Annotated in this window: 47 protein-coding genes and 3 tRNA genes (1 of these 50 running past the window's edge); 21 read left to right on the top strand and 29 right to left on the bottom strand. The window is 60.0% G+C overall.

Translation table 11 applies throughout. The annotated features are described in order from the left end of the window. A protein-coding gene (locus B5D32_RS10755) for a peptidoglycan D,D-transpeptidase FtsI family protein (RefSeq protein ID WP_242943442.1) crosses the window boundary here: on the bottom strand, positions 1–588 show its beginning. 1,218 nt of this gene lie to the left of the window's left edge; the window shows 588 of its 1,806 coding nt (coding positions 1–588); it begins with the start codon at positions 586–588; the stop codon falls past the left edge of the window. Between the two features lie 187 nt (positions 589–775). Between B5D32_RS10755 and B5D32_RS10750 the strand changes: the two genes are divergently transcribed. Together B5D32_RS10750 and B5D32_RS10745 are read left to right on the top strand one after the other, a co-directional pair. Continuing rightward, the gene (locus B5D32_RS10750) at positions 776–1,993 is read left to right on the top strand and encodes an iron-containing alcohol dehydrogenase (protein WP_078785020.1); all 1,218 of its coding nucleotides are present in this window, start codon (positions 776–778) and stop codon (positions 1,991–1,993) included. Positions 1,994–2,244: 251 nt separating this feature from the next. Beyond that, positions 2,245–3,600: an MATE family efflux transporter gene (locus tag B5D32_RS10745; RefSeq protein ID WP_078785019.1), complete on the top strand. Its 1,356-nt coding sequence runs from the start codon at positions 2,245–2,247 to the stop codon at positions 3,598–3,600. A 60-nt stretch (positions 3,601–3,660) separates the two neighbouring features. On the opposite strand, the gene B5D32_RS10740 is transcribed toward B5D32_RS10745, so the two are convergent. From B5D32_RS10740 to bsh, 3 genes are all read right to left on the bottom strand, one after another. Continuing rightward, on the bottom strand, positions 3,661–5,796 hold the full coding sequence (locus tag B5D32_RS10740; RefSeq protein WP_242943441.1) for a ribonuclease R family protein: 2,136 nt from the start codon (positions 5,794–5,796) through the stop codon (positions 3,661–3,663). 142 nt (positions 5,797–5,938) lie between these two features. Then, entirely contained in the window at positions 5,939–6,187 is a 249-nt protein-coding gene (gene secG / locus B5D32_RS10735) for a preprotein translocase subunit SecG (RefSeq protein ID WP_078785018.1), read from the bottom strand. A gap of 121 nt (positions 6,188–6,308) precedes the next feature. Then, entirely contained in the window at positions 6,309–7,283 is a 975-nt protein-coding gene (gene bsh / locus B5D32_RS10730; RefSeq protein ID WP_078785017.1) for a choloylglycine hydrolase, read from the bottom strand. A 943-nt stretch (positions 7,284–8,226) separates the two neighbouring features. Here bsh and B5D32_RS10725 point away from each other — a divergent pair. Genes B5D32_RS10725 through B5D32_RS10710 form a run of 5 tightly spaced genes read left to right on the top strand, consistent with a single transcriptional unit; the run spans position 8,227 to position 11,712 of the window. Further along, the gene (locus tag B5D32_RS10725) at positions 8,227–8,775 is read left to right on the top strand and encodes an RNA polymerase sigma factor (protein ID WP_031276249.1); all 549 of its coding nucleotides are present in this window, start codon (positions 8,227–8,229) and stop codon (positions 8,773–8,775) included. Then, positions 8,772–9,545 (top strand): hypothetical protein, encoded by a 774-nt coding sequence (locus B5D32_RS10720; RefSeq protein WP_016300379.1) that lies wholly within the window; start codon positions 8,772–8,774, stop codon positions 9,543–9,545. The genes B5D32_RS10725 and B5D32_RS10720 overlap by 4 nt, the downstream gene beginning before the upstream one ends. Next, complete coding sequence (locus B5D32_RS10715; RefSeq protein WP_078785016.1) at positions 9,530–10,405, top strand: ABC transporter ATP-binding protein; 876 nt, start codon at positions 9,530–9,532, stop codon at positions 10,403–10,405. Before B5D32_RS10720 ends, B5D32_RS10715 begins: the two co-directional genes overlap by 16 nt. Then, on the top strand, positions 10,398–11,504 hold the full coding sequence (locus tag B5D32_RS14965) for an ABC transporter permease (protein ID WP_143402737.1): 1,107 nt from the start codon (positions 10,398–10,400) through the stop codon (positions 11,502–11,504). The genes B5D32_RS10715 and B5D32_RS14965 overlap by 8 nt, the downstream gene beginning before the upstream one ends. Positions 11,505–11,523: 19 nt before the next feature. Then, the gene (locus B5D32_RS10710) at positions 11,524–11,712 is read left to right on the top strand and encodes a hypothetical protein (protein ID WP_338108542.1); all 189 of its coding nucleotides are present in this window, start codon (positions 11,524–11,526) and stop codon (positions 11,710–11,712) included. Between the two features lie 187 nt (positions 11,713–11,899). Here B5D32_RS10710 and B5D32_RS10705 read toward each other — a convergent pair. Both B5D32_RS10705 and B5D32_RS10700 read right to left on the bottom strand, forming a co-directional pair. Then, positions 11,900–11,976 (bottom strand) — tRNA-Arg (locus B5D32_RS10705). Positions 11,977–12,484: 508 nt separating this feature from the next. Next, a tRNA-Tyr gene (locus B5D32_RS10700) sits at positions 12,485–12,569 on the bottom strand. A gap of 214 nt (positions 12,570–12,783) precedes the next feature. On the opposite strand from B5D32_RS10700, the gene B5D32_RS10695 reads away from it, so the two are divergent. After that, positions 12,784–13,860, top strand: a complete 1,077-nt coding sequence (locus B5D32_RS10695) for a 6-phosphofructokinase (protein ID WP_078785015.1) — start codon at positions 12,784–12,786, stop codon at positions 13,858–13,860. Positions 13,861–13,928: 68 nt separating this feature from the next. Here the strand turns inward: B5D32_RS10695 and B5D32_RS10690 are convergent, their stop codons facing one another. The 5 genes from B5D32_RS10690 to B5D32_RS10670 form a co-directional block, all read right to left on the bottom strand. Continuing rightward, on the bottom strand, positions 13,929–14,732 hold the full coding sequence (locus tag B5D32_RS10690; RefSeq protein WP_078785014.1) for a tyrosine-protein phosphatase: 804 nt from the start codon (positions 14,730–14,732) through the stop codon (positions 13,929–13,931). Between the two features lie 100 nt (positions 14,733–14,832). Continuing rightward, positions 14,833–16,758 carry a PTS fructose transporter subunit IIABC gene (locus tag B5D32_RS10685; protein ID WP_078785013.1) on the bottom strand — a complete coding sequence of 642 codons (1,926 nt, stop codon included), beginning with the start codon at positions 16,756–16,758 and terminating at the stop codon, positions 14,833–14,835. Positions 16,759–16,916: 158 nt separating this feature from the next. After that, positions 16,917–17,825 carry a 1-phosphofructokinase gene (pfkB, locus tag B5D32_RS10680; protein WP_078785012.1) on the bottom strand — a complete coding sequence of 303 codons (909 nt, stop codon included), beginning with the start codon at positions 17,823–17,825 and terminating at the stop codon, positions 16,917–16,919. Continuing rightward, positions 17,822–18,577: a DeoR/GlpR family DNA-binding transcription regulator gene (locus B5D32_RS10675; RefSeq protein WP_078785011.1), complete on the bottom strand. Its 756-nt coding sequence runs from the start codon at positions 18,575–18,577 to the stop codon at positions 17,822–17,824. Before B5D32_RS10675 ends, pfkB begins: the two co-directional genes overlap by 4 nt. Positions 18,578–18,894: 317 nt before the next feature. Further along, complete coding sequence (locus tag B5D32_RS10670; protein ID WP_078785010.1) at positions 18,895–21,369, bottom strand: excinuclease ABC subunit UvrA; 2,475 nt, start codon at positions 21,367–21,369, stop codon at positions 18,895–18,897. Between the two features lie 237 nt (positions 21,370–21,606). Here B5D32_RS10670 and B5D32_RS10665 point away from each other — a divergent pair, with 237 nt between their 5' ends. The 5 genes from B5D32_RS10665 (at position 21,607) to lepA (ending at position 27,007) form a co-directional block, all read left to right on the top strand. Continuing rightward, entirely contained in the window at positions 21,607–22,302 is a 696-nt protein-coding gene (locus B5D32_RS10665; RefSeq protein WP_159447026.1) for a TraX family protein, read from the top strand. A gap of 64 nt (positions 22,303–22,366) precedes the next feature. Next, positions 22,367–22,442 (top strand) — tRNA-Pro (locus tag B5D32_RS10660). A gap of 178 nt (positions 22,443–22,620) precedes the next feature. Continuing rightward, a complete protein-coding gene (locus B5D32_RS10655) occupies positions 22,621–23,931 on the top strand; it encodes a chloride channel protein (protein ID WP_078785008.1) in 1,311 nt (436 codons plus the stop codon). Positions 23,932–24,011: 80 nt separating this feature from the next. After that, a complete protein-coding gene (gene alr, locus B5D32_RS10650) occupies positions 24,012–25,199 on the top strand; it encodes an alanine racemase (RefSeq protein WP_078785007.1) in 1,188 nt (395 codons plus the stop codon). Beyond that, complete coding sequence (gene lepA / locus B5D32_RS10645; protein WP_078785006.1) at positions 25,199–27,007, top strand: translation elongation factor 4; 1,809 nt, start codon at positions 25,199–25,201, stop codon at positions 27,005–27,007. The genes alr and lepA overlap by 1 nt, the downstream gene beginning before the upstream one ends. 317 nt (positions 27,008–27,324) lie before the next feature. Here the strand turns inward: lepA and fucO are convergent, their stop codons facing one another. The 11 genes from fucO to B5D32_RS10590 all read right to left on the bottom strand — a co-directional run bounded on the left by fucO (position 27,325) and on the right by B5D32_RS10590 (position 38,490). Next, a complete protein-coding gene (fucO, locus tag B5D32_RS10640; RefSeq protein ID WP_078785005.1) occupies positions 27,325–28,473 on the bottom strand; it encodes a lactaldehyde reductase in 1,149 nt (382 codons plus the stop codon). A gap of 337 nt (positions 28,474–28,810) precedes the next feature. Then, positions 28,811–29,434 (bottom strand): V-type ATP synthase subunit D, encoded by a 624-nt coding sequence (locus tag B5D32_RS10635; RefSeq protein WP_078785004.1) that lies wholly within the window; start codon positions 29,432–29,434, stop codon positions 28,811–28,813. 217 nt (positions 29,435–29,651) lie between these two features. After that, positions 29,652–31,049 carry a V-type ATP synthase subunit B gene (locus tag B5D32_RS10630; protein ID WP_078785003.1) on the bottom strand — a complete coding sequence of 466 codons (1,398 nt, stop codon included), beginning with the start codon at positions 31,047–31,049 and terminating at the stop codon, positions 29,652–29,654. A 15-nt stretch (positions 31,050–31,064) separates the two neighbouring features. Further along, entirely contained in the window at positions 31,065–32,819 is a 1,755-nt protein-coding gene (locus B5D32_RS10625; protein ID WP_078785002.1) for a V-type ATP synthase subunit A, read from the bottom strand. Positions 32,820–32,830: 11 nt separating this feature from the next. Beyond that, positions 32,831–33,421 carry a V-type ATP synthase subunit E gene (locus B5D32_RS10620; protein ID WP_078785001.1) on the bottom strand — a complete coding sequence of 197 codons (591 nt, stop codon included), beginning with the start codon at positions 33,419–33,421 and terminating at the stop codon, positions 32,831–32,833. A gap of 11 nt (positions 33,422–33,432) precedes the next feature. Next, a complete protein-coding gene (locus B5D32_RS10615) occupies positions 33,433–33,738 on the bottom strand; it encodes a V-type ATP synthase subunit F (RefSeq protein ID WP_078785000.1) in 306 nt (101 codons plus the stop codon). 4 nt (positions 33,739–33,742) lie between these two features. Then, complete coding sequence (locus B5D32_RS10610; RefSeq protein WP_078784999.1) at positions 33,743–34,120, bottom strand: ATP synthase subunit C; 378 nt, start codon at positions 34,118–34,120, stop codon at positions 33,743–33,745. Positions 34,121–34,271: 151 nt separating this feature from the next. Beyond that, on the bottom strand, positions 34,272–36,188 hold the full coding sequence (locus B5D32_RS10605; protein ID WP_078784998.1) for a V-type ATP synthase subunit I: 1,917 nt from the start codon (positions 36,186–36,188) through the stop codon (positions 34,272–34,274). A 211-nt stretch (positions 36,189–36,399) separates the two neighbouring features. Next, entirely contained in the window at positions 36,400–37,458 is a 1,059-nt protein-coding gene (locus tag B5D32_RS10600) for a V0D/AC39 family V-type ATPase subunit (protein WP_159447025.1), read from the bottom strand. Beyond that, positions 37,455–37,787: a hypothetical protein gene (locus B5D32_RS10595; RefSeq protein WP_078784996.1), complete on the bottom strand. Its 333-nt coding sequence runs from the start codon at positions 37,785–37,787 to the stop codon at positions 37,455–37,457. The genes B5D32_RS10600 and B5D32_RS10595 overlap by 4 nt, the downstream gene beginning before the upstream one ends. Before the next feature lie 229 nt (positions 37,788–38,016). Continuing rightward, entirely contained in the window at positions 38,017–38,490 is a 474-nt protein-coding gene (locus tag B5D32_RS10590; protein WP_078784995.1) for a DUF2798 domain-containing protein, read from the bottom strand. 302 nt (positions 38,491–38,792) lie between these two features. Here B5D32_RS10590 and B5D32_RS10585 point away from each other — a divergent pair, with 302 nt between their 5' ends. Then, on the top strand, positions 38,793–39,497 hold the full coding sequence (locus tag B5D32_RS10585; protein ID WP_242943440.1) for a YoaK family protein: 705 nt from the start codon (positions 38,793–38,795) through the stop codon (positions 39,495–39,497). Between the two features lie 190 nt (positions 39,498–39,687). On the opposite strand, the gene B5D32_RS10580 is transcribed toward B5D32_RS10585, so the two are convergent. From B5D32_RS10580 to prfB, 3 genes are all read right to left on the bottom strand, one after another. Then, positions 39,688–42,054 carry an HAD-IC family P-type ATPase gene (locus B5D32_RS10580; RefSeq protein WP_078784994.1) on the bottom strand — a complete coding sequence of 789 codons (2,367 nt, stop codon included), beginning with the start codon at positions 42,052–42,054 and terminating at the stop codon, positions 39,688–39,690. Between the two features lie 347 nt (positions 42,055–42,401). After that, positions 42,402–42,872, bottom strand: coding sequence for a MarR family winged helix-turn-helix transcriptional regulator (locus B5D32_RS10575; RefSeq protein WP_078784993.1), 471 nt, complete (start codon positions 42,870–42,872; stop codon positions 42,402–42,404). A gap of 1 nt (position 42,873) precedes the next feature. Further along, a complete protein-coding gene (gene prfB / locus B5D32_RS10570) occupies positions 42,874–43,995 on the bottom strand; it encodes a peptide chain release factor 2 (RefSeq protein WP_078784992.1) in 1,122 nt (373 codons plus the stop codon). Positions 43,996–44,388: 393 nt separating this feature from the next. Between prfB and B5D32_RS10565 the strand changes: the two genes are divergently transcribed. The 3 genes from B5D32_RS10565 (at position 44,389) to B5D32_RS10555 (ending at position 48,152) form a co-directional block, all read left to right on the top strand. Then, entirely contained in the window at positions 44,389–45,414 is a 1,026-nt protein-coding gene (locus tag B5D32_RS10565) for an RING finger protein (protein WP_078784991.1), read from the top strand. A 46-nt stretch (positions 45,415–45,460) separates the two neighbouring features. Continuing rightward, the gene (locus B5D32_RS10560; protein ID WP_078784990.1) at positions 45,461–46,390 is read left to right on the top strand and encodes a nucleotidyltransferase family protein; all 930 of its coding nucleotides are present in this window, start codon (positions 45,461–45,463) and stop codon (positions 46,388–46,390) included. Between the two features lie 178 nt (positions 46,391–46,568). Then, positions 46,569–48,152: a UDP-glucose--hexose-1-phosphate uridylyltransferase gene (locus B5D32_RS10555; protein WP_078784989.1), complete on the top strand. Its 1,584-nt coding sequence runs from the start codon at positions 46,569–46,571 to the stop codon at positions 48,150–48,152. Between the two features lie 257 nt (positions 48,153–48,409). On the opposite strand, the gene B5D32_RS10550 is transcribed toward B5D32_RS10555, so the two are convergent. The 3 genes from B5D32_RS10550 to B5D32_RS10540 form a co-directional block, all read right to left on the bottom strand. Next, positions 48,410–49,642, bottom strand: coding sequence for a DUF4153 domain-containing protein (locus B5D32_RS10550; protein ID WP_159447024.1), 1,233 nt, complete (start codon positions 49,640–49,642; stop codon positions 48,410–48,412). 180 nt (positions 49,643–49,822) lie between these two features. Beyond that, complete coding sequence (locus B5D32_RS10545; protein WP_078784987.1) at positions 49,823–50,038, bottom strand: helix-turn-helix domain-containing protein; 216 nt, start codon at positions 50,036–50,038, stop codon at positions 49,823–49,825. A 12-nt stretch (positions 50,039–50,050) separates the two neighbouring features. After that, positions 50,051–50,506 (bottom strand): DUF2975 domain-containing protein, encoded by a 456-nt coding sequence (locus B5D32_RS10540; RefSeq protein ID WP_078784986.1) that lies wholly within the window; start codon positions 50,504–50,506, stop codon positions 50,051–50,053. Positions 50,507–50,779: 273 nt separating this feature from the next. Here B5D32_RS10540 and B5D32_RS10535 point away from each other — a divergent pair, with 273 nt between their 5' ends. Next, the gene (locus tag B5D32_RS10535) at positions 50,780–52,528 is read left to right on the top strand and encodes an SGNH/GDSL hydrolase family protein (RefSeq protein WP_078784985.1); all 1,749 of its coding nucleotides are present in this window, start codon (positions 50,780–50,782) and stop codon (positions 52,526–52,528) included. Positions 52,529–52,706: 178 nt separating this feature from the next. After that, positions 52,707–54,479 carry an ABC transporter ATP-binding protein gene (locus tag B5D32_RS10530; RefSeq protein ID WP_078784984.1) on the top strand — a complete coding sequence of 591 codons (1,773 nt, stop codon included), beginning with the start codon at positions 52,707–52,709 and terminating at the stop codon, positions 54,477–54,479. Positions 54,480–54,627: 148 nt separating this feature from the next. Here the strand turns inward: B5D32_RS10530 and B5D32_RS10525 are convergent, their stop codons facing one another. Then, entirely contained in the window at positions 54,628–55,944 is a 1,317-nt protein-coding gene (locus B5D32_RS10525; protein WP_159447023.1) for an oligosaccharide flippase family protein, read from the bottom strand. A gap of 184 nt (positions 55,945–56,128) precedes the next feature. Between B5D32_RS10525 and B5D32_RS10520 the strand changes: the two genes are divergently transcribed. Together B5D32_RS10520 and mscL are read left to right on the top strand one after the other, a co-directional pair. After that, entirely contained in the window at positions 56,129–56,953 is an 825-nt protein-coding gene (locus tag B5D32_RS10520) for an Mrp/NBP35 family ATP-binding protein (protein WP_200805187.1), read from the top strand. 39 nt (positions 56,954–56,992) lie between these two features. Continuing rightward, positions 56,993–57,430: a large conductance mechanosensitive channel protein MscL gene (gene mscL / locus B5D32_RS10515; protein WP_078784982.1), complete on the top strand. Its 438-nt coding sequence runs from the start codon at positions 56,993–56,995 to the stop codon at positions 57,428–57,430. Positions 57,431–57,671 lie beyond the last annotated feature (241 nt).

Raw genomic sequence — 57,671 nt, 5'->3', positions numbered from 1 at the left:
CTGCCCGGTCAATTCGTCGTTGTAACGCAGCTCCAGCCCCCACAGGCCCGCGTTGTCCACGTCGGTAAAGCCTAAAATGCCGCCCATAAAATCCCCCTGTGGGTAGACGCGGCGGGTATCCTGCCGAATTTGTATGCCGTCCACACCGTTCGCCCGGCACCAGTCCCGCACAGCGTCGGCCATCGTCTTATCCACGCGGCGGCGCAGCAGGCAGTCGTTGGAGGTTCGCTGGCTGAATTTGGCCAGCGTATCGGCGTAGTCCAGCTCTAAAATTTCGCTCAACGCCCGCGCAGCCGGTTCTACGGCGTCGTCGGCCATCTCCCGCGGGGCGGCGCGGATGGTCCAGCAGGTCTCGCTGGCGGCCAGCAGCGTACCGTCGGCGGAATAGATCTCCCCGCGGGCGGCGGGCAGCGTGGCCCCGCGCAGCTGCTGGTCGGCGGCGCGTGCCGCGTAGCCGCCGGGGTCGCGCAGCATCAGCACAAACAGCCGCACCGTCAGCCCGCCCAGGCACCCCACCGCCAGCACCGCCGCCAAAAGCCGCATGCGCAGGCGCATTTTTGTATTCTGCTGCGGCGTGATCGGACGCATAGCTCCTGCCCCCTTCCCCATAGAACAGCCTATGAGTGTTCCACTGGCAAAATGCTGAATTATCGCCGGAAAATTCTCTGTATTGTCGATTGACCGTTTAGACACATAAGGTGTATACTGTTAATAACAGATTTTGACATTTAATTGTCAATGTCCGAGAGAGCTATTTTTAAAGGAGGCAAACCCTATGGCTAGATTTACTTTACCCCGTGACCTTTACCACGGCCCCCACGCGCTGGAAGCGTTGAAAACGCTGCCCGGCAAGCGCGCCATGATCTGCGTCGGCGGCGGCTCGATGAAGCGCTTCGGCTTCCTGGACCGCGCCGAGGCCTACTTAAAAGAGGCCGGCATGGAGGTAGAGCTGTTTGAAGGCATCGAGCCCGACCCGTCCGTGGAGACGGTCATGAAGGGTGCTGCCGCCATGGAAAAGTTCCAGCCCGACTGGATCGTCGCAATCGGCGGCGGCTCCCCCATCGACGCAGCCAAGGCCATGTGGATCAAGTACGAGTACCCCGACATCACGTTTGAGGATATGTGCAAGGTGTTCGGCATCCCGCCGCTGCGCCGCAAGGCCCACTTCTGCGCCATCTCCTCCACCTCCGGTACGGCCACCGAGGTCACGGCCTTCTCGATCATCACCGATTACCAGAAGGGCATCAAGTACCCCATCGCCGACTTTGAGATCACGCCCGATGTCGCCATCGTTGACCCCGAGCTGGCCCACACGATGCCCAAGAAGCTCGTCGCCCACACCGGCATGGACGCCATGACCCACGCCATCGAGGCCTACGTTTCCACCGCGAACTGCGACTTTACCGACCCGTTGGCCCTGCACGCCATCGAGATGATCCAGGCGGATCTGGTCGGCAGCTACAACGGCGATATGGATAAGCGCGACGCGATGCACAATGCCCAGTGCCTGGCCGGTATGGCGTTCTCGAACGCGCTGCTCGGCATCGTACACAGCATGGCCCACAAGACCGGCGCGGCGTTTGCCGATTACGGCGCACACATCATCCACGGCGCAGCCAACGCCATGTACCTGCCCAAGGTCATCGCCTACAACGCGAAGGATCCCACCGCCAAGGCACGCTACGGCGTCATTGCCGACAAGATGCACCTGGGCGGCGGGAACGACGACGAGAAGGTCGCGCTGCTCATCCAGTATCTGCGCGGCATGAACGACGATCTGAACATTCCGCACTGCATCGGCCACTACGGCCCCGACTCCTACCCCGCCGAGCAGGGCTTTGTCCCCGAGAACGTATTCCTCGAGAGACTGCCCGAGATTGCAAAGAACGCGATTGCCGATGCCTGCACCGGCTCCAACCCGCGCCAGCCGACCCAGGAGGAGATGGAAAAGCTGCTGAAGTGCTGCTACTACGACACCGAGGTCGACTTCTAACCACCGCCCCTCTGCGGCTCCTGCAAGCCGCCGCATGATCCGCCCCGGCCACCAGCTTTTGTGGCCGGGGCTTTTTGCCGCCGCAAAAGTGGGCAAAATCCTTGCGATTTGATTTTTGCGGATTTTTGCTGTACAGGGCGCAGTTACAGCGTCCGCTGGCATTTTTTGTACAAGTGTCAAATCCTTGATTTCGCATAGATTTTGCTGTATACTAATGGTAAAATCCAAGTAAAAGAGGATGGGAGTTTACCATGACAGCCACTGCAAAATCACAAGGTCCCCTGTTTACCAAGCGGGCGCTGTTCACCCTGATCTGGCCCCTGCTGCTGGAGCAGACATTAAGCGTCACGATGGGCATGGCCGACACGCTGATGGTCGCCGGTGTGGGTGAGGCCGCTGTCTCCAGCGTATCGCTGGTGGACAGCCTGAATATTTTGATTATTCAGATTTTGTCCGCGCTGGCTACCGGCGGTGCGGTCATTGCCAGCCAGTATCTGGGCCGCCGGGATGAGGAAAACGCCAGCCGCAGCGCCGCCCAGCTGTACAGCGTGCTGGGCATCTCTACGGTTGCGGTGGGTGTTGTCTGTATGCTGCTCTCCCGCCCGATCCTTCGGATGGTGTTCGGCAGCATTGATGAGGATGTCATGCGGTTTGCGCAGCAGTACTTCCTTATCAGTGCGGTGTCCTACCCCTTCATCGGCCTGTACAACGGCGGCGCGGCACTGTTCCGTGCGCAGGGCAACAGCCGCATCAGTATGCTGGCCAGCCTTGTCATGAACGTCATCAACATTGCGGGCAACGCGCTGCTGATCTACGGTTTCGGCATGGGCGTTATCGGCGCGGCGCTGGCCACGCTGATTGGGCGTGTGTTCGCCGCGGTGTTCATCCTGTGGCAGAACCAGGACCTGCACAATCCCCTGCGCGTGCAGCGCTTCGCTGACCTGCGGCCCCGGCGCAGGCCCATCATGCAGATTTTGTCCATCGGCATCCCGTCGGGTCTGGAAAACGGCATGTTCCAGATCGGCAAGCTGTGTGTCAGCAGCCTGACGTCTACCTTAGGCACCACGGCCATCGCGGCTAATGCCGTGGCAAACTCGGTCTCGACGCTGGCGAACATCCCCGGCAACACGATGAGCCTTGCCACGATCCCGGTCATCGGGCAGTGCCTTGGCGCAGGCGAGAAAAAGCAGGCGCAGCGTTATTCCGTCACGCTGCTGGGCATCGCCATCACAGGGCTGGCCGTCACGAACGCGGCACTGTTCTTCCTGATGCCCGAGGTCGTGACTTGGTTCAACCTCTCGGCGGAGGCATCCGCCATGTGTACCCACGTGGTCCACTGGTTCAACCTGTTCAGCATCTTCTTCTGGGCGACGAGCTTTACCCTGCCCAACGCCCTGCGCGCGGGCGGCGACGCCAAGTTTACGATGTCGGTCAGCATCGTCAGCATGTGGCTGTTCCGCGTGATTCTGAGCTATATCTTCGTTCTGCAGTTCCACTTAGGACTGACCGGCGTCTGGTTCGGTATGTTCATCGACTGGATCTGCCGCAGCCTGTGTTTCCTTGTGCGGTTTGCCCGTGGAAAATGGATGGAGCATAAGGTGATATAAGACGCAAAAAACTCCCTGCCCGGTGCGGACAGGGAGTTTTCTATTGTATGGCGTGGGAAATTACTCCACCATATATTCAAAATCAATACGGCCCAGCGCCACATCGGCGGCGGCGACCTGGATCTTCATGGAAGAACCCAGCATCCAGCTCTTGCCGGTCAGCGGGTCCAGCATGCTGACGCCGTCGATGACCTGCGGTTCACCCTTGCAGAGCTGCGCGGCGGGGACAAAGCCCTCCACCGTGTTGTCCAGCTCGACAAAGACGCCGCGTGGCGTGATGCCGGCCACCGTGCCGGTGTAGACCTCACCGAGATGATTGTGCATGTACTCGGCCTTGTACAGGTCCTCGACATCGCGCTCAATGCGCACGGCGGCGACCTCCTGCTTGCTGGACTTCTCGCTGGCCTGCTGGGCAAACTCGTTGAAGTCGCGCTGCAGCTGGCTGGCGGAGACACCGTTCAGCATCTCGGTCAAAATACGATGAATCGCCAAATCGGGGTAGCGGCGGATGGGGCTGGTGAAGTGGGCGTAGTCCGCCAGCACCAGACCGTAGTGGCCCAGAGGCTGCGGGGCGTAGCGGGCCTTCTGCATACTGCGCAGAATGCCGGTGTGGACGGGGATCTGGATGGGCTGGCCGCGGGTCTCGTCCAGCAGGGCCGCCAGCTCGAGCTGCGTCGGGATGGGGTTCTTGAACTTGGCGTTCAGACCGCAGGCCAACAGCGTGGCGGACAGCTTCTCCATCTTCTCGGCGTCGGGGGCCTCGTGCACGCGGTAGACGAACGGGGCCTTGTTCGTGCGGCCCGCGTTGGCGGCGCACTGGTTCGCCAGCAGCATGAACTCCTCGATCATGCACTCGGACGTGCCGCGGTCACGCTTGACAATGTCGATGCAGCGTCCGTTCTCGTCCATGACGAGCTTAGCCTCGTTGGACTCAATATCCATGGCGCCGCGGGCCTTGCGCAGGACCAGACGCTTGCGGTACAGCTCGTCCATCGTGGGCAGCTGGTCAAGCACGGCCTCATATTTCGTCTTGAGGTCGGTCAGGTCGGCGTCTGTTTCAGATTCCGGGGGCTCCAGCAGGGCGTTGATCTCCTTGTACACGCCCTTGACGCGGCTGCAGATGACGCTCTTGACGAACTTGTAGCTGCGGATCTCGCCGTTCTCGTCCAGTCGCATCAGACAGGAGAACGCCAGGCGGTCCTCGCCCTCGTTCAGCGAGCAGATGCCGTTGGACAGCTGGGTCGGCAGCATCGGGATGACCTTGTCGGCGTAGTAAATGCTCGTCGCGCGCTCGAACGCTTCCTCATTCAGCGCGGAGCCGGGGCGGACATAGTGGCTGACGTCGGCAATGTGAACGCCCAACTCGTAGCCGTCGTCCAGCTTCTGCAGGCTGATGGCGTCGTCGATGTCCTTCGTCTCGGCGGAGTCAATCGTGAAGATTGGAATGCCGCGCAGGTCCAGGCGCTTCGCGGCCTCGGTGGGGTCAATCGTGGCGTTGTCGTAGGCGTGGGCCTCCGCCAGCACCTCCGGCGGGAACTCCTGGCGGACGCTGCGGCCATACAGGATGGCCTTGGCACACTCGGACGCATAGTCGGAGGAACCGAATTTCTCGACAACGGCGGCGCGGTGGTCGCTGTGGCGGTTGCCGCGGTGGGTGATGAGGAAGCCGACCTTGTCGCCCAGGTGCACGCCCTCGCTCCCCTGCTTGGCCAGCAGGAACTTCACGTCGCGGCAGCCGTCCGGTTCCACGGCCATGCGGCCATCCTCGGACAGGCAGACCGTGCCCGCAAAGCGGTTGTTCGGGACCGTGACCTCGACGACCTCGCCCTCGGAGGAACCCTCCACGCGCGGGTGGTCGAACAGCTTGACGTTGATCTTATCGTTGGGCATTGCGCCGTGCAGCGCGCGGCCCGGGATGAAGATGTCGCCCTCGCCGTCGTCGCGGCTGGCAAAGCCGAAGCGCGCGGCCAGCTTGACGAGCGTGCAGGGAATCGTGTTGGGGGCCGCAGCATTCTCATAGGTCGCAAAGCCGGGCACATAGGTGCCGTTGCGCATCGACAGCTCGCCGGTGGCGACCATCGCGGAAACGGTGGTGCGCAGGCGGGAGTTGTCCACCTGCAGGTTGTTCTGCAGTTCGCGCAGCGTCATGGGACGGCGCTTGACTGCGTTTAAAATAGATTTCTGTAACGGTGTCATAGTTGCTCCTTTAATTTACGTCGCACCGCCATCCGACGGTGCCCTACCCTTATATACATCCACAAAAAACGGTCCGCCGGGGCGCTGCTTACAAAGCCAAAGCGCTTGGCGGACCCTTTTCATCTTTGTTACCCTGCCAAAATCACAGGCGCGCGCTCAAAACGCAGACGACCAGCGTGACGACAAAGAAAACGACGCCGCAGATCTTGGTCAGCTTGGCCAGCTTGGCGTCCACGCCGCGCTCACGGCCTGCTGCCATCGTGGCGGAGCTTTCGCCCATGATCGCGCCGGACAGGCCCTGGCCCTTCTGCTCCTGCGCGAGGGTGAAAACAACGATCAACACGGACACGGCGATGAGGACGACGCCGAGAACGATCTCATACCAGTTCATTAGATTAGCACTCCTTCTATTTCTATCCACGCCGTCGTGACGTGAAAAGTCTCATGCACCGTACAGTATAGCATAGTTTGCCGCACGTTGCAAGCGCTTTTTTCACGTTTTGGGTGTAAAATCAGTTTTGCAGCGCAATTTGTTCGCCCTGCACCAGCGGATAGCGGACCAGCCTGTCCCCGTCAAGGTTTTCCCGGTGCATATCGACGGCAGTGATCTGGTGGTTGCCGTAGGTCGTATAGTAGTAAATGCCCTTGTCAGCGTTGCAGCAGCTTGTGTAGAGCGTGATCTCGTACTTGCCGCCGTCCAGCTCACAGCAGCCGCGCTGCTGCTCGACAGCGTGCAGGATGTGGAAGAACTGCCCGACGCTCTCGGCCTCGCTGCTGCCGGATTTCGCGTTCATCCGCACAAAGGCCGCGCGCACAAAGCGGGACTGGCTGGACAGATCGCCCGGCAGGCCCAGTGCGCCGAGGCCGCGGCTGTAGACGGGCAGGTCAAGGCCGTCCGCAAACGCAACCGCAGGCGTGCGCGGCGAGAGTGCGCGGTAGTTGTTCAGTGCGAAAAGCTGCTGCGGGAACGGCGGATTGTTCGTCAGTACACCGACGGGGTTATCGTAGATGTGCAGGCCGTCGGCGGTGGACTCCACCACGATGCTCCCCGTTTTGTCGGCAATGAGCCAGTGCAGCTGCGCGAGGGGCAGCTGCTCACTGAACGGGATATTGACGATGTTGGTTTTTGCAAGCAGCGTGCGCGCCTCGGCCAGCGTCGCACAGCTGCCCAGCAGCCAGGGGATCAGCTCAAACTGGGCGACGTTGCTTTTGCCATCCTGCGCCGGGTGGTAGATTGCATTGCCGACAAAGTTCAGCCCTGCGATGCCCAGGCCCTTCTCATTGACGGCGTCATAGTAGAGGGGGTACTCCCCCGCCACGTAGGCCATGCCGATCATCGCATATTTTGTGCGGAAGTCCCCCATGCAGCGCAGGCTAAACGGGTAGGCCCGCGGCGTGACGGTGACCTCGTCACCGTAGGAAAATTCATAATCGAGATTGCGGCCAAAGTAGAAACTGTCGGTTGTATAGGTTGCAGCTGTACACATGGTAAACACCCCTTTAATTATAATAGATGCAGCGCGGCTTTCCTGCGTCGAGAATGTAAGGGCGGACATGGTTCGCCCGCGGCACATAGCGGCCGCCGCAAGGTTCACGGGTCGATGGTGAGCATCGGCCCCTGCATTTTCAGTGTAGTTTATATTGTACCACACCCTGCGCGGGATAATCCACCGCCAAATTGTAAACAATGCGTCCTTGCCGAATCCAACGCCGTCACAAAAAAGCTTGCGGCGTATAAAAATCTCCCGGTAACAGAAGTGAAATTACCGGGAGAAGGAGAAAACAAAAACGCTGCAAGCCCCGAAAAAAGGCTTGCAGCGGTGCTTTCTGGCGTCCCAGAGAGGATTTGAACCTCCGGCCCCACGCTTAGGAGTATGGCTTACCATGTGATACACGGTTCGGATGTAACTTCCAATATCATCCCTTACGCAGAATGACTTGTAGTAAACGAACTTTATGGTGCAAAACACCTATTCTGACGCAGTTTTATGTGTCTGTTGGGTGGTCCTATTAGCAAATTCTTAGCAAGAGGACACCCAGCCAAAGCCGATTGCTACTGCCATTCTCCACTCCCTTAGTCAAAATGACAAGGCAAATATATGGAGGTTACTATGGACAAGAAAGAGAAAAAGTCGTTGCCGGAACCGCGCACATATACCGTGGAACAAATTGCGGCCATGCTAAACATTTGCCATATAGCATCACCCTATTACATTGTATAATTCATACTTTGCCCGTGGAATGTTGCTATATGCAGGTTGATTGAAGTTTATAATTCATATATTACATCTTATATTTTTCAAGAGCAGGAATTACAATAGAAGGGAAATGAAAAAAGTAAAAGAAAAATTTCTAAAGTTAAATCCTTTTGGGTTACTCAGTTGTATATTAAGTGTAAGGCGTTTTACACATGGAAGGCGGTGACACGGTATCGAAGATTTCATACTAATTAAAAAAATCCAGTCGGGTGACACAGATGCATTTGAGATAATTGTCCGAAAATATTATCAGTCAATTTATCTATTTTGTTGTCGGCGATTGAACGGCGATCCAGATACCGCCGCAGATATTACACAAGATGTTTTCTTGAAATTGTTGGAGAATATTCAATCAGTACGAAAGATCGGGAAATTTCAAAACTACCTGCTAACGATTGCTGTTAATACCTGTAACAATTATACTAAGAAAGCAAAACCCCTGTATATGGATTTAGAAACTCTTGAAGATATAGAAGATACTGATAATGCCTTTGAAAAAATTGAGCTTAACGAACTTAAAGCGCAAATTCAATATGCAATCAACACATTACCGGACTATCAAAAAGAGGTCATCATTTTACGATTTTATTATGATTTGAAAATCCGAGAGATTGCAACCATTACAAAAGCTAGTGTTTCTACTGTAAAATCTAGGCTCCAACAGGGGATTAAAAAACTGGAACGATATTTGGCTGATTTTAGAGGAGGCGATAATGTATGACCCAAAAACAAAATGGTGTATTAGAATGGTTGCAGAGTTGTGAAACGCCTGCTCCATCTGAACCTAAAATTAAAGCAGTAATCGTAGCTGGAAAAAGTTACATGAATAGTTCTGAATTCAATAAAAATTCAATGCGAGATATTATATTGAACCAACTTCAATTTCTGCCGCTTTCTTTCTGGATTGTTCAAATAATACTCACTATATGTGCAGTATTATTAGCATGTATCCTGGGCCAATGGAGGGTTCCATTTTATTATCCATTGACAATCCTTGCAGTTATGGTTCCATTCCTTGCGTTATTAGGTGCAATAGAAATATCTAAAAGCAACATCTATGGTATGTGGGAAATTGAACAGTCTAGTAGAACAACGCTGGTAAAAATTGTAGCAGGTCGTATGCTGATTATTGGAGTAATCAACCTTTTCCTAATAACAGTCATTTTAATTTCAATGGCATATATTTACCAGAAATCAATGATTGAAATGGTGTTGTATGGTTTGATTCCGTTTAATATTTCTTGCACTTGTTATCTTTTTATATGTGCGAAAAGCAGGACAAACGATAGCTTGTATCATTTAATCGCTTGTATGATTTTTCTTTCTGGAACATTTTCTCTTGTACTCCATCAGCGATTTATATTTGAAGCGTCTATGTTCTGGGGATGGATTGGATTTTATGTGTTATCTATTATCCTATTAGGGAAAACACTTCAACTGTACTTGAAAAAAGAAAAAATGATTGGAGAATTGATATGGAACTTACAATAAATGATCTTTCAAAAGAATATGGAAGAAAAAAAGCTGTAAATCATTTCAGCGCAAAATTAACAAATGGTGTTTATGGTCTACTCGGGGCAAATGGTGCGGGCAAGACAACTTTGATGCGAATTATTTGCGATGTCCAAACTGAAACGAAAGGAGCCATTTTTTTTAACGGGAAAAACATTCATGATTTGGGCGAGAAATATCGTAATATCTTAGGCTACCTGCCACAAAATTTTGGCTATTATCCTAACTTTACAGCGTATAAATTTTTGATGTATATCTCTGCAATAAAGGGGCTGCCGCCTAAAAAAGCCCATAATCGCACAATGGAGCTGTTGCAGGTTGTTGATCTGCTCACACAGAAAAACGAAAAAATCAAAACTTTTTCCGGCGGTATGAAACAACGCTTGGGAATTGCTCAAGCATTACTAAACGATCCCCGTATTTTGATTTTGGATGAACCTACAGCTGGACTTGACCCGAAAGAGCGGGTGCGGTTTAGGAATCTGATTAGTTCTTTGGCAGAAAATAGAATTGTAATTTTGTCCACTCACATTGTTTCTGATGTTGAATATATCGCAAATGAGATTCTGATTATGAATAATGGCGAGTTAATTCAACATGGTTCTCCAGAAGAAATTTTGAAGCCGATTGAAAAATGTGTTTGGGAATGTGATGTATCTCGAAAAGAGGCCGAAGAATTAGAATTGAACTATGTAACAGCAAATCTGAAACATAATAATGGTGCAGAACGGCTGAGGATTATTTCTCAAGAAGCACCATGCAGAACCGCTTGGAATGTTGATCCAACATTGGAAGATTTGTATTTATACTATTTTACGGAGGTATCCGAGCATGAATGAAATGATAAAAGCAGAACGAAATAAAATATGTTCGAGAAAGCAAACACGAATGTTGTTTTTAGCTGGTGTGGTTCTTATCGTTGCCTATTTTTTCTTTTTTCAATTTAATTATCAAAATGTTTTCTATGATTATGACCTTGAAAAAATGGCATTAGCAAGCGGTTTTACAGCCATTGAACAACGGAAGGAAGTAGCAGAAATATTTGAAGGAAAACTCTCTCAAAATACATTACTTACTATGCAAGAAAAAATCGACCAAGCAAAACAAGCAACTGTTGGACAAGATGAAAATTCTGCTTTTTCTGCTGTTCATGTTTATCGTGACCAAGCGGCGATTCTGGAATATTTGACAAATTCTGATGGTAGTTTTAAGTCACTCGAAACAGCATATCCAAATAGTCCAACTGTGACTTTAGGATATTGTGATGGCTGGGATAAGCTATTATCTGGAATGGGGAGCATCTTGTCCATAATGATATGTTTAATTGTTGTAATCACTCTATCTCCTGTTTTCTCAGAAGAGTATGCACTTCATACAGATAGCATTATTTATTCGGCTCGGTATGGCCGAACCAAACTCACAACTTCAAAAATTATAGCGGCCTTGGAAGTTGTAATTGGCACATACCTCTTGTATTTACTGCTAAATTTAGTTCTGTATGGCTGTACCTATGGGTTACAGGGGTGGAATGTAAGCATTCAATCTTCATTACATTATGCTTCTTCAATATATAATTTGACCTTTTTGCAAATGTTCTTTATCTCTGTAATATTGAATATTTTTGGGATTGTAGCCTTGACAACTATTACATTGTTTTTAAGTGCTCAAATGAGTTCTCCTGTTACAGCGCTTATTACTTCTTGCGTCATCTGCTTCTTGCCAGTTGTGTTTGATTTTAATGATAGCCTTCCTGTTTTACAAAAAATGCAGGAAATTTGCCCGATTTTTATGCTTCATACAAACGGTATATTTTCTGATATGAAAACATATTTCGGTATGAGCCAGCCGGTCTTTATGATCATCCTTAATGTTGGATTGATATTCGTATTTTATAGACTAACAAAAAATGTATCAAAGAAACATCAAGTTACGGGGTAATTTTGATGAAAGAGACAAGTTGGGTCAGAAATTTGAGACAGCCTTCTATGCCAAGCCTGATCTCCGCAATGTCCGTCCGCCGGAAGAATCGGCAAAATCGGAGCCTGCGACCCTGGACCTTGAAAGCCTTGTGGAGCAGCTTCATAAGTCGCCGGAGCTGGCAAGTGCGCTCGCAGCCCTGATAGCGGCGCAAGCCCCGGCAAAGTGATCCGAAAAATCGAATTAGCAAAACGCAGAATTTTCTTAGCAAATTTCTGAAAAGCGTTCGAGTCCAATTAGCAAATATACATCATGCGGCGTATAAAAATCTCTCGGTAACAGAAGCGAAATTACCGGGAAAAGGAGGAATAAAAAAACGCTGCAAGCCCCGAAAAAAGGCTTGCAGCGGTGCTTCCTGGCGTCCCAGAGAGGATTTGAACCTCCGGCCCCACGCTTAGGAGGCGTGTGCTCTATCCAGCTGAGCTACTGAGACAGGTAACAGTTGCTATTATACCTGTTTTCCGCCCGGATTGCAAGTGCCCGCTGTAATTCTGTGCCCGGTTTCTGATTTTACAGGATGGGCATGAACCACTCCACGGTCTCCGGCTGCGGGGAAATTTAAGGCAATACCGCACAATTCCCACCTTACGGCTCAAGCACCGCTCCGGCGGCTGCGGCACCTCGCTCGCCGTATCGGCACTTAGAATTATAAAGGTTGGCAACAAAAAAAGTCCAACCGCCCGGAAGCAGTTGGACATCTCTATAAAACGCACTTTGAAAATCGGTCATCGCCTTTGCCGGTTTTGTGCGATACAGCAAAGAAAAGAAGCTGCGGCAACATCTTTGCCACAGCTTTTTGGTGGGAGCTGGTGGATTCGCAAGCCGCGGTCTAAAAAACAGTCCGCAGGACTGTTTTTTGCCGTCTGCGGACGGCCGACCTGTTCGAATCCTACCAGCTCCAGCACAAAAAAGAACCCGCAACCTAAGTTGCGGGTCCTTTTTGGTGGGAGCTGGTGGATTCGAACCACCGAAGCATTAAGCAGCAGATTTACAGTCTGTCCCCATTGGCCACTCGGGAAAGCTCCCATATTTTGTTTTGTGTCTGCCGTGTCACCCGGCGACGTATGTTATTATAGCAAAGGTGTTTCCAAATTGCAAGCCTTTTTTTGAATTTTTTTGAGATTTTTTCAAAAAAGTTTGTTCTGCTCGCAGCATCGTGCAAAAACTATACTTGACATCCTTTTGCGGTTAGCGTACATTTATATATAGTAGAATATATAAGCAACGGGAGGTTTTTACAATGGCGATTCGTGTTGGTATCCTGACTTCCGGCGGCGACTGCCCCGGCCTGAACGCTACCCTGCGCGGCGTGGCCAAGGCGTTGTACCACCGCATGGGCGATAAGGTCGAGATCGTCGGCATCATGAACGGCTACGACGGCCTGATCAACGGCAACTTCCGGGAGATGTCTCCGGACGAGTTCTCCGGCATTCTGACCGTGGGCGGCACCATTCTGGGCACCAAACGCACCCCGTTCAAAAAAATGCGCGTGGTCGAGGAGGACAAGGTGGACAAGGTTGCCGCGATGAAGAAAAACTACCGCGCCGCCAAACTGGACTGCCTGCTCTGCCTGGGCGGCAACGGCACCCACAAGACCGCGAACCTGCTCAGCCAGGAAGGCCTGAACATCATCGGTCTGCCCAAGACCATCGACAACGACATCTACGGCACCGACGTGACGTTCGGCTTCCACACTGCTGTGGACATCGCCACCGAGGTCATTGACCGCATCCACACCACCGCGGGCAGCCACAGCCGCGTCATGTGCATTGAGATCATGGGCAACAAAGCCGGCTGGCTGACGCTGTACTCCGGCATTGCGGGCGGCGCGGACATCATCCTGCTGCCGGAGCTGCCCTACGACATCAAGAAGGTCGCCGCTGCTGTCGAGAACCGCGCCAAGGCAGGCAAGAACTTCTCGATTTTGGCCGTGGCCGAGGGTGCCTTCTCCACCGAGGAGGCCAAGATGAAGCGCAAGGAGTGGACCGCCAAGCGCGCCGAGGCCGGTTACACCACCGCCACAGCCCGCATTGCGAAGCAGATCGAGGAGATGACCGGCGCCGAGACCCGCATCTGCGTGCCCGGCCACATGCAGCGCGGCGGCAGCCCCAGCGCCTATGACCGCGTGCTGGCCACCCAGTTCGGCTCCTACGCTGCCGGTCTCGTGGCGGACGAGCACTACGGCGTGACCGTCGCCATGGTCAACCGCCATGTGACCGCCAACCCGCTGGCCGACATCGCCGGCAAGACCCGCGGCGTGCCCGGCGACTGCGACATGCTGAACGTCGCCCGCGCCATGGGCATCAGCCTGGGCTGATTTTCCCTGCAAATCACAACCGCTCCCCTGCCATTTTCCGGCAAGGGAGCGGTTGTTTTTTATTCCAGTTATTCCAGATAAAAATCCCGCAGCGCCTTCAGCCTTGCGGCGTCAAGGCCGAATTCATCGGCAAAGTACGCCTCATAGCTCGGGTAGCGCCGCAAAATTTCGTCGATGGCTCCTGCGCCCATCGGCTCGCTGACGCCCTCGACGGGCAGCAGCAGATCGCGCTCGGCGGCGGGCTTATCCGCCAGGAAGCGCTCAATGATTTCGCGGCGGTAGACATTGGTCAGCATGTAATCGGCCAGCGCGTCCGCGCGGGAGACGCCCAGCGCCAGCAGGATCAGCATGGCCCCGATACCTGTGCGGTCCTTGCCGCAGGAGCAGTGGAACAGCACCGGCACGCGGCGGCCCTCCAACAGGGCAAACAGCGCGTGGTAGGCCGGATTGCGGAACGGCATCTCCCGGTACAGAGCGCTGAACCACTCAAAATCGTGCACCGGGCGGCCCACACTGCGCTCAAAGGCTTCCTTTTCCTGCCGCAGGCGCTCGATGCCCTGACCGGAAAAGTCCATCTCGGTGCCATCGGCGTTGCGCATACCGCAGACACGCTGGTAGTGCGCCCCCGGGACCGCCGGATCGGGGTGCGCAGCGCTCTCCCCTGCACTGCGCAGGTCCAATATTTCCCGCAGGCCCAGCGACGCCAGCCGTGCGTGGTCGGCCTCGCTTTTCAGCAGATCAAGGTTGCCGCCGCGGTAGAGCAGACCGTATTTTACCTGCCGCCCATCCGCCGCGCGGTAGCCGCCCAGCTCACGAAAGTTATTTGCGCCCTCAAATTTTATCTCAGCACCCGGGGAAAACACGACCTGCATGAAACGTCTCCTTTTGTGTTTTTTGTCATTATACCATGGTTCCAAACAGACGGCAAGGCCGCCCCCATCGCACGGGAGCGGCCTTGTACCGTTTTCTTATTTATTCCTCGACGTATTCCTTCTTGAGCAGGCTCAGGATCACAGCGCCGACGACGCTGCCGACGATCAGAGCAACTACGTAGAGCAGTGCGTGGTCAACCACCGGGAATACGAAGATACCGCCGTGGGGTGCGCGCAGGGCGCAGCCGAACACCATGGAGAGCGAACCGGCCAGCGCGGAGCCGATGATGCAGCTGGGCAGGACGCGCAGCGGGTCAGCGGCAGCATACGGGATCGCGCCCTCGGTGACAAAGCAGAGGCCCATAACGTAGTTCACGATGCCGTTGCGGCGCTCGTCGGGGCTCCACTTTTTGGGGCAAAAGGTCGTAGACAGGGCAATCGCAATCGGGGGCACCATGCCGCCGACCATGACCGCGGCCATAACCCCGTAGTTGCCGGAGGCCAGCGCCGCCGTGCCAAAGACGTAGGCTGCCTTGTTGAAGGGGCCGCCCATATCAATGCTCATCATGCCGGCAACGATTGCGCCCAGCAGGATCTTGGACGTGCCGCCCATGGCGTTCAGCCAGTCGGTCATTGCCGTGTTGATGATGCCCATAACCGGGTTGATGCCGCACATGACCGCACCAATAATGAGGATGCCGCCCAGCGGATAGATCAGCATCGGGCGGATGCCGTTGAGGCTGGCAGGCAGCTTCTCGGTGATCTTCTTGAGGAACTGTACGATGTAGCCCGCGGCAAAGCCCGCCAGCAGCGCCGCCAGGAAGCCGCCGGAGATGCCGGTGGTCTCACCGTGGGCAAGGGCGGCAAAGTTCGTACCGTTCATGGCCAGCACGCCGCCCGCAAAGCCGACGGCCAGACCCGGACGGTCCGCAATAGACATGGCGATAAAGCCTGCGAGGATCGGCAGCATATAACCGAACGCCGCACTGCCGACGGTCTTGAAGAACGCCGCCACCGGCGTGTTCATGCCGAAGTTGGACGGGTCAATCGTGTAATCGTCCAGCAGGAAGGCCAGCGCGATCATGATGCCGCCGCCCACGACGAAGGGCAGCATGTGCGATACACCGTTCATCAGGTGCTTGTACAGGCTGTGGCCAAAGCTGTCGTTTGCGCCGCCCGCGGCCTGCCGGGTCTTGGCCCCGGCCTCAGCGTGGTAGATGGGAGTTTCACCGTGGGCAATTTTCTTGATCAGCTCCTCCGGCTTGTGGATGCCATCGTCCACGCGGGCAAACAGCACCGGCTTGCCGTCGAAGCGGGCGGTCTCGACGTTCTTGTCCGCCGCAATGATGATGCCGTCACAGGCGGCGATCTCCTCGGGGGTCAGCACATTCTTGGCTCCGTCGGAGCCGTTCGTCTCGACCTTGGTTGGCAGACCGAGCTTGTCGCCCATCTTGGTCAGGGCCTCAGCAGCCATGTAGGTGTGGGCAATGCCGTTGGGGCAGGCCGTGACGGCCAACACACGGTAGCCGTTCCGGGGGATCTCCTGTTGGGTGAAGCTCTCCTCGCCAAATTGGGCATCCTCCTGGGCGTCGATGGCGTCGAGAAATTCGGCGGGCGTCTTGGCGGCGCGCAGCTTTTCGACGAAGTCGTCGTTCATCAGCATCTGCATCATACGGGCCAGCATGTCAATGTGCAGGCTGCCATTCTCCGGCGCGGCAATCGCAAACAGCAGGTCGGTTTTGCCGTCGTCATCGGCGTTGTACTGGACCGGGGTGCTCAGCCGCAGCGCCGCCAGGCTGGGGCGGGTCACGCAGGCTGTGCGGGCGTGGGGCACCGTGATGCCGTTGTCCACGTAGGTGGATGCCTCGGCCTCGCGGGCGTAGAGGGCCTTTTTGTAGGCGCCCTTATCGGTGATATTGCCGTGGGTCGCCTGCAGATCAACGAGCTTGTCAAGGATGGCGGCCTGATCCGAGGCAGCGACATCCAGCGCGATGGACTGCGCAGTGAACAGTTCCGTGATACGCATAGGACAGTTCTCCTTCTTCTTTTTAAATAATATCTTTGTAGGGGCCGGGCATGCCCGGCCCGCTGCTTTACGGTAAATGGGTGCTGTTGGGAAGGCTGAGGGGCGGCTGCCGTTTTTTTGCAGGGGTCGATGCAGGCATCCTCCGTTACAGCGCCGCGTCACATCGTTGCCAGCAGTGCATCAATATCCGCCTTCGTCGCCAGACCCAGGCTGAACGCGGTGGCGCTGCCGCAGGCGGTGCCCAGGCGGAGGGCAGCCTCATAATCGCCGCCGCTCTGCTGGTAACCGGCCACAAAACCGGCCACCATGCTGTCGCCCGCGCCGACACTGTTGACGACCTTGCCCCTGGGGCAGCCGATGCGGTAGACCGTGCCGTGCTCATCCAGCAGCAGCGCACCGTCGCCCGCCATGCTGACCAGCACATTGCGCGCGCCCTTGTCCTGCATCATGTGGGCAGCAGCGGCAATTTCCTTATCATTCGTCAGCCTGACGCCCGTGATCTCGCTCAGCTCGTGGTTGTTCGGCTTGATGAGGAACGGCTTGTAGGGCAGCACGTTCACGAGCAAATCGCGCGTGGCATCGACCACGGCGCGGATGCCGCGGCCCTCCAGCCGGGCCAGCAGCCGCTCATAGGTCGTCTGGGCCAGGCTGGCCGGAATGCTGCCCGCCAGCACCAGAATGTCATCCTTTTGCAGGGCGTCGAGCTTTTTCTCAAGCGCCTTCATGGCGGCTTCCGGGATGTCGGGGCCCGCGCCGTTGAGCTCTGTCTCCTGCCCGGCCTTGATCTTGACGTTGATGCGGGTCATGCCGTGGTCGAGGTGGACAAAATCGGTTTTCAGGCCCTGCGCAGCCAGGCCGCGCTCCAGCCAGGCGCCGGTCTCGCCCGCCACAAAGCCAAGGGCGACGCTCTCGCACCCGAGCTGGGCCAGCACGCCGGACACATTGATGCCCTTGCCGCCCAGCACGCAGTCCTCGCCTTTGGCGCGGTTGACATCGCCCACGCTCAGTTCACGGTCCAGCCGCACGACATAGTCGATGGCCGGGTTGAATGTCACTGTGTAGATCATTGCTCTGTCTCCTTTACCAGTGTCAGCTGTCTGTATTTTGGGTCAGGGCAGCGGTTCGTCAGGATCGCGCCGCTGTAGATCTCCCCGATGACGGCCGGATAGACCCGGCCGAATTTGCTGTCATCCACCAGATACCAGGTCTCCCGCGCGCGGTGGACGGCAGCGGCCTTGACGGCGGCCTCCTCCGGGTCGGGCGTTGTGAACCCGGCGTTCAGCGCCACGCCGTTGGCCCCGATGAACGCCTTGGTGAAATTGAACTGCTGCAGCGCCGTGATGGCCGCCGCCCCGATGATGGCCTCCGTCTGGGGACGCAGCAGACCGCCCGGCACGCAGACGTGGCAGCTTTTTTGTGCCAGCAGCCGCGCGTGGGCGATGCCGTTGGTGACGTAGTGGGCCTCCAGCGCGGGGCCGCTCAGCGCCCGGACCATGGCCAGCGTGGTTGTACCGGCGTCGATGTAGATGAAATCCTCCGCCCGGATCAGGTCTGCCGCGGCCTGCGCGATGCTGCGCTTCTGCCCGACGGCAAGCGCCTCCTTGGCGGCCATCGTCGGCTCATCGGCCAAAAACTGGCCGTCCGGCAGGGTCGCACCGCCGTGGACCTTATTCAAACGGCCCTGCCGCGCCAGCTCGGTCAGGTCGCGGCGGATCGTGGATTCACTGGCGTTAAGTGCCTCGCACAGCTCCTGCACGGTGGCGGTGCGTTTTTCCGCCAGCAGGTTCAGAATCAGGGCAAAGCGTTCCTCGGCTAACATAGGGGTTTGCTCCTTTCCCGGTCTTTGTTTGACCGATTTTGGTGTTTTATGGATATTTCTGATTGACTGTAGCTTTATTATAGCAGATTATCCGTCAAAATCAATCAGTTTCGGTCATTTTCACTCACCAAAAATGAAGGGTGGTTTTTGTGCAGGATGTACAAAACAAAAAAGGCTTCCCCCTCGGGGGAAGCTGTCACCGAAGGTGACTGATGAGGGGCGAGTTTGCGCAGCAACCCTTTTACGGGCAATCACGGCAAGCTCGCCCCTCATCCGGCCTACGGCCACCTTCCCCAAGGGGGAAGGCATGATACGTTTCAAATAAATTTCCCCGTCCTGCTCTCCGGGTTCCGCTTCACCTCGGCGGGGGTTCCGCAGGCGACGACACGTCCGCCCTCCTCACCGCCGCCGGGTCCCATGTCGATGAGGTAGTCCGCGCTGCGGATGACGTCGAGGTCATGCTCAATGACGATGACCGTCGCGCCGTTTTCGATCAGGGTTCGGAATACGCCCAGCAGTGTGCGCACGTCCAGCGGGTGCAGACCGATGGTCGGCTCGTCAAAGACAAACACTGTGTCATGCTGGGCCCTGCCCATCTCGCTGGCCAGCTTCAGCCGCTGTGCCTCGCCGCCGGACAGGCTCGGCGTTTCCTCGCCCAGCGTCAGGTAGCCAAGGCCCAGATCCTGCAGCACTTTTAAGCGCTGTGTCACCAATTTCAAGTCTGTACAGACGGTCAGCGCCGTGTTGATGTCCATGTCCATGAGCTGCGGCAGCGTGCAGGTCCCGCCGTGCCTGTTCTCGTGCCGCACGGCGTCGGCGTCGCGGCTGTAGCGGGAGCCATGGCACCCGGTACAGGGAATTTCCACATCGGGCAAAAACTGCACGTCCAGACTGATGACGCCGGTGCCGTCACAGACCGGGCAGCGCAGTTTGCCTGTGTTGTAGGAGAAGTCGCCCGCCTTGTAGCCCAGCCGTTTGGCATCGGGCGTGCGGGCAAAAACCTTGCGCAGCTCGTCGTGTACATTGGCGTAGGTCGCCACGGTGGAGCGCACGTTAATGCCAATCGGCGTTGCATCGATGAGCTTTACCTGCGCGATGCCGTCGGCCTCGATAGCCCTTACGTGGGGCGGCAGCGGCTTGCCCGCCGTCTGCGCCGCCAGCGCCGGGACAAGGCTTTCCAGAATCAGCGTCGTCTTGCCGGAGCCGGACACACCCGTGACAACGGTCAGCCGCCCCTTGGGAATGTCCACCTCCAGCGGCTTGACCGTATGGATGGCGTCCGTCGAAAGATGGATGCGCCCCTCGGCAAACAGCTCCGCCGCCGAGCGGTTCCGGGGCGCAGCACTCCCCTGCCCACCCAGAAACGGACCGATTTGGGACGCCGGGTTCCCGGCCAGGTCGGCCACCGTACCCTCGGCAATGACGTGCCCGCCGCCCGCACCGGCCTCGGGGCCCATCTCGATGAGCCAGTCCGACTCCGCCAGCACCTGTGTGTCGTGATCAACGAGCACCACCGAGTTGCCGTCGGCGATCAGGTCGTGCATGACGCCGTTCAGGCCGACGATGTTGGAGGGGTGCAGCCCGATGGACGGCTCGTCCAGCACGTACAAAACACCCGTGGTGCGGTTGCGCACGGCGCGGGCCAGCTGCATCCGCTGCCGCTCACCGGTGGAAAGCGTTGACGACGCGCGGTCCAGCGTCAGGTAGCCGAGCCCCAGATCCAGCAGCCGACGTGCGGTCTCGCGGAACGAGGCGCAGATGCTCTCGGCCATGGGGCGCATCTCGGGCGGCAGGCTGGCGGGCACGCCGTCCACCCAGCCGCAGAGTGCTGTCAGCGTCATCCTGCACGCCTCATCCAGCCCGATGCCCCGCAGCCGCGGCGCACGGGCGGCCTCTGACAGGCGCGAGCCGCGGCAGTCCGGGCAGGTATCCACGCGCAGGAATTTTTCCACCCGCTTCATGCCCTTCTCGTCCTTGACCTTGGCCAGGGCGTTCTCCACCGTGTAGACCGCATTGTAATAGGTAAAGTCCAGTTCCCCGGCCTCGGGCGTGCTTTTGGCTTTGTAGAAGATATGCTTTTTCTCCGCCGGGCCGTTGAAAACGATGTCTCTTTCCCTGTCGGTCAGTTCACGGAACGGCACATTGGTGCGCACGCCCATGGCGCGGCAGACGTCGGTCATGAGCGACCACATCAGGCTGTTCCACGGCGCGACGGCCCCGTCGTCAATGCTGATGCTCTCGTCAGGCACAAGCGTGGCACGGTCCACGGTGCGGACCAGGCCCGTACCATCGCAGGTGCGGCAGGCGCCCTGGCTGTTGAAGGCCAGCTCCTCCGCCGACGGCGCACGCACAAGTGCGCCGCATTCCTGGCAATAAATCGGCTGCTCGGCGGCGACGTTCAGCGTTGGCGGCACGTAATGGCCGTTGGGGCAGCGGTGGCTGGCCAGGCGGGAGAACATGAGCCGCAGACTGTTCAGCAGCTCGGTACCCGTGCCGAAGGTACTGCGGATGCCCGGCACACCGGGCCGCTGGTGCAGCGCCAGCGCGGCGGGGACGTAAAGCACCTCATCCACCTGTGCCTTGGCGGCCTGGGTCATGCGGCGGCGGGTGTAGGTGGACAGCGCGTCAAGGTAGCGGCGCGAGCCCTCGGCATACAGCACGCCGAGTGCCAGCGACGATTTGCCCGACCCGGACACGCCCGCAATGCCGACGATTTTGTTTAAAGGGACATCGACGTCGATGTTTTTCAGGTTGTGTACCCGCGCACCGCGGATTTTTATTGCGTCAATCATAGTACCTCACACAAACAGCTCGATCACAAACACCAGCACACAGCAAATGACCGGCACAGGGAAAAGTCCTGCATCCCGCGCAGAACACCTTGCAGCAGCCCTATAGCTTCCCTGTACTTCATTATAGCGCAGGCACAGGGCAAAAGAAAGGGCGGGCCGCAAAAATGTTGCCGTGCCGCTGCAATCTTGACGCCCGCTCCCTCGTACTTTACAATGAATACGAAAGGGGTTTTTACCATGTCCCGTGATTCCATCAAGATGGTTGCCATGCTCACCATGCTTATCAACCACATTGCGAACGTCTTTCTGCCCGCCGGGCAGCCGCTGACAAATCTATGCCTCTGCATCGGCTACTTTACCGCCGTGACGATGTGCTTTTTTCTCGTCGAAGGCTACGGCTGCACCCGCTCCAAACGCCGCTACGCCGGGCGGCTGCTGGGGTTTGCCGTGCTGGCGCAGCTGCCGTATCAGCTGGCCTTTCCGGCAAACGGCATCGCCGGGTTTGTGCAGTTCAACATGCTGTTCACGCTGCTGCTCTGCTTTCTGGTGCTGCTGGTGCAGGAGAAAATTCAGGACCGCGTGCTGCGCGGCGTCTGCATCGTGCTGCTGATCTGCGCATCGCTGTTCTGTGACTGGGCGCTGCTGGCCCCGGTGTTCACGCTGCTGTTTGCCTGGGCCGGGGAAAATCGCACACGGCAGAAAGCCGCGTTCGGCGCGGCGGCGCTGCTCTACGGCGGCATGGCCGGGCTGGGCAGCGGGCAGGTGTGGGAGGCCGTCGGCTGCGCTGTGCCGATCCTTGTCTCCGCGTTTGTGATCCTGTACCTGTACAATGGCCGGCGCGCCGCCCGCGGGCGCACGTTTTACAAGTGGTTCTTCTATGCCTTCTACCCCGCGCACCTGCTGGTGCTGGGGCTGCTCCGCCTGGCTGTATGATTTTTGCCGCGCCGGGACTTGACGCCCGCACCGCTTGTGTATTATAATGGATAAGTTATAAGAACGAGGTGTTGCGCAGTTGGTAGCGCGCGTGGTTTGGGACCACGAGGCCGCAGGTTCGAGTCCTGTCACCTCGACCATCGGAATGCGCCGCAGATTCATTGAAATCTGCGGCGCTTCTGTTATTCGGTACACATGTAGGAATGTTCTTCGGCTTTCTCTGCCAAAAGGCGCTGCCGCGGTTCATTTTTCTGTTGTCTTTTCCCCACAAAAAGGCTATAATAATCTCAAATTTTGCATAGCATAGGAGGGGTCGCCTTGGAGCGAATCAAACGGTATCTGCGCAGCGCGGCGGGGTATCAGGCGGTGTGCGCCAAGTGGCTGGTGCTGGCGGCGCTGGTGGGCTGCGTGGTAGGCCCGTTGGGCGGCGCATTCGGGCTGGCGCTCAACTGGGCCAACGCCACCCGCGGCGCGCACCCGTGGCTGCTTTACCTGCTGCCCGTTGCCGGTCTTGTTATCGTATTTTTGTATCACCGCTTTGACCCGGATGGCGGCGGCTCTACGAACCAAATCTTCGTATCCGTGCGGGAGCACAAGCCGCTGACACTGCGCACCGCGCCGCTCATCTTTGTTTCCACCGTCGCCACGCATCTGTTCGGCGGGTCCAGCGGACGCGAGGGCGCGGCTCTGCTGCTGGGCGGCAGCGTATCCGGGCAGCTCGGCAGGGCGCTGCGCTTAGAAAACCGCGACTGCCGCTTAATGACGATGTGCGGCATGGCGGGCGCATTCTCGGCCATCTTCGGCACGCCGCTGGCCGCAACGATCTTCACGCTGGAGGTCGTCGATGTCGGCTCCATGCAGTACGCGGCACTGCTTCCCTGTCTGGTGTCGGCGCTGCTGGGCGTTTTCATCAGCGGCAAAATGGGGCTGGCTCCCGAGGCGTTCGTCTTACAGGCCGAGGCTGCCCCCACGCCGGACAATCTCGTCCGCGTTATCATCCTGGGTGCGCTGCTGGCCGCGTTGAGCATCTTCTTCTGTGAGCTGCTCCACGTCACGCCGAAACTGTACCGGAAATTCTTCCCGAACATCTACCTGCGCGTCGCCGCGGGCGGCGTGCTCATTATCGCCTTGACAAAACTGCTGGGCACCACCGACTACAACGGCGCGGGCGCGGCGGTCATCGAGGCCGCCATCGACGGCGAGGCCGTTCCCTACGCCTTCCTTTTAAAGATGCTGTTCACCGCACTGACCCTGGGCGCAGGCTTCAAGGGCGGCGAGATCGTGCCGATCTTCTTCACCGGCGCGACGTTCGGCTGTGTGGCCGCGCCGCTGCTGGGTCTGCCGCCGCAGCTGGGCGCGGCGCTGGGCATGGTTGCGCTGTTCTGCGGCTGCACCAACAGCCCGCTGGCGTCCATCTGCCTTGCCATCGAGGTATTCGGCGGGCAGTGCGTCTCGCTGTTTGCGCTGGCATGCGCGGTTTCCTACATGCTGTCGAGCTATTTCAGCCTTTACCGCGAGCAGCACTTCCTACATTCCAAGCTGCGCATCGTCGGCGTGCAACGGGTACACGGCCACTGGTCCGAGACGGACGCCGCACACCTGACCACAAACGACGACGGCGAAAATTAGAAAATCAGAAAACCTGAAAATTGGTTGCAGGAACGCTGTTTTCATGCTATAATAAACTGTTACGGAGGAAATGGCGCACTATGAATACACTTACCTTGGAAAAGCACTGCTGGGCCGAGATCGATTTGACGGCCCTGCGTGAAAATTATGAATATATCCGCCGCACCGTAGGCGGGCCGGTCTGTGCCGTCGTCAAGGCGGACGCCTACGGCCACGGCGATAACGTCATCGCCCGCGTTCTGCAGGAGGCCGGTGCTGCGGGCTTCGCGGTCAGTTCCCTTGGCGAGGGGCGGCACCTGCGCCGCGGCGGCATCACAACACCCATCCTGATTCTGGGCTACGCCGACCCCACCTATGCGGCTGTGCTGGCTGCCAACGACCTGATCACCACCTGCTATTCGACCGAATACGCACAGGCGCTCTCCGCTGCTGCCGTCAAGGCGGGCGTCAAGGTTAAGGTCCACCTGAAGATCGACACCGGCATGGGCCGCATCGGCTTTGCGGTGCGTTCCGGCTTTGCGGAGACCATCCGCGAGCTGGAGGCTCTCTACGCCCTGCCCGGGCTGGACATCTGCGGCGTCTTTCAGCACTTTGCGGTGGCGGACAGCGTCGAGCCCGACGACGAGCGCTACACCGACGAGCAGCACGCGCTGTTCGCGCAGGTCGTAGAGCGGCTGCGTGCGGACGGCTGCCCTGTCGGCACGGTACACTGCGCCAACTCTGCCGCACAGCTGCGCCACCCCGAGTGGCGACACGACATGACCCGCGCGGGCATCATCCTGTACGGGCTCGACCCCAGCAATGAGGTACACTTCCCCGCCCTGCAGCCCGTCATGTCGCTGAAATCCGTCGTGACCTTTGTCAAGGAGCTGCAGCCCGGTCAGAGCGTCAGCTACGGGCGCACCTTTACCGCCGATAGGCCGATGCGCGTCGCCACAGTCTGTGTGGGCTACGCTGACGGCTACCCGCGGATGCTGTCCGGCGGGCCGGACCGGGGCGTCATGGTCATCCGCGGCCAGCGGGCCCCCGTGGTCGGGCGCGTCTGCATGGACCAGACAATGGTCGATGTGACGGACATTCCCGGCGTGAAGATGGGCGACGAGGTCACGGTCTTTGGCCCGGACGGCGGCGACACGGCTGACACGATTGCCGCCAAGACACAGACCATCAACTACGAAGTCGTGTGCGGCCTTGCCCGCCGCGTGCCCCGCGTATATAAGGAAAACGGCAAGATCTGCGAGATCTGGAACAATTTGGAGGAAACCTGATGGCCCGCAAGAACATCCGCAACTTTTGCATTATTGCCCACATCGACCACGGCAAGTCCACCCTGTCGGACCGTATGCTGGAGCTGACCGACAGCGTCGACAAGCGCACCATGACCGACCAGGTGCTGGACGACATGGACATCGAGAAGGAGCGCGGCATCACCATCAAGGCCCGCGCCGTCACGATGCGCTACAAGGCCGACGACGGCGAGACCTATGAGTTCAACCTCATCGACACCCCGGGCCATGTGGACTTCCAGTACGAGGTCAGCCGCAGTCTGGCCGCCTGCGAGGGCGCAGTCCTCGTCGTCGACGCCAGCCAGGGCGTTGAGGCGCAGACGCTGGCGAACTGCTATCTGGCGCTGGACCACAATCTGGAGGTCGTGCCGATTTTGAACAAGATCGACCTGCCCAGTGCCGACCCTGACGCCGTGGCAAAGGAGGTCGAGGACGTCATCGGCCTGCCCTGCATGGAGGCACCGCGCGTCTCGGCCAAGCTGGGCATCGGCGTCAAAGAGGTGCTGGAAAGCGTTGCGCGGGATATTCCCGCCCCCACCGGCGACCCCGACGCACCGCTGAAGGCGCTGATCTTCGACTCCATCTACGACAGCTACAAGGGCGTCATCGTCTACGTCCGCATCTTTGAGGGCACGGTCAAGCCCGGCGACACCATCCGCCTGATGAGCACCGGCGCGGAGTTCCAGCTGGTGGAGGTCGGCCACATGGGCGCAACGAGCCTGACCCCCTGTGACAAGCTCGAGGCCGGCGAGGTCGGCTACCTGACGGCCAGCATCAAGACCGTGCGCGACACCCGCGTCGGCGATACCGTCACGCTGGCCGCGAACCCCACACCGGAGCCGATGCCCGGCTTCCGCACGGTCACGCCGATGGTGTTCTGCGGCATTTACCCCGCCGACGGCGCGGACTATCCCGACCTGAAGGACGCGCTGGAGAAATTGCAGCTCAACGACGCGAGCCTGATCTTTGAGCCGGAGACGAGTGCCGCGCTGGGCTTCGGCTTCCGCTGCGGTTTCCTGGGCCTGCTCCACATGGAGATCATCACCGAGCGTCTTGAGCGCGAGTTTGACCTTGACCTTATCACGACGACGCCGGGCGTCCAGTACCGCCTGACGCTGACCGACGGCACGGTGGAGGTCATTGACAACCCCTCCGCCTACCCCGACCCGACCCGCATCGTCAAGCAGGAGGAGCCGTTCGTCAACGCGCACATCTACACACCGAACGATTACGTCGGCCCGCTGATGGACCTGTGCCAGACGAAGCGCGGCGTGCTGGTCGATATGAAGTATATGGACGAAACGCGCGTTGACCTGCATTACCTGATCCCGCTGGGCGAGATCGTCTACGACTTCTTTGATGCCATCAAGTCCCGCAGCCGCGGCTATGCCAGCTACGACTACGAGTGGGAGGGCTGGCACGAGAGCAAGCTCGTCCGTCTGGACTTTTTGCTCAACGGCGAGGTCGTCGATGCCCTGTCGATGATCGTCTTTGCAGACAACGCCTACGCGAAGGGCCGCCGCATCTGCGAGAAGCTGAAGGAGAATATCCCCCGCGCGCTGTTTGAGATCCCGGTGCAGGCGGCTGTGGGCGGCAAGGTCATTGCCCGCGAGACGGTCAAGGCCATGCGCAAGGACGTGTTGGCCAAGTGCTACGGCGGTGACATCACCCGTAAGAAGAAGCTGCTGGAAAAGCAGAAGGAAGGCAAAAAGAAGATGCGCCAGCTGGGCAGCGTGACCCTGCCGAGCGAGGCGTTTACTGCGGTGCTGAAGCTGGATTCGGATTCTTAACGGGGGTTTGTTCCTTCTTTGCAAAGAAGGAACCGAAGAAATTCCAAACAAAATCACAATATTGGTAGGGGCCGGGCACGCCCGGCCCGCGGCTTTCCGGTAAAATTGCTTTTGCCGTAAGGTTGCGGGCCGCACATGTGCGGCCCCTACCCTGCTTGTAGGGAGGGGTCTTGACCCCTCCGGGCTGTTTGCGGCCATCGTCACGTTCCCGGAGCGGTCAAGACCGCTCCCTACGAACTACCCATAAACGACATAACAGCAAAAAAGAGGGTACCTGCCATTTCAGCAGATACCCTCTTACATTATGTAATACTAAATTACATCAGGCTGCGGTACAGCTCCTTGATCTCCTCAACGCTGGTGTCGCGGGGGTTGCCCGGGCAGCAGGCGTCGGCAAAGGCGGACTCGGCCAGGAACTGAACGTCCTCCTCCTTCAGGATGCCCTTCAGGTCGGCGGGGATGCCCACGTCGGCGCTCAGCTTCTTGACGGCTGCAATCGTGGCATCGGCGGCCTCGACGTCGTTCATCTCATCAATGCCGGTCACGCCCATCGCCTTGCCGACGGCACGGTAACGCTCGCCGGCCGCGGTCTTGTTGTACTCCAGACCGGTGGGCAGGATGATGGCACAGGCAACGCCGTGGGGGGTGTCATACAGGGCGGACAGGCCGTGGGCCATGCTGTGGACGATGCCCAGGCCGACGTTGGAGAAGCCCATACCGGCAATGTACTGGCCCAGAGCCATGCCCTCGCGGCCCTCCGGGGTGTTCTGCACAGCGCCGCGCAGGTTCTCGGAAATCAACTTGATGGCCTCGAGATGGAACATATCGGAGATGGTGCAGTGGCCCTTGGTGATGTAGCCCTCGATGGCGTGGGTCAGGGCGTCCATGCCGGTAGCGGCGGTCAGACCCTTGGGCATGCTGGACATCATATCGGGATCGACAACGGCGATCTCGGGGATGTCGTTGGTGTCCACGCAGACGAACTTGCGCTTCTTCTCGACATCGGTGATGACGTAGTTGATCGTGACCTCGGCAGCGGTGCCGGCGGTGGTGGGCACCGCAATGGTGAACACGGCGTGCTTCTTGGTGGGGGCAACGCCCTCCAGGCTGCGGACATCCGCGAACTCGGGGTTGTTGATGATGATGCCGATGGCCTTGGCGGTATCCATGGAGGAGCCGCCGCCGATGGTGACGATGCAGTCAGCCTCGGCAGCCTTAAAGGCGGCAACGCCGTCCTGAACGTTCTGGATGGTGGGGTTGGGCTTGATCTCGCTGTAAACGCTGTAGGCAAAGCCGGCGGCGTCCAGCAGGTCGGTGACCTTCTTGGTGACGCCGAACTTGATCAGATCGGGGTCAGAGCAGACGAAAGCCTTCTTGTAGCCGCGGGCGGTCAGCTCGGGAACGATGTTCTCGATTGCGCCGTGGCCGTGGTAGGAAATAGTGTTCAGTACAATACGACTTGCCATAGAAATTCTCTCCTTTTATTGTATCGGCTGTTTGCCGATGATTCCCATGTTCTGCCTTTATTATACCGTTATTTTTTTGACAGCGCCATTTAGAAAAGTGGCGGGGTGTTTGGGAAAATTCCACAAACAAAAAAAGCTTCCCCCTCGGGGGAAGCTGTCATCGAAGGTGACTGATGCGGGCAAAGTCTGTCATTGCAGCCCTTAAACGGGCAAATCTCCACGGGCGGATATAGAATCCGCCCCTACGGTGCCCCCACAGACGGGCAACCGCCATAAGCTCTCCCCTCATCCGGCCCTGCGGGGCCACCTTCTCCCCCAGAGGGAGAAGGCTTGAAGGTCACGCTTCTTCTTTCTCTTTTTGTGCCTTGATGACCTTCAGACGGCTGAATTCCTCGCGCTCACGCTCGCTCAGGACCTCGTCGATGGACTTGATGGTCTTTTGCATCTGGGGGATCTGCACGTTGCCCAGGGCGTTGGCGCGCTTCTGGGTCTTTTGGATGGCCTCGGCCAGACGGATGACGCTGGTCTCGACCTCGGCCAGCTCGACGGTCAGCGTCTTGACCTCATTGAACTTGAGGTAGGCCACATCCAGCGTGCCGTTGGTGGATTCCAAGTCATAGTACAGCCCCATGGGCGAGGTGGTGTTCAGGCGCAGCGTGGGCAGCTCAACGCCCATGACGCTGCGGGTGGACATCTGCACGCCGCGCTCCACCGGCACACCGGCAGCATAGCCGCCGACAGAACCCAGCATGATGTTGGCCTTTTTCAGCGCCTCATACGCCTCGGCGTAGGCCGCGCTGATGCGGTCCTGAATGCCTGCGGCGCGGTCAATCAGCTGCATCATCTCGCGCACAAGGATGTTGCGCTTGCGGTCCATCAGGTCATAGCCCTGGGTCGCCAGCGCCAGACTGCGCTTTGTCGCCATCAGGTTTGATTTTGTGGGAAAAACCTGCTGTGCCATTGGGTACTCCTTTGATAAATAATAAAGAATAAATAATAAATAAAAAAGAAAGTGGATCGCCGCTGCGCGGCTCAAAGTGCGGGCGGATATGGAATCCGCCCCTACGGTAAACCCGAAAATCGTGCAATAGCGGCAAACGGGCGGGCGAACAATGTTCGCCCCTACCTCCCCCTGCCGGGGGTGCTGCCGCGCATCCACATTTATTATTTATTATTTTTTATTTATTATTTGCTTTACTGATTCTCGCCTTCGCCGGTTCGTAATACTTATCCAGCGTCGCGGCGTCGCAGCGGTCCAGAGCGTTGCGGGGCAGGGTCGCCAGCAGCTCCCAGCCGAGGTCGAGGGTCTGCTCCATCGTGCGGTCGGTGTTGCCCTGGCCGATGAACTCCTGCTCAAACGCGCGGCCAAAGGCCATCAGCTGCTTATCGCTCTGGGACAATTCCTCCTCGCCGATGACGCTGGCCAGCGCCTTGGCGTCCTGCACCTTGGCGTAGCAGGCGAACAGCTGGTTGGACAGTGTGACGTGATCCTCGCGGGTGTAGCCTGCGCCGATGCCGTCCTTCATCAGACGGGACAGGCTGGGCAGCACGGACACAGGCGGATACAGGCCGGTGGCATCCATGCCGCGGTCCAGCACGATCTGCCCCTCGGTGATGTAGCCCGTCAGGTCGGGGATGGGGTGGGTAATGTCGTCGCCGGGCATGGTCAGGATCGGGATCTGGGTCACAGAGCCCTTGCTGCCCTTGATGATACCGGCGCGCTCGTACAGGCTGGCCAGATCGGAATACAGGTAGCCGGGGAAGCCTTTGCGGCCCGGGATCTCGCCCTTGGAGGACGAGAATTCACGCAGGGCCTCGCAGTAGCTTGTCATATCGGTCAGGATGACCAGCACGTTCTTGTTCAGGTCAAAGGCCAGATACTCGGCCACCGTCAGCGCGGCGCGCGGGGTGATGATACGCTCGATGATGGGGTCGTTGGCGAGGTTCAGCAGCATGACAACGCGCTCCATCGCGCCGCAGCTCTCGAAGCTCTCGCGGAAATACGACGCAACGTCATTCTTGACGCCCATAGCGGCGAACACGATGGCGAAGTCCGACCCGTCGGCCACGCTGGCCTGACGGACGATCTGGACGGCCAGCTCGTTGTGCTTCATGCCGGAGCCGGAGAAGATCGGCAGTTTCTGGCCGCGGATCAGCGTGGCCAGGCAGTCAATCGAAGAAATGCCGGTGTGGATGTAGTTGCGGGGGTAGACACGGCTGACGGGGTTGATGGGCGCGCCGTTGACATCGCGGCGGGCGACGGGGTAAATGTCACCGAGGCCGTCAATGGGGCGGCCCAGACCGTCCAGCACGCGGCCCAGCAGCTCGGGGCTTAAATCCATCATCATCGGGTGGCCGGTCAGCACCGTGCGGTTGTTGACAAGGCTCAGCCCGCGGGTGCCCTCAAACACCTGAATGACGCAGCGGTCACCATCGACACGGACAACACGGCCCACGCGGGTCGAGCCGTCGTCGAGGTGCAGCTCTGCCATTTCGTCATACTGGACGCCCTTGACGCCGTCCAGCACGACCAGACTGCCGTTGATTTGGGAAAGTCCGATATGTTCCAGAATCATGTTGTTCCCTCCTCATCAGCCCTGGGCCACGGCGGCCAGCTTGGTGTCGATTGCTTTTTGCAGCTCGTCCAGCTTGCTCAAATCGTCGTTGGGCACGGTATACTTCATCTGGACCAGCTCGTCAAACAGGCCGGTGGCCAGCAGACGGCTGACAGGCACCTGCTTGGCGACGAGTGCGGCGCACTTGTCGTACAGGTACAGAATGGTTTCCATCATTTTCAGCTGCTTTTCCAGCGGGACGTAGGTGTCAACCGCGTGGAAGGCGTTCTGCTGCAAAAATCCGACGCGGATGACGCGGGCGATCTCAATCGTCAGCTTCTGGTCGTCGGGCAGCACGTCAGAGCCGATCAGCTTGACGATCTGCATCAGATTGTTCTCCTGCAGCAGCAGGTTGGCGATGCGCTCACGGCAGGACATGAAGTCGTGGCCGACGTTGTCGTAGTACCAGCCGCCGAGGTCACCCAGATACTCGCTGTAGGAGTCGTTCCAGTTGATGGCGGGATAGTGGCGGGCGTAGGCCAGCGACTTATCCAGCGCCCAGAAGCAGCGGGTGAAGCGCTTCGTGTTCTGGGTGACAGGCTCGGAGAAGTCGTTGCCCTGCGGGCTGACAGCGCCGATGACGGAGACAGAGCCTTCCGCGCCGTTCAGCGTCTTGACGTAACCGGCGCGCTCGTAGAACTCGGCCAGACGGCTGGGCAGGTACGCGGGGTAGCCCTCGTCGGCGGGCATCTCCTCCAGACGTCCGCTGATCTCACGCAGAGCCTCGGCCCAGCGGGAGGTGGAGTCGGCCATCATGGCGGCGTGGTAGCCCATGTCGCGGTAATACTCGGCCAGCGTGATGCCGGTGTAGATAGAAGCCTCACGGGCGGCGACAGGCATGTTGGACGTGTTCGCGATCAGGACGGTACGGTCCATCAGGCTCTTGCCCGTGCGGGGGTCGACCAGCTCGCTGAACTCCTGCAAAGCCTGCGTCATCTCGTTGCCGCGTTCGCCGCAGCCGACGTAGATGATGATGTCGGCGTCGCACCATTTTGCGATCTGGTGCTGGGTCATCGTCTTGCCGGTACCGAAGCCGCCGGGGATGGCCGCAGCGCCGCCCTTGGCCAGCGGGAACATCGTATCGATGACACGCTGACCCGTGATCAGCGGGCGGGGCGAGGTCATGCGCTCGGCAGACGGGCGCGGGGTGCGGATAGGCCACTTCTGGCAGAGGGTCAGCGTGTGCTCCTTACCCTTGGCATCGGTCAGCTTGACGATAGGCTCGTTGACGGTGTAGCTGCCGTTGTCGGCCACCCAGGTGACCGTACCGGAGACCGTCGGCGGCACCATGCAGCGGTGCTCGATGGCCGGGGTCTCGGGGCAGGTGGCGTAGATCTGGCCCGCGGTCAGGGTGTCCCCCTGCCGTACGGTCACGGTCACGTCCCACTTGGCGGCCTCGTCCAGAGACGGCTCATGCGCACCGCGCTCGATGAAGCTGCCCATGTGCTGCTCGATGGCGGGCAGCGGACGCTGGATGCCGTCATAGATATTGCGCAGGATGCCGGGGCCGAGGGTCACGGACAGCGGACCGCCCGTGCTCTCGACAGGCTCGCCTGCCTTCAGGCCGCCGGTCTCCTCATAGACCTGGATGGTGGTTTCCTTGTCGTTCATGCGGATGACCTCGCCGACAAGGCGTGCCTTGCCGACATAGACCATCTCCATCATTTCCAGATCGGTCTTGCCCTTGATGGTGACAACGGGGCCGTTGATGCTGTAAATTGTATTTTTCATAGCTTTGCCCCTCAAATGTTAATTTCCAGACCGGCGTTTTCCAGGAACCAGTCGTGCTGGGCCTCCAGACGGGCCTCCAGCGTATCGTCGGCAGCCACGCCCTTCGCGGGGTTTGCGCCCTTCAGGCCGCCCAGCGTGATGCTGTCGTCGGCCTCCAGAACGGTGCCTGCGGGCAGTTCGACGTTTTTCAGCAGCGGCAGGTCGGCGGCGCGGGCCGTGATCTTGGCGTTCTCGCCTAAGGTCTCCGCCAGAGAAGCTGCCTCTTTCTGCAGCCAGGCGGCGTAGTCCTTGCCGGCCACAAAGGCAGCCAGCTGCTCACGGGCCTTCGAGAAGGTCTCGTCGGCGATTTTCTGGCGCTGGGCAGCCAGCGTGGCGCGGGCGGCCATGCGGGCCGCGCTCAAATCGCGGTTGGCGCGGGTCTTGGCGCGCTCGGTCTCAAAGCGCAGGGTGCGCTCCACGCGGGCGTTCTCGGTCTTGCGCGTCTCGTCCAGCTGGGTGTTGATCGCGCGCTCCGTCTCCTCACGGATGGCGGCGCAGGCAGCCTCGCCCTCGGCGCGGATGGACTCGAGGAATCGCTCGGCGCGGGTATCTAATTCGTTCATGGTCACACCTCTTAAATCTTGACGCCGATGGCCTCGCGGATATAGCGGGTCAGGCGGTCCTTACCGGCAGCACCGCCGCCGGTGGAGGGCACCGTGATGAGCAGCGGCCCACCGGCAGCGCGGGCGCTGTCCAGCGTGGCCGTGTAGGTCTCGGCGATCTTCTCGGTCACGAGCAGCACGGCGATGTCGGGCTGCTGGGCTGCCATTTCCAGCGCGTTGCGCAGGTCGGCTTCGCTGCGGGCGACGGTGCCCTCAATACCCGCAAGGCGCAGACCGTTCATGGCGTCGGAGTTGTCGCTGATGAGAAAGAACCGCATGGCGTTACACCAGCTTGGACAGGATCATGATGGAGATGACCAGGCCGTACAGAGCGATGGACTCGCCCAGGGCGACGAAGATCAGGCTCTTGCCGAAGGTCTTTTCATTCTCGCTGTTGGCTGCGATAGCGGCAGGCGCAGCGGAAGCGACGGCCATGCCGCCGCCGATACCGGCAAGACCCGTAGCCAGAGCGGCAGCGACCAGACCGATGCTCAAAGAGCTGTTGTGGTCATTGTCGGTGTTGACGGTCTCGGAAGCGGTGGTGGCAGCGGTGGTGTCGGCATTGGCATCATCCGCGGCAAAGACGCCCAGTGCGCCGCAGCAGGTCACAGCGGCCACGATCAGGATGGTAACGAACAGTTTGCTGAACTTGGTTTTCATAATGGAACCCTCCGTAATTTTTTGTTTTATTCCGCGCCCCTCTGTCAAGGCGCTTTTGCAAGGGCCGGGCATGCCCGGCCCGCGGCTTCGATTCTATCGTCCGATTGTGGAATGGTTGCGGGCCGGATATGTCCGGCCTCTACGGCGCATCTTATGCTTTTGCTTTCTTCAAATCAAAGGCTACGAACTTGCGGCCGCCGCCCTTGTAGCAGCGGCTGAACATCTCGTAGAACTCCAGACGGATGCCCTGAATGGCGGAGAGCAGTGCTTCGAGGCAGATGACCACGAGGTTGCCCAGGATGACCACAACAATGTTGTTCGGCGTACCGGCCAGCGTAAAGACGACCATCATCATACTGGCGTGGACGATGACGAACGCACCGACACGCAAGAACGAGATCGTGTTGGACAGGTAGCTCAGCACCGTTTCCAGCAGCTCAAATACGCTCTGCATCAGGTAGTTGCCCATACCGCCCGCAGGCTTCCAGGGCTTGCCCTCGACCATCGGGGCCAGCAGCTCCGCAAAGAGCAGCAACACCAGACCGACGACCATGCCGACCACCGCCAGCACCTGCGGCATAAACGTGACAGCACCCATATAAGCGGACGCCAGATCAACGCCGCACAGGTAGGTCACCATGCCGACAAGGCCGTTGGGCGAGAAGATGAACTCGCCCCACTCGCTGTGGCGGGCGTGGGTGTACATATTCAGTGCCATGGCGGCCAGCACCAGCACAATGCCGATGTAGACAGCCACCATCAGGATGCCGGTGATGGAATCCATAACGGAAACGGGCTTGCCTGCCATGCCAAGCGCATGGTAGAGCGGGTCAAGGGCCTCCTCGTAGCCAAAGAGAGAACCGTAGACCAGGCCGAAGATCGTGCTCGAAATGCCGCAGGGGATCATCAGATGGAACAGGTCATTGTGCTTGACCTTCCACATGAACGTGCTGAACAGTGCCAGCACGATACCCTGCCCGACGTCGCCAAACATCATGCCGAACAGCACGGTGAATGTGATCGCTACAAAGCCGGTGACATCTGTCTCGCCGTAGGCGGGCAGACCGTACATTTCGACGAAAAACTCAAAAGGGCGGCTCCACCAGGGGTTTTTCAGCTTGGTGGGGGGCGTCATCTTACCGGCGGATTCCGGTCCGTCCACCGTGACGCGCAGCCCATGGATGCCGCGGGCCTTACCCGCGACCTCGTCCACCTCCGACGCCGGGACCCAGCCGACGCAGAAGAAGTGCTCGCCCTTGACCGCGGCCATGCGGCGCAGGTCGTAGATCGCCGCGTAGTAGCAGGCTGTGTTGTACAGCAGCTGGACCTTGTCGGCGTTTTGCTGCCACAGGGCGGCAATGCGGGCGTTGACGTCCTCGACGCTCTTGTTGACAACGTCGAGGTTCTCTTTAAAGTGCTCGATGATCTCGGCGGGCGAGCCAGCCGCGCCGGGCACATGCACCGGCTCAAAGTAGAGCATCGAGAAGATGCCGTCGGTCTCCAGCGCGTGCTCCCGCGGGGTCATGTAGACGCCCCAGTAACCGGCCTTCGTCTGGTTGCAGGGGGTGAACAGGATGTACGGGTCGTCGCCGTAGTTGTTCATCAGCTTGTTGTAGCCCTCCGTCGGCAGGAAGCCGAAACGGATCTTGACGTGGGCGCAGTCGAGAATGTCGTCCACGTTGACCTTCAGGCCGGTAAAGTGGCTGTACTGCTCGATGCCGTCCTCGCAGAGCTTCTTCTGGTCCAGCAGGACCTTGCGCTCGGCGCAGAGGTCGTCGATCTTTTCCAGCAGGTCGCTCAGATAGCTGCGGCCCTCGGCATCCACCGGGTCGCTGTGCTGCTGCCCCTCGTGCAGCTCCATATTGGCCTCTTTGGCCATCGTCTCGATCTGGTCGCGGATCGCGGTGTGGGGGTTCTCCTCATTCAGAGCGCCGTATCCCAGCGATTCCGACATATATCTGGTTGCGGGCTCAAGGTCAAAGCGTCCGTCCATGCAGCACGAGCCGATAAACTCGTTCAGCTGGGGCATCGTGCCCTGCACCCGCACCAGTTTCATCTTTTCAACCAATCAGTTCACACTCCTTGTTTCAGCTTGCCTCCCTCGGCGAGACAGACTCCCCCGACACGGGGAAGGTGGCGCTTGCGCCAGAGGGGGACGGTGCCCCGCAGGGGCGGAGGGAGCGAACCTTGCCATCACCCGAAATTTTTCGGGCTGCCGCAAAGCTCTCTCCCCCACCGCCTGCGGGCGGAGCCCCCTCCCAGAGGGGGCCAAGGGTCACTCAATCCTTCTCATCAAACCCCACCAGCAGCGGCTGGACATCCTCGGGCGGCAGCTTGTAATGCACGCCCTCAATGATGTGATCCAGATCCTGCACCTCACACCGGGCCAGCCAGACGTAGCACAGCATGACCAGCGTCGGGTCGGTGGAGAACCGCAGCCACTTGCGGCACCAGTCGCATCGGTAGTGGAAGAAGCCCTCCTTCAAAACGCTGTACTCATGGTGTCCCAGCAGCGGGCCGTACTTCGTCCCGGCGAACCGCGCCTTGAACGTGTCCAGATCGCGGGCGGCGAGCAGGTATTCCCACTCGTCGTTCGTCAGGGCCGTGCAGTCGCGGCGGGCGTTGGTGCGCACCACCGAGTCCGGCGCGCCGATGCGGATGAGCCGCGCGGCGTTGGAAACAGCGGAGGTGTCGCATTCCAGCTCGACGAGGTCGCGCAGGTTCGGCGCAGCGCTTGTGCCGCCCTTAGCGGGGGCCAGCGCCACCAGTGCGCGGTGGCGGAAGTCCTGCAGAAGCGGCTCGGCCTGGGCGGTCAGACCGCGGTCCGGCTTGGCGCTCTGCAGCGGTGCCAGGACCTTTTCCCACCGCGTACCGGCCACAGCGGCCAGGATACCGTCCAAACTCGTGGCCTTGGCCAGCGCGTAGAGGTCGATGCAGCAGCGCTGCTGCAAGAACTCCGGCAGGCGGAACAGGTAATCGCCCGGGCGGCCTGCATCCAGGCACCGCATGGCGGCAGTCAGCTCATCGACCTCACAGCAGAGGGTAAAATACTCATACACTTTGTTGCCCGCGCTGCGGTCATAGCGGCAAAGGCTGTCGTACCGGGTGTACAGGCTCTGGCGCAGCAGGTTTTCCAGCTGGACGCGGCGGGCGTACTGGGGGTTGACCTCGGCCAGCGCTTCGCTGTACAGCGGGTATTCTTTCAAGGCCGCGGCCAGCTCGGTCATTGTGCGGCAGGCCATCAGGCGGCGGTAATCGTCGGCCCGCAGGTGGCTGCCGTACAGGGCGCGGGCCTTGGCCAGCACGGCGTTGCCGCTTGCCTTGCCCGTGGGCATCATTGTGCGGCCTCCTCGCCCAGGGTACGCTGTACAAGCGCAGCGCACCATTCGGCCTCATGGGCCTTTGCGGCGGCGGTCATGGCCTCGGCTGCCTGGCTGCGCTGGGTCTCCAGCGCGGCCAGCGCGGCGGCGTTGCCCTCCTCGGCAGCTCTTGCGGCGGCGTCGGACTCGGACTTCTCGCGGGCGTCACACTCCGCGATGATCTTCTGCTTCTGCTCGTCCAGAGCAGCCAGCCGGGCAGAGCGCTCGAGCCGGGCCTTCTCGCTTTCGCGGCGCTGGGCGGCATCCATCTCCAAAATGGCCTGCATCAGGTCGTTGACATCTTTCATGCAATGCACCTCACTCTTTGGGAGCTTTACCTGGGTTGGGTTCCCTGCCTCCCTCTGCGAGGGGGCCAAGGGGCTTTTCTCTATATAAATAGGTACACCCAACTTTCAGGTTCAGCCGTATTATAGCACTATTACCAAATATAGCAAGTGGTTTTTGTGCAGTTTTATTGGTACAAAATTGGGTTTGTGTTTTTTCTGTCGATGTATTAGATGTATTATGAAATCGTTATCACTTCTTTTTCATAGCGGCCAGACCCTTGCCAAACACGAACCGCACCAGCGGGCCCGCGCCGCACAGCTGCCACAAAAATGCCGTGGGATAGTTCATCGCCGTGGTCTGCACCCACATGGCGAAAAAGTTCGCGTTGTGGCTGTCCTTGAAGAACAGCGTGGCGAAAAAGCTCATCAACGGGCACATCATCCACGCGGACAGACAGGAGATAGCGGCCACCAGGAACACCTGCTTGTCCTTGCCTGGGGTGAACCAGCCCGTGGCGATGCGCATGGCCGTGGGGCCGACCAGGAACGTGTCCAGCAAAAAGCCAATGACGCCCATGATGGGCAGCTCACTGAGGGCAGCGGCGAAGATGAAATTCTGCATCCCGCCCACATCCAGTGCGATATTGTAGCAGACCATTCCGTAGACCATGACGCAGACCATCATGACGGTGTAGACGATTTCCTGTTTCTTTGTTTGCGGCATTGTAATTACTCCTCATATATACGTTATTTTCTCCAAAACAAAAACAGCCGCAGGGTGTCGCTCAACTCGTTGCGACGCCCTGCGGCTGTTGTCTCACTGCGTTGGAAAGTGAAGTCAGTATACCGCAAAAGTTGCGCTCATGTAATACTCCTGCACAAATTTCTGCACTTTGTATAAAATCTTTCTCCGTTTTGCAGCGTCACTTTGGTACAAAACGCCGCATGTGTTGCTGCAAACTTTACAGCGGCGGCGCGGCGCGCTATAATGGCGGTGTTTAAACGTAATAGAGAGGTCGGAAAGTCATGTCAAAATTATTCCCGCATCACCGCGGCCAGATGTCGGAGGCATTCCGCACGGTCATGTTCTTGTCGGCGTCGGGCGGCCTGCAGGACGCCTACACCTACATTGGGCGCGGCAAGGTGTTTGCCAACGCCCAGACCGGCAACATCGTGCTGATGAGCCAGAGCCTGTTTGATGGCGATTTATCGCGGTTTGCCCACTATTTTATCCCCGTTCTGTCCTTTGCGCTGGGTGTGGCCGCGGCGGAGTGCATCCGCCTGCACTGGCGGCAGGCCCGCCGCATCCACTGGCGTCAGCTCGTCGTGCTGGCCGAGATCGTGCTGCTGTTCGCGGTGGGCTTCTTCCCTGCCGCGTGGGATATTGGCGCAAACGCGCTGGTCTCGTTTGCCTGCGCCATGCAGGTGCAGGCGTTCCGCAAGGTGCATGGCTACCCGTTTGCCAGTACCATGTGCATCGGCAACCTGCGCAGCGGCATGGACGCGCTGGTCGCATTCGGACACAGCCACGATAAAAACGCGCTGTGGAAGTCCCTGCAGTACTTTGCCATTATCTTTATCTTTGCGCTGGGTGCGGGCATCGGTACACAGTGCGTCGGCATCTTCGGCGAGAGGACGATCTGGCTTTCCTGCGCGCTGCTGCTGGTGAGCTTGTGCTTTATGTTTATCAAAGAGGATCTGCCGGAGATCGAGGAGGAGCTGAAAAAATAACGCATCTTCCCTGCCGGAATGGCTGTAGGGGCCGGACATATCCGGCCCGGAACACCGTGGCCGCCGCCAGGCCCCGCGGAGGGGTCAAGACCCCTCCCTGCGATTTCCATTTCTCATAATTCCCCTATTACAATTATAATTTTGATAAAACGACAGCCCCACCCGTTTTTCTGCGGGCGGGGCTGTCGTTTTATACGTGTTTTCGTGCTTTTTTATTTTTCCAATCGTTGACCATGCCGTGCAGCCGCTCGCCCATAAAGACAAGCCCGGCCAGAGTCGGGGCGCTCAGGGCCAGCAGAACGACCAGCACCAGCGTGCTGCCCAGATCCAGCCGCACCAGCGGCAGCCAGCGCGCCAGCAGGAACACCCCGCCGACGCCCGCCACGGTCATACTGCCCCAGATGGTCCAGTGCAGCGGCGTGAACGGGATGCAGACACCCCACAAAATCTGCAAGCCCACGCACAAAATCACCAACGTGCAGATCGTACCGACCATGTCGGACGGGATGTCGAACGCATAGCCGAACCCCTGTGCGCAGAACACAAGCAGGAAATCCGTCAGCCCGCCGGGCAGTGCCTTGCGCAGCACGTTCCGCATGAATTTACCGTGGACAAGCTCGTGGTTCGGCTCAAGCGCCAGAAAGAACGCCGGTGCGCCGATGGTGGCAAACGTAACGAGCGACAGCTGCAGCGGCTGGAACGGGTAGGCCAGCGGCAGGGCCAGCGCGACGATGCTGAGCAAAAACGAGAAGATGTTCTTGACCAGAAACAGCGACGCCGAGCGCTGGATGTTGTTGATGACCCGCCGCCCCTCGGCCACAACGCCGGGCAGCGCGGCAAAGTCCGAATCCAGCAGCACAAGCTGCGCGACCTGGCTGGCCGCCTGCGCGCCCGACGCCATCGCGATGCCACAGTCGGCATCTTTTAACGCAAGTACGTCATTTACACCATCTCCGGTCATGGCTACCGTGTGGCCCTTTGCCTGCAAAGCATGGACGAGCTGGCGCTTCTGCTCGGGCGTGACGCGGCCAAAGACCGTGCATTTTTCGGCAGCCTCGGCCAGCGCCGCCTCACTTTGCAGCGTGGCGGCATCGACCCAGTGCTCGGCCCCGGCAATGCCCGCGTTGGCAGCCACATGGCTGACAGCCTGTGGGTCGTCGCCCGAGATGACCTTGATCTTCACGCCCTGCTTCGCAAAGAAGCGGAACGTCTTGGGCGCACTCTCGCGGATGCGGTTCTGCAACGGCAGCAGAGCCAAAAATTCCAGCTGTGCGGGGTCGAGCGCCGCGGGCGGATCCGGCAGTGTGCCGTTATATTTTGACAGCAGCAGCACGCGGCGGCCCTGGGCCAGCAGCGGGTTCAGCCTGTCGGCAAGCTCCCCCGCCCTGCTGCCCGCCAGCACGTCGGGCGCACCGACGACGTAGCACCCCTGCGCGCCAAAGTCTTTGGCACTGTACTTGTACGCCGTGTTGAACGGGATGGTGCGCACGGCAGCCCATGCCGTGCCGCCCTGCCCGAAGCGGGCTGTCAGGGCGCGGGCCGTGTCGTTATCTGGCTGCCCTCCCGCGTAGAACGCCGATAAAATTTCGGTGATGGGTGTATTTTCCGCCAGCGGCAGCGGGTCGTCCGCCTGCATGGTGCTCTCGGTGATCGTGCCGGTCTTGTCCACGCAGAGAGTGTCCACCCGGGCCAGCGTTTCAATGCAGTTCATGTCGCGGGTCAGCACCTTGCGGCGGGCCAGCCGCATCATGCTCACGGCCAGCGCAACGCTCGTCAGCAGGTACAGTCCCTCCGGGATCATACCGATGAGTGCTGCCACCGTGGCGTCGACAGTCTCCTTCATGGACAGCTCCAGTACCCAATGCTGCTTCCAGATCAGCACCGCGCCGATTGGGATCAGCGCCACACCGATGAATTTTATCAGCCTGTCCAGGCTGCGCATCATCTCGCCGCGCGCGACCCTGTGACCGTCGGCCTGCGCCTCAGCAGTCAGGCGGCTGGCGTAGCTCTCGGCCCCGACACGGGTCAGCCGCGCCACGCAGCGGCCCGCCATCAGAAAGCTGCCGGATTTCAGCTCCGCGCCGCACTCCTTGGGAATGGCCCGCGCCTCGCCCGTGATGAGGGATTCGTTCGCCTGGGCGCTGCCGTCCAGCACGACGGCGTCCGCTGCGATCTGGTCACCCGCGCCGAACTCGACAACATCGTCCTGCACAAGGTCGTCGGACAGCACCTCGCACCACCGGCCGTCGCGCAGGCAGCGGAGCTTCTGCGCTGAGACAAGCGTCAGCTTGTCGATGGTACGCTTGGCGCGAAGCTGCTGCACAATGCCGATGAGGGTATTCCAGAACACGATGCCTAGAAATCCCATATTCAGCCAGGAATGCACGAGCGCCAGCATAACGGCCAGCACCAGAAACACAAGGTTGAAGTAGGTACAGACGTTATCCCGCACGATCTCGCCGGTGGTTTTGGTCTGTGATTTGGGCGGCTGGTTCGTCTGCCCCGCCGCGCGGCGCGCTTCGACCTCGGCGGCGGTCAGGCCGGTGATGGATGGCATAGTAAGGGGTGCTCCTTTCGGGGGTGGATCAAATTGCGGCAGGGGCCGGACATGCCCGGCCCCTACAGGGCGGCGGAATTGTTTAAAACGGCTTGTAGGGAGCGGTCTTGACCGCTCCGGGAAGGTTACGGGCGACGGAAACTGCACCAGGCGGCATATATGCATTCCGCGCAACTATGCGGCAACCGCACAGCGCCGCGGAGGGGTCAAGACCCCTCCCTACAGTACAGACGATTTACGGCAGCCTATTATAACGCCCGCCGCTTATATTTTCCTCAGTATACCCACCAAATATGAACAAAACAAGTGCCCGGCTGCGTTTTGGGGCAGCCGGGCAGTTTTGTACATTATTGAATTTCCAGCGGCTCAAACGCCTCCGCCGGGTCGGCATCGACAGCCTCAAGATTCCTCGTCAGCTGGTCGAGCACCTTATAAAATGTCGCTAAATCGTCTGGGTCTATTCCCTCGTCGGCGCGGCGCTCTACGTCGGCCACAACAGCCCCCACGCGGGCGGCGCGGTCATGGCCTGCGTTGGTCAGCAGGTAGAGGGCATTGTACTTGCCGCTCTCGGCGCGCTTTTCCACCAGGCCGCTGCGCACCAGTTCTGCCAGCACGCGGGAGATCATGGCCGGGTCCAGACCGCACCGTTCTGTCAGCTCCGAGAAGCGCAGGCCCTCCGGCGCGGCGGCCAGCCGGCAGAGCACCAGCGTGTGCCCGGCCTTCAGCTCAATGCGGCTCATGCCGCTCGCCTTGATGCGCTGGATGACCTTTTGCAGCCGGGCCAGCGAGATGGACAGCCGGATAAAACGGTCATTCATATCAATCTTCCTTCAGTTCGCCGCGGGAGGCCGCCTTCAGGTAGGCAAAGATGAAGCCGTCCAGGTCGCCGTCCATGACAGCCTGTACGTTGCTGCTCTCGTAGCCGGTGCGGTTGTCCTTGACCAGCGTGTAGGGCATAAAGACGTAGCTGCGGATCTGGTGGCCCCAGGCGATCTCATTCTGCACGCCCTTGATGTCGTCGATCTTGTCCTTGTGCTGCTGCAAAGCGATCTGATACAGCTTAGCCTTCATCATTTCCATGGCGTACTCGCGGTTCTGCAGCTGGCTGCGCTGGGTCTGGCAGGTCGTCACGATGCCGGTGGGCTTGTGGATCAGGCGGACGGCGGAGGACGTCTTGTTGATGTGCTGGCCGCCTGCGCCGGAGGAGCGGTAGACCTGCATCTCGATGTCGGCGGGGTTGATTTCAATGTTGATGTTGTTGTCCAGCTCGGGCATGACCTCAAGGCTGGAGAAGCTGGTCTGGCGGCGGGCGTTGGCGTCAAACGGGCTGATGCGCACCAGACGGTGGACGCCGTGCTCGCTCTTGAGCATGCCGTAGGCGTTGGGGCCCTTGACCATCATCGACGCGGACTTGATGCCGGCTTCGTCGCCGTCCAGCACGTCGAGCACCTCGACGCTGTAGCCGTGGGCCTCGGCCCAGCGGGTGTACATGCGGTAGAGCATCTCGGCCCAGTCCTGGGCCTCGGTGCCGCCGGTACCGGCGTGGAAGGTCAGGATGGCGTTGTTGTGGTCGTACTCGCCGTTGAGCATCGTCATGAGCTGCAGCTCGTCGATGGACTTCTCGACGCCGTTGACGGCCTCCTCACCCTCGGCGGCCAGGGACGGGTCGTTCTCCTCCTCGATCATGAGCAGCAGCGTCTCGGCCTCCTCATACTGGGTGGACAGCTTGCCGAAGCGCTCGAGCTTGTTCTTGACCTCGCCCATCTCGCTGATGACCTTCTGGCTGCGGGCCTGGTCATCGTAGAAGCCGGGCATCGTCATCTGGTGCTCCAGCTCGGCCAGGCGCTTTTCGCTGGCCTCGATGGACAATGCGTCGCGCAGGTCATCCACGGCGGTCTTCATGCCGCCGAGCTTTGCTTTCAGTTCGTCAATCGTAATCATATATCGTTTCCCTCGTCACACATAAGTTGGCATAAAATTACATAGTACCATTATAAGCGAATTGGCGGGCGTTGTAAAGAGGGGAAATCATATATAATGAAGGTTCGTAGGGAGGGGTCTTGACCCCTCCGGGCCGTTATCGGCAGCGGCGAGGTTTCCGGGCTGTATATATGCCGCCCCTACGGACCTTCCGCAGGCTTGCAGGGGACGCATATATGCGTCCCGGGGCAGTCTGCGACAGCCGTCAGGTTCCGCGGAGGGGTCAAGACCCCTCCCTACAACTCCGCTGTAAAAGCCCGTTTTTCCGTTTATCTTGTAAAGTTTTTATGTTTTCTTTGCATTTATCCATTTGATGCGGTATAATGGCCTTATGTTACGGAAAGGATACCACACATGACACGTTACACAGGAAACCATTGCCCTGTCTGTGAACAGGCATTTACCGACGAGGATGACATCGTCGTCTGCCCCGACTGCGGCACGCCCTACCACCGGGCCTGCTGGCAGAAGGTCGGGGCCTGTATGCACAAGTCGGAGCACGCCGCCGGGTTTGAATGGCAGCCCGAGTTCGGTCCCGAAGCCGAAAAAGCCGCGCAAGAGGCCACCTGCCCGAACTGCGGCACCCACAATCAGCCGGGCGCGGCGCAGTGCAGCCACTGCGGCTGTCCCCTGCCGAAGGACGACGGCCCTCGACCCGACCCGAAGGACGAGGACGCGCAGGTGCCGATCTACGCCCGCGACCCGTCCACCGTGCATAAGCCCGACAACAGCCGCACGACCCCCGGCCCCCGCATCGACACCTACACCGACGACGACAACGGCGGCATCTGCCGCCGCGAGATCGGCCCCGAGGATACCATCGACGGCATCAAGGCCAAGGACTGGGCCGCCTACGTGGGCCGCAGCCCGATGTATTACCTGATGCAGTTTTTCCGCATGAGCATGACGAAGCAGAAGGTCGCAGTCTGCCTGTCGGCATTCCTGTTCGGGCCTGCCTATCTGCTTTACCGCAAGATGTGGAAGGAGGGTCTGCTGACAGCCCTGCTGTCCCTCGCTTTGAGCGTGCCGTCGCTCATCGCCATTGTGGCGACCTTCAACCCGTCGCTGTTCGGCAGTATGCCGCTGCATTGGGTGCCCGTGGCCGCCGACGTCTGTGCCATTGCGGACTGGATCGTCAGGATTTTGCTGGGGCTTTTCTCGGTCTGGCTGTACCGCAACACCTCAAAGAAAAATATTGATAAAATCTACAGCGAATACCCCGAGGGCGACGCCCGCACCGATGCCCTGCTGCAAAAGGGCGGCACCAGCATCTGGGCGGCGCTGCTCTACTTTGGCATCGTGCTGCTGCTCTCCTCGCTGGTCATCAATCTGGCCGGGCCGGGCTTTGTTCAGTACGCCATGGCCATGGCCGGATATTAATTTGCTACCACACCCCAACGCAGGGTGTTTAATTTAGGAGGAAACTATGAAAACTGCACTGGTGATTATGGCCGCCGGTATCGGCTCCCGCTTCGGCGGCGGCATCAAACAGCTGGCTGCCGTCGGTCCCAACGGCGAGATCATCATGGACTATTCCATTCATGACGCCATCGAGGCCGGTTTTGACAAGATCGTCTTTATCATCCGCCACGACATTGAGGAGGCGTTTAAAGAGGCCATCGGTGACCGCATTGAGAAGATCTGCGCCGGGCTGGGCGTTGAGATCGACTATGCGTTCCAGGCGCTCGAGAACGTGCCGGAGGGCTTTTCCGTGCCCGAGGGCCGCTCCAAGCCCTGGGGCACCGGCCAGGCCGTGCTGGCCTGCAAGGGCATTATTAAGGAGCCGTTCGCCGTCATCAACGCCGACGACTACTACGGCAAGGAGGCGTTCGTCCGGCTGCACGACTTCCTGCAGGGCTACACACCCGACAAGCCGGGCGACCTTGCCATGGCGGGCTTTGTGCTGAAAAACACCCTGAGCGACAACGGCGCGGTCACCCGCGGCATCTGCCAGATGAACGACGCCCACTACCTGACCGGCGTGCTGGAGACCGGCGGCATTGAAAAGACCGCCGACGGCGCAGCCGCAGGCGGCAAAAGCATCGACATCGACAGCCTTGTTTCGATGAACATGTGGGCGCTGACCCCCGAGTTCGTGGATCTGCTGGAATCCGGCTTTGTGGAGTTTTTCGAGAAGACCGCCCCCGCCAACCCGCTGAAGGCCGAGTACCTGCTGCCCATCTACATTGATGAACTGCTGCACGCCGACAAGGTCAGCGTCAAGGTGCTGCCCACCCACGACAAGTGGTTCGGTGTCACCTACGCTGAGGACAAGCAGACCGTCATTGACAGCTTTGCCCGGCTCGTCGCCGACGGCGTGTACAAGAAGGATCTGTTCAGCGATCTGAAGAAGTAAAACAGCCAAAAACGCCCCGCTGCGGCAGGTCCTGACGGACAGCACAGCGGGGCTTCGCTTTTGGTTGAAAATTGCAAAAGACTGGCACACAACGCTATGGAAAGCGGAGGCAAAACGCGGTATGGTTACTATAACAGAAGCAGAATCACACCGCATACACCGTTACAGGAGGGCAATCATGGCAAAGAATGAATTTGACATCACATCCCTGACCCCGGAGCAGCGCGACGCACGCCTGGCGTTGGACGTGGAGCGTCTGCTGCGCTTTGGCCACAAGCACAAGCTCATCAAAGATCTGGACATTCTGGTGGCGCGCAACACCCTGCTGGATCTGCTGGCCCTGGCCGCCCCCAGCGAGGCCAAGCCCCCGAAGGAGGACCCAGAGACCCCCGCTGCCCTGCTGGACGAGATGGTCGAGCTGGCCGCGCAGAAGGAGCTGTTCGACGGCGCGGTCAACCAGTACCGCATCAACTTTGAGACCCGCCTGATGGGCGCCCTGATGCCCCGCGAGAGCGAGGTCTGCAAGAAGTTCCGCAAGCTCTACGTCAAGCAGGGCGCCAAGGCCGCTACCGACTGGTTCTATCAGCTCTGCGTCGACACGAACTACATCCGCACCGCGCAGATCGCCAAGAACATCCAGTGGAACACCGCCACCCCCTACGGCGAGCTGGAGATCACCATCAACCTGACGAAGCCCGAGAAGGACCCCAAGACGATTGCCCTTGAGCGCCTGCAGCCCAAATCCGGCTACCCCGCCTGCATGCTCTGCAAGGAGAACATCGGCTACGCGGGCCGCATCAACTTCCCGGCGCGCCAGACCCACCGCATTGTGCCCATCACGCTGGCGGGTGAGCAGTTCTATCTGCAGTACAGCCCCTACGCCTACTTCCATGAGCACTGCATCATGCTGCACGAGCAGCACAAGCCGATGGAGATGAACAAGCAGACGCTGGCGGAAATTTTCGACTTCGTCGGACAGTTCCCCCACTACACCTGCGGCTCCAACGCCGACCTGCCCATCGTCGGCGGCAGCATCCTGAGCCACAGCCACTTCCAGGGCGGGCGGTATGTTTTCCCGATGCAGAAGGCTGACATCGCCGTGCCGATGACCGACATCCGCTACCCCGGCGTCAAGGCGGGCATCCTGAACTGGCCTGTCTCCGCCGTGCGTCTGGTGGGCCGCAGCAGCCAGCAGATGCAGAATGTTGCCAACAACATCCTGTCCGCCTGGCGCAGCTACACCGACGAGAGCGTCGGCATCCTGGCCGAGACCGACGGCACGCCCCACAACACCGTGACGCCGATCCTGCACTACGACGAGACCGAGGGCTACATCCTTGACCTGGCCCTGCGCAACAACCGCACGAGTGAGGAGTACCCCGACGGCATCTTCCACCCGCACAGGGAATACCACAACATTAAAAAGGAAAACATCGGCCTGATCGAGGTCATGGGTCTGGCCATCCTGCCCGCCCGCCTGAAGGATCAGGGCGCGCAGATCGCGGAAATTCTGGCCGGGCAGCGCCCGAACACCAGCCGCGAGGCGGGCGACGCGCTGGCCGTCCATGCCGACTGGATCGACGAGCTGATTGCAAAGTACGGCACCCACATGAAGCCGCAGGACGCCAACAAGGCCGTCAAGGCCGAGATCGGCACCGTGTTCAGCCATGTTTTGGAGAACGCCGGTGTCTTTAAGCAGGACGCCGCCGGTCAGGCCGCCTTTGTCAGGTTCATGCAGAGCGTGGGCTTTAAGAAGGCGTAAAATCGCATAAGAAGCAGGGACACCGACCCGCAAGGGCCGGTGTCCCTGTTTTTGCTGCCTTGTAGGGGCCGGGCATGCCCGGCCCGCGGCCTTCCGGGAGGCAGCCGTTTGCCGTACACATCCCGCGGAGCGGTCAAGACCGCTCCCTACAAAGCACCCGTTATCGTCATCCTGTAGGGAGGGGTCTTGACCCCTCCGTGCGGCTTTCCCGCAAGCGCCTGTTTGCCTTACGCGCGCGGGCCGGGCATGCCCGGCCCCTACCGCGCTGCGTTCTCCTTATACCCGCACTCCCACAGCACGCCCCAATCCAGCTCCTCATCTATCCCGGCTTCATACCGTGCCAGATTTACATCAATGACCCGTTGCTTCACATTCACGCAGCAGAGCAGTGTAAAGCTGACTGCTGCCGCAAAAATGGCGAGCTTCGCCGCCGGGATCGGCTTGAACACCCGCACCAGCGCCAGCACCGCACAGACGGCCAGAACAAACAGGCACCATGCCGCCGTGAACCGCCGGGGCGTCAGGGCGCAGAGCGTCACATAGACAGCCAGCTTGCCCGCTGCCAGCGCAGCAAAAGCCACGCCGAACCCGCAGAACACGGCGGCCAACGCTTTGGGCAGCGGCGCACGGCCAAAGAACTGTATGCCCGCCAGCACCGCAAAATTGAGCAGCAGGATTTTCAGCAGCTCCCAGAAGCCGTTCACCGCAAAAGCGGCGGTGTCCGGTGCGTCCAGCCCCAGCGGCGCAGCGGCGAGCCACTCCCCTGCCTGCACGGCAAAGAACAACGCATAGACGCCGCACAGCGCCATTACAGCCGCCACCGCCGTGGTGCGCGGCACAATGCGGCAGTTTTCCAGCACAGCGGCACACTGCTGCGCCGTGGTGGGCGGGGCTTTGCGGCGCAGGGAGCCACCCACCAGCCCGTACAGCCACGCACCCACCGGGAGTGAGTGCAGGATATACATCAGCTGGTCAATGAATCTCACATTGTTCAGCAGCCTGCCCCACCAGTCGGACACCTGCTGCCCCAGTGCGGCAAAGTTGGCATCGGCTGCTGCCAGCAGCCCCCATGCCACACCGCACAGCGCCAGCGTCACCGCTGCGGTAACGATGAGGCGCAGAACTTTTCGTATCCCCGTGCGGTCCTGCAGATGGGTGCGCAGCGCAGCAAAGACCGTGCGCGCCCGCAGGAAGAAATTCCCGAACGGCAGGAGGACAAATCCGGCCAGCGCGTCCAGCGGGGCCAGGCTGCCGCTCTGCCCCTGCGCCAGCATCCCGCACCGTGCCAGCACATACCAGACGGCGAACAGATGCCATGCCGGCCACTGCCAGTCCCCCAGCGGCCCCGGCTGGTAGCCGTACAACGGATACGCCGCAGCCAGCGCCATCCAGCATACGGCCCAGAGCGGCGTCTCCCTGGCGGCGGTGCGGTGCGCGGCACGGGCGGCACAGTCCACATACACAATGAACAGCGCCGCAAAAACCGGCATCCCCCAATCCGGATATGACTGCGGAAACATCACTCCGCGCAGATAAAAATACGCCAGCGGGTACATTAAAACAGCATACAGCATACCATCACCTCAACGTAGGGGCCGGACAAGTCCGGCTCGGCAGTGTATAACAAACGTTTGCCTGCGGGAAGGCCGCGGGCCGGGCATGCCCGGCCCCTACCGATTCTCGTCCGGCACAAACTCCAGAATATCCCCCGGCTGGCAGTCCAGCGCCCGGCAGAGAGCCTCCAGCGTCGAAAACCGCACAGCCTTGGCCTTGTTATTTTTCAGGATGGACAGATTTGCCGGCGTGATGCCGATCTCCTCGGCCAACTCGCCCGCGCCTTTGTGGCGGCGCGCCATCATTACATCCAGATTGACCACAATGGGCATCGTGCCGCCTCCTTAAATCGTGTAGTCAAGCTCGTCCTTCATGTGGACGGCCTGGGCAAAGGCGTTTTTCAGCACCCGGACAATGAGCGCCATGAACGCCGCGGCCACGCCCAGAAACGCAAACGGCAGATAGATGTACGCCGCAGCCAGGCAGACCACCGCCGCCCCCGCACAGCACCAGCTGATGCGCCGCAGGGCCGTCACGTTGGCGGGCACAAAGACCGCGCCCGCCTCGATGCGGCGCAGGAATTTGTACAGACTGACCAGCATGACGAACGCCAGCACCGCGCAGACGTACCCCATGCCCAGCAGCACCGGGCCGCTGGCGGGCGGCAGGGCGTTGGCGGATACCATCCAACGGGTCAGCCACGGGCCGCTTACCGTCATGATGCCGCAGCCCGCTATTGTCCCCGCCACAACGACGCGGGTCAGAATGATGCTTTTCTGGTCGCTCCAGGTAAATTTCATTTGTATTCCTCCTGATTGCGTGCCCGAACGGTTTCGGATCGCCGCAAGGCTCTCTCCCCCACCGCCTGCGGGCGGAGCCCCCTCCCAGAGGGGGCCAGGGGATTCTCACCCCCGTGGTTCGTGATGCTTGCAGTATACCACGCCGCATATCGTTTTGCAAGTATTTTTTATCGTTTTTCGGTAATTTTGTAAAGTCTGATGGAAACATTTGCACCGCGCCGCAAAATGGTGTATCATAGCAGTGTATAGCATCAAGTGTAAGGGGTGTACCGCATGAAATTACCTGTCCTGCTGGCCGCCGCGGCGCTGGCCGTCTGCCTGACCGGGTGCAGCCATGCCCAGACGGACGCCACGCCGTCCGCCACTGCCGAGACTGCCAAGGCCGCCGCCACAGCGACGCCCGCGGCCACGCCTGCCATGTCGGCGGAGCCTGTCTCTGCCGAGATCGGCACCACCCTGCCCGAGACCGCCGACGCAGGGCGCAGCTATGTTGATGAGACGCTGTTCATCGGCGATTCAAACACGGCGCGCTACCTGCTGTACGCCGACGAGACCGGCACGGCGTTCACAAGTCTGGACAACAACATCGGCGTTGTCAGCATGGGCGTGGGGGCGATCACCTCCCTGAAATGCGAAAAGTTCAAGGGTTCATCCGCGATGTACACCGTACCGGACGCCGTGGCGATGCTCAAGCCCAGGCGCATCATCATCTGCTACGGCACCAACAACCTGTCCGGCTCGTCGACGGACGCGACGAACTACATAAAGACCTATCTGCAGGGGTTACAGGCCATCCAGACCGCGTGGCCCTACTGTGACATCATCGTCAGCGCCATTCCCCCGCTGGACCAACAGCGCGAGAACACGAACCTGACGATGACCCAGGTCGATGCCTACAACGCCGCGCTCGTGCAGATGTGCGAGGAAAACGGCTTTAAGTTTTTGAACAGCGCCGAGGTCCTGCGCGACGGCGCCACGGGCTGGGCCAAAAAGGACTACACGCTGTCAGACGGCGTGCACCTCTCGAAAGAGGCCGTTACCGCGTATTTTACCTACGTGCGCACCCATGCCTATGTCACCGAGGACCGCCGCCCGCAGCCGCTGGGCACGATCCCGACGCCGGACGGCGTGCCCGCGAACCTCATCAACAAGGACCCCATCGCCGTGCGCGGCGCGAAGGTCCCGCTGGAATTTGTCGCCACGAACGGCGGCAAGCTGTCCGGCACGACGAGCCAGCTCGTCAAAAAGGGCGGCACGGCGGCAGCTGTGACCGCAGTGCCTGACGAGGGCTTTGTCTTTGCGGGCTGGACGGCCAGCTCCGGCGGCAGCTACAGCAGCGCGACGATCAGCTTCACGATGCCCCAGAACGCCGACGCGGGCGGCGTCGTGCTGACAGCAAATTTCAAGGCTGACGCCCACGAACACAACTATGCGGAGATCGAGGATACGCGGGTGAACCCGACCTGCACCAACAACGGCTCCGCCAAGTACAAGTGCACGATCTGCGGCGAAGTCATCGAGAAGGAGCTGCCCGCCCTCGGCCACGACTGGGACGGCGGGGTCGTCAGCAACGGCGTCATCACCTTTGCCTGCCGCCGCGAGGGCTGCGGCGAGACCCGCACCGAGGCCGTGCAGGCGACCCCGACGCCGTCGCCCTCGCCGGTGCCGACACCGACAGCCACGCCCGAGCAGCACGTCCACAATTTCCAGCTCGTCAGCGATACCGCGACCTGCGCCGCGGACGGCGTAAAGACCTACCAGTGCAGCTGCGGTGAGCAGATGACCGACCCATCCCCCGCCACCGGCAACCACAGCTGGCAGCTGACCGGCCACACCGACCCGCAGGTCGGCGCGGACGGCAGCAATGTTTACACCTGCTCGGTCTGCGGTCAGACAATGACCGAGACCCTCCCGGCCCTGCCGGCGCCCGACCCGGAGCCGGAGCCTGCACCCGAGCCCACTGTGCCGGAGGAGTCGGCCCCCGCCGCGGAGCCGACCGGCGACCCGGAAATTACCGAATAAGCCACACCTGCCGCGGGCGGATATAGAATCCGCCCCTACGGAGAATGTCGATTTCAACGTAGGGGCGCATTCTATATGCGCCCGCAGGCAGGCGTTTTCCGTAAGGCTGCGGGCCGGGCATGCCCGACCCCTACCGCGATATTTCCCATGCAAAAATCATCAAACGAAAGAGGTACCCATGTCCGAAACCACTACTCCGCAGCGCCCCAAAAACAGCACCCTGATCCGTCGTTTTCTGCCGTATATGGCCAAGTACCGCGGCGTGCTGGCCTTTGACCTGTTCTGCGCCGCGCTGACGACGCTCTGCGACATCGCCCTGCCCGCCATCATGCGCACGCTGACGAACACCGTCTCCGCCGCCGCGCTGACCGTGGACACCGTGCTGCGGCTGGCCGCGCTCTACTTTGTGCTGCGCATCATCGACGGCGCGGCAAGCTACTTTATGTCCGGCATCGGGCACATCATGGGCGTACACATCGAGACCGACATGCGCCGCGACGCCTTTGACCACCTGCTGCGGCTCGACCACACCTACTACAACAACACGAAGGTCGGTCAGATCATGGGCCGCATCACCAACGACCTGTTCGATGTGACCGAGTTTGCCCACCACTGCCCGGAGGAGTTCTTCATTGCGGGCATAAAGATCGCGGCATCGTTTGTTATCCTCTGCCAGGCCAGCGTGCCGCTGACGCTCATCGTCTTTGCCTGCGTGCCGCTGATGGGGCTGGTCTCGGTCAAGCTCAACCACAAGCTGCGGGAACGGTTCCGCCAGCAGCGCTTTCAGATCGGCGAGCTGAACGCCACGATCGAGGACAGCCTGCTGGGGCAGCGCGTCGTCAAGGCGTTTGCCGCCGAGGACATGGAGCGCGAGAAGTTCGCGCAGGGCAACCGGGATTTTGAGGAGATCAAGACCTTAAGCTACCACGCCATGGCGGCGTTCAACACGTCCACGCGCCTTTTTGACGGTCTGATGTACTTTGTCGTCATTCTGGCGGGCGGATTGTCCCTTGTGTACGGGGCCATCAGCGCGGGCGACCTTGTGGCGTATGTGCTGTATGTCTCGACACTGATTGCGACGATTCGCCGCATCGTCGAGTTTGCCGAGCAGTTCCAGCGCGGCATGACCGGCATTGAGCGCTTTGCCGAGATCATGGATACGCCCGTCACCATCGCCGATGCCCCCGACGCGAAGCCGCTGATCGTGAAGGACGGCGGCATCGACTTTGACGACGTCAGCTTTGAGTACCCCGACGACCACAACAAGGTCCTGCGCCACGTTGATCTGCATATCCGCCCGGGCGAGAATGTCGCACTCGTCGGGCCTTCCGGCGGCGGCAAGACGACGCTGTGCAACCTGATCCCCCGTTTCTATGATGTGACGGGCGGCAAGATCCTGATTGACGGCCAGGACGTGCGCGGCGTGACGCTGCACAGCCTGCGCGGGGCCATCGGCGTCGTGCAGCAGGACGTTTACCTGTTCAGCGGCACGGTGGCGGAGAACATCGCCTATGGCCGCCCCGGCGCGACCCGCGCCGAAATTGAGGAGGCTGCCCGCCTGGCCGGAGCCGATGCCTTTGTCCGCGCTTTGAAGGACGGCTACGACACCTACGTCGGTGAGCGCGGCGTCAAGCTGTCCGGCGGGCAGAAGCAGCGTTTGGCGATTGCCCGCGTCTTTTTGAAGAACCCGCGCATCCTGCTGCTGGACGAGGCCACAAGTGCCCTGGACAACGAGAGCGAGATTTTGGTGGGCCAGAGCCTTGACAAGCTGGCAAAGGGCCGCACGACCCTGACGATTGCCCACCGCCTGACGACGATCAAAAATGCGGACCGCATTCTGGTGCTGGGCCGCGACGGCATCGAGGAGGAGGGCAGCCACGACGAGCTGCTGGCGAAGCAGGGCGTATATTACCGGCTGTGGAACGGACTGGTGAGCGGGGAAACGCTGTAACCCGCGCCAAAGGCTTCTCCCCCGAGGGAGAAGCTGTCCGCGAAGCGGACTGATGAGGGGAGCGTCTGCCGTACCTTCCCGTTCACGGGATACCCCCGCAAGCCTTCCCCCTCATCCGACCTCGGACGGGGCCTCGGCCACCTTCCCCCTAGGGGGAAGGCTTTTTTATTTGTTTCATCATCCTCCTCATATTCAGCCCGCAGGTCATCAGATTCGACACGGCCATGACCCCCAGGAACCCCATCATGCCGTACTGCGGCACGACAAGCCAAATCGCCGCAATGCGGAACACCGAGTCAAACAGCGAATATCGGAATGTAGCAAGCTGCTCCCCCAGACCCTTTAACACACCGTCCACCATACTCTCCAGATACATGAACGGCGCGACGAAGCCCAAAAGCTGCACATACCGCCCAACCTTGGCATCCCGGTAGATGAACCCGGCCAGCGGCGCACCGAGCAGCACAAACCCGGCCCCCGCCGCCAGCGAGAACGCGCCGGTCATGCGCAGCATCGTAAAAATCAGGCGGCGCATGGCGGCGGTGTCGCCCTTTGTGTGGGCGCGGGTGATCTCGGGCATCAGCAGGCCGGACAGCGCCCCCAGCACCGAAAACGGGAAAAACAGCAGCGGCAGCGCCATACCCTTTAAGCTGCCGTACTGGGCCACGGCCTCGGCGCGGCTGCCCGTGTAAATCGCCAGTGTGTAGGGGATCAGGCTGCTTTCCGCCGCCTGCAGGGCGCTGGCCAGCAGGCGGCTGCCCTCGACGGGCCACAGGATGTCGTACAGCTCCTTGCGGGTGTAGGGGTGCAGCGGCGCACCGGGCCGGGGTGCAAATTCCGGCGTGCGTGCGGCAAAAGCCAGCATAATGCCGCAGGAGACGCTCTCGCTGACCGTGTTGCCCAGCAGCACGGCGGCGCAGCCGTAGCCCGCGCCCCACTGCGCCAGCACCCGCAGACCCGCCGCGGCGACGGCCATCCGCACCAGCTGTTCGATGAGCTGCGCCGTGATGTTCGGCTGCACCCGCCGCGCGGCCAAAAAGCACCCCCGCACCGCCCCGGACACCGCCATAAACGGCAGACTGGGGGCCAAAATCAGCAGCGCGGTCTCGGCCCGGACGTCGTGCAGCAGATACCGCGCGCACGGCCCGGCCAATACGCTTTGAACCAGCATGGCCGCCGTGCCGAAGCCCAGCGCCGTGATGCACAGCCCGCGCAGGGTCTCGGCCATGCCGCTGCCGCGGGCCAGGCTCTGCGCCGCCAGCCGCGCCGACGCCACATTGACGCCCGCCGTGGCGAACGAGACAAACACCATGTACAGCGCCAGAATCAGCTGGTAAAGACCCATGCCCTCGCTGCCCAGATACGCCGCCAGCACGACCCGGAACCCCATGCCCAGCGCCCGCAGCACCAGCCCCGACCCGGTGAGCAGCGCCGCATTGTGTAGGTACGTTCTGCGTTTGCTCATACGCCGCCCCCTTCCCCTGCTGATGGGTATGCGGGCAGGCGGCGCGGTATGACTTGCGGGAGAGGGATGCACACGGTAAAATGGAGACACCGCTGGGGCGCTTTTAAATTGACCGGTGTCTTGCATTCCGGCGCGATTTTTGGTAAACTGAAGAAAGAGCAATTTTTAAAGGAGCAAATATACCATGAGCGAAGCCTGTACCCACGATTGCAGCAGCTGCAAGTCCAACTGCGATCACCGCGCGCCGCAGCATGAGCCGCCGCACGCAAGAAGCCGTATCCAAAAAGTCATCGGCGTCGTTTCCGGCAAGGGCGGCGTCGGCAAAAGCATGACCAGCGCCATGCTGGCTGTCTCGATGCGCCGCCTTGGCTTTAAGGCCGGCGTGCTGGACGCCGACATCACCGGCCCGTCCATCCCCCGCCTGTTCGGCGTGAAGGGCCCGGCCACCGGTGACGGCGAGAGCATCAACCCGGTTTCCAGCCGTACCGGCGTGGAAATCATGAGCATCAACCTGCTGCTCGACGACCCCGAGGCCCCCGTTGTCTGGCGCGGCCCCGTCATTGCGGGCGCGGTCAAGCAGTTCTGGCAGGAGGTCGTGTGGGACGTTGATTTCCTGTTCGTTGACATGCCCCCGGGCACCGGCGACGTGCCGCTGACCGTGTTCCAGACGCTGCCGGTGGACGGCATCGTCATCGTGTCCAGCCCGCAGGAGCTGGTCGGCATGATCGTCGGCAAGGCCGTCCAGATGGCCCAGATGATGCATGTGCCCATCCTCGGCCTGGTCGAGAACATGAGCTACGCCGTCTGCCCCGACTGCGGCAAGCACATCAACGTCTTTGGCGACAGCCATGTGGACGAGATCGCCGACAAATACAAGCTGCCGGTGCTGGCGAAGATGCCCATCGACCCCGAACTGGCCAAGGAGGCCGATGCGGGCATGATCGAGATGTTCGCGGGCGACTATCTGGACAATGCGGCCCAGACCGTGGCAAAGCTGCTGAAAAAGTAAAACGCTGCATCGGCATTTTAAATTCTGAGGAGGTTACTTATGAAAAAGTTCTTTGAGGAATTCAAAGCCTTTGCCCTGAAGGGCAACATGATGGACATGGCCATCGGTGTTATCATCGGCGGTGCGTTCTCCACGCTGGTCACCTCCCTGACAGACAACCTCATCAGCCCGATTTTGGGTATTCTGGGCAAGGTCAACTTTGACGCCATGATGTGGGATGTCTTTGGCGACGGCAAGCTGGTCTTTAAGTACGGCGCGTTCATCACCGCCGTCATCAACTTCCTGATCATGGCGTTCGTGCTGTTCTGCATCGTCAAGGCCATGAACAAGCTGATGGAGATGGGCAAGCATGAGGAGCCCGCCGCGGAGGAGTCTGCGGCGGAGGAGCCTGCTGCCCCCGCCGCCCCCACGCAGGAGGAGCTGCTGGCCGAGATTCTGGTCGAGCTGAAAAAGCAGAACGGCGAGAAAACGGCGTAACGTTTTTTAGTATGCAAAATGACCGCGCAGGGCGAGGAGCCTTGCGCGGTTTTTGTTTGGGCGGCAGCGGCACACGGTGCGGGAGGGATGAATCCCTCCCCTGCGGGTCAACCGTGAACGGGCGGTTCCGGGAGGCCGCGGGCCGGGCATGCCCGCCCCCTACAGCGCGGCGTACTTTGTAGGGGGCGGCGTCCCCGACGCCCCGCATGGCGGCACGCACTTTCCGGGGATTGTAGGGCGG

It is taken from the genome of Gemmiger formicilis (assembly GCF_900167555.1).
Taxonomy (GTDB): domain Bacteria; phylum Bacillota; class Clostridia; order Oscillospirales; family Ruminococcaceae; genus Gemmiger; species Gemmiger formicilis.
This window is presented reverse-complemented; position numbering and strand designations above follow the sequence as displayed.

Excerpts from the sequence above, each read along its gene's own strand:
- B5D32_RS10615 (WP_078785000.1), bottom strand. The coding sequence starts at position 33,738 with ATGCGGTTCTTTCTCATCAGCGACAACTCCGACGCCATGAACGGTCTG.
- mscL (WP_078784982.1), top strand. The coding sequence starts at position 56,993 with ATGAAAAAGTTCTTTGAGGAATTCAAAGCCTTTGCCCTGAAGGGCAAC.
- B5D32_RS10620 (WP_078785001.1), bottom strand. The coding sequence starts at position 33,421 with ATGAACGAATTAGATACCCGCGCCGAGCGATTCCTCGAGTCCATCCGC.
- B5D32_RS10585 (WP_242943440.1), top strand. The coding sequence starts at position 38,793 with ATGTCAAAATTATTCCCGCATCACCGCGGCCAGATGTCGGAGGCATTC.
- B5D32_RS10720 (WP_016300379.1), top strand. The coding sequence starts at position 8,772 with ATGACCCAAAAACAAAATGGTGTATTAGAATGGTTGCAGAGTTGTGAA.
- B5D32_RS10565 (WP_078784991.1), top strand. The coding sequence starts at position 44,389 with ATGACACGTTACACAGGAAACCATTGCCCTGTCTGTGAACAGGCATTT.
- B5D32_RS10750 (WP_078785020.1), top strand. The coding sequence starts at position 776 with ATGGCTAGATTTACTTTACCCCGTGACCTTTACCACGGCCCCCACGCG.
- bsh (WP_078785017.1), bottom strand. The coding sequence starts at position 7,283 with ATGTGTACAGCTGCAACCTATACAACCGACAGTTTCTACTTTGGCCGC.
- B5D32_RS10695 (WP_078785015.1), top strand. The coding sequence starts at position 12,784 with ATGGCGATTCGTGTTGGTATCCTGACTTCCGGCGGCGACTGCCCCGGC.
- B5D32_RS10545 (WP_078784987.1), bottom strand. The coding sequence starts at position 50,038 with ATGCCCATTGTGGTCAATCTGGATGTAATGATGGCGCGCCGCCACAAA.
- B5D32_RS10560 (WP_078784990.1), top strand. The coding sequence starts at position 45,461 with ATGAAAACTGCACTGGTGATTATGGCCGCCGGTATCGGCTCCCGCTTC.
- B5D32_RS10675 (WP_078785011.1), bottom strand. The coding sequence starts at position 18,577 with ATGTTAGCCGAGGAACGCTTTGCCCTGATTCTGAACCTGCTGGCGGAA.
- fucO (WP_078785005.1), bottom strand. The coding sequence starts at position 28,473 with ATGGCAAGTCGTATTGTACTGAACACTATTTCCTACCACGGCCACGGC.
- lepA (WP_078785006.1), top strand. The coding sequence starts at position 25,199 with ATGGCCCGCAAGAACATCCGCAACTTTTGCATTATTGCCCACATCGAC.
- B5D32_RS10600 (WP_159447025.1), bottom strand. The coding sequence starts at position 37,458 with ATGATGCCCACGGGCAAGGCAAGCGGCAACGCCGTGCTGGCCAAGGCC.
- B5D32_RS10745 (WP_078785019.1), top strand. The coding sequence starts at position 2,245 with ATGACAGCCACTGCAAAATCACAAGGTCCCCTGTTTACCAAGCGGGCG.
- secG (WP_078785018.1), bottom strand. The coding sequence starts at position 6,187 with ATGAACTGGTATGAGATCGTTCTCGGCGTCGTCCTCATCGCCGTGTCC.
- B5D32_RS10550 (WP_159447024.1), bottom strand. The coding sequence starts at position 49,642 with ATGCCGGTTTTTGCGGCGCTGTTCATTGTGTATGTGGACTGTGCCGCC.
- B5D32_RS10525 (WP_159447023.1), bottom strand. The coding sequence starts at position 55,944 with ATGAGCAAACGCAGAACGTACCTACACAATGCGGCGCTGCTCACCGGG.
- B5D32_RS14965 (WP_143402737.1), top strand. The coding sequence starts at position 10,398 with ATGAATGAAATGATAAAAGCAGAACGAAATAAAATATGTTCGAGAAAG.
- B5D32_RS10665 (WP_159447026.1), top strand. The coding sequence starts at position 21,607 with ATGTCCCGTGATTCCATCAAGATGGTTGCCATGCTCACCATGCTTATC.
- B5D32_RS10740 (WP_242943441.1), bottom strand. The coding sequence starts at position 5,796 with ATGACACCGTTACAGAAATCTATTTTAAACGCAGTCAAGCGCCGTCCC.
- B5D32_RS10685 (WP_078785013.1), bottom strand. The coding sequence starts at position 16,758 with ATGCGTATCACGGAACTGTTCACTGCGCAGTCCATCGCGCTGGATGTC.
- B5D32_RS10690 (WP_078785014.1), bottom strand. The coding sequence starts at position 14,732 with ATGCAGGTCGTGTTTTCCCCGGGTGCTGAGATAAAATTTGAGGGCGCA.
- B5D32_RS10575 (WP_078784993.1), bottom strand. The coding sequence starts at position 42,872 with ATGAATGACCGTTTTATCCGGCTGTCCATCTCGCTGGCCCGGCTGCAA.
- B5D32_RS10635 (WP_078785004.1), bottom strand. The coding sequence starts at position 29,434 with ATGGCACAGCAGGTTTTTCCCACAAAATCAAACCTGATGGCGACAAAG.
- B5D32_RS10630 (WP_078785003.1), bottom strand. The coding sequence starts at position 31,049 with ATGATTCTGGAACATATCGGACTTTCCCAAATCAACGGCAGTCTGGTC.
- B5D32_RS10530 (WP_078784984.1), top strand. The coding sequence starts at position 52,707 with ATGTCCGAAACCACTACTCCGCAGCGCCCCAAAAACAGCACCCTGATC.
- B5D32_RS10580 (WP_078784994.1), bottom strand. The coding sequence starts at position 42,054 with ATGCCATCCATCACCGGCCTGACCGCCGCCGAGGTCGAAGCGCGCCGC.
- B5D32_RS10520 (WP_200805187.1), top strand. The coding sequence starts at position 56,129 with ATGAGCGAAGCCTGTACCCACGATTGCAGCAGCTGCAAGTCCAACTGC.
- pfkB (WP_078785012.1), bottom strand. The coding sequence starts at position 17,825 with ATGATCTACACAGTGACATTCAACCCGGCCATCGACTATGTCGTGCGG.
- B5D32_RS10590 (WP_078784995.1), bottom strand. The coding sequence starts at position 38,490 with ATGCCGCAAACAAAGAAACAGGAAATCGTCTACACCGTCATGATGGTC.
- B5D32_RS10670 (WP_078785010.1), bottom strand. The coding sequence starts at position 21,369 with ATGATTGACGCAATAAAAATCCGCGGTGCGCGGGTACACAACCTGAAA.
- B5D32_RS10535 (WP_078784985.1), top strand. The coding sequence starts at position 50,780 with ATGAAATTACCTGTCCTGCTGGCCGCCGCGGCGCTGGCCGTCTGCCTG.
- B5D32_RS10715 (WP_078785016.1), top strand. The coding sequence starts at position 9,530 with ATGGAACTTACAATAAATGATCTTTCAAAAGAATATGGAAGAAAAAAA.
- B5D32_RS10610 (WP_078784999.1), bottom strand. The coding sequence starts at position 34,120 with ATGAAAACCAAGTTCAGCAAACTGTTCGTTACCATCCTGATCGTGGCC.
- B5D32_RS10595 (WP_078784996.1), bottom strand. The coding sequence starts at position 37,787 with ATGAAAGATGTCAACGACCTGATGCAGGCCATTTTGGAGATGGATGCC.
- B5D32_RS10540 (WP_078784986.1), bottom strand. The coding sequence starts at position 50,506 with ATGAAATTTACCTGGAGCGACCAGAAAAGCATCATTCTGACCCGCGTC.
- prfB (WP_078784992.1), bottom strand. The coding sequence starts at position 43,995 with ATGATTACGATTGACGAACTGAAAGCAAAGCTCGGCGGCATGAAGACC.
- B5D32_RS10625 (WP_078785002.1), bottom strand. The coding sequence starts at position 32,819 with ATGAAAAATACAATTTACAGCATCAACGGCCCCGTTGTCACCATCAAG.
- B5D32_RS10555 (WP_078784989.1), top strand. The coding sequence starts at position 46,569 with ATGGCAAAGAATGAATTTGACATCACATCCCTGACCCCGGAGCAGCGC.
- alr (WP_078785007.1), top strand. The coding sequence starts at position 24,012 with ATGAATACACTTACCTTGGAAAAGCACTGCTGGGCCGAGATCGATTTG.